The 57671-nt window shown below is 71.8% G+C and carries 49 protein-coding genes and 1 pseudogene (2 of these 50 running past the window's edge); 30 read left to right on the forward strand and 20 right to left on the reverse strand.

Annotation, left to right across the window (positions count from 1 at the left end; all coding sequences use genetic code 11):
• From ACIBK8_RS26960 to rbsK, 6 genes and pseudogenes are all read left to right on the forward strand, one after another.
• Positions 1-666 carry the 3' portion of an NADP-dependent oxidoreductase gene (locus tag ACIBK8_RS26960; RefSeq protein WP_399044448.1) on the forward strand. Its footprint begins 354 nt before the window's first position, so 666 of the gene's 1020 nt are visible here — the last part of the coding sequence; the start codon falls outside the window, past its left edge; it ends in the stop codon at positions 664-666.
• Between the two features lie 80 nt (positions 667-746).
• Complete coding sequence (locus ACIBK8_RS26965) at positions 747-1175, forward strand: organic hydroperoxide resistance protein (RefSeq protein ID WP_399044449.1); 429 nt, start codon at positions 747-749, stop codon at positions 1173-1175.
• 313 nt (positions 1176-1488) lie between these two features.
• Entirely contained in the window at positions 1489-2490 is a 1002-nt protein-coding gene (locus ACIBK8_RS26970; RefSeq protein WP_399044450.1) for a LacI family DNA-binding transcriptional regulator, read from the forward strand.
• A gap of 84 nt (positions 2491-2574) precedes the next feature.
• Entirely contained in the window at positions 2575-4260 is a 1686-nt protein-coding gene (locus ACIBK8_RS26975) for a sugar ABC transporter ATP-binding protein (RefSeq protein ID WP_399044451.1), read from the forward strand.
• Positions 4253-6174, forward strand: a pseudogene (locus ACIBK8_RS26980) (substrate-binding domain-containing protein). The gene ACIBK8_RS26975 and the pseudogene ACIBK8_RS26980 overlap by 8 nt, the downstream one beginning before the upstream one ends.
• A gap of 79 nt (positions 6175-6253) precedes the next feature.
• The gene (gene rbsK / locus ACIBK8_RS26985; RefSeq protein ID WP_399044452.1) at positions 6254-7162 is read left to right on the forward strand and encodes a ribokinase; all 909 of its coding nucleotides are present in this window, start codon (positions 6254-6256) and stop codon (positions 7160-7162) included.
• A 42-nt stretch (positions 7163-7204) separates the two neighbouring features.
• On the opposite strand, the gene ACIBK8_RS26990 is transcribed toward rbsK, so the two are convergent.
• Positions 7205-8617, reverse strand: a complete 1413-nt coding sequence (locus ACIBK8_RS26990) for a nitrilase-related carbon-nitrogen hydrolase (protein WP_399044453.1) — start codon at positions 8615-8617, stop codon at positions 7205-7207.
• Positions 8618-8751: 134 nt separating this feature from the next.
• Positions 8752-10086 (reverse strand): pyroglutamyl peptidase, encoded by a 1335-nt coding sequence (locus tag ACIBK8_RS26995; RefSeq protein ID WP_399044454.1) that lies wholly within the window; start codon positions 10084-10086, stop codon positions 8752-8754.
• 203 nt (positions 10087-10289) lie between these two features.
• Here ACIBK8_RS26995 and ACIBK8_RS27000 point away from each other — a divergent pair, with 203 nt between their 5' ends.
• Positions 10290-12824 carry a beta-glucosidase gene (locus ACIBK8_RS27000; RefSeq protein ID WP_399044455.1) on the forward strand — a complete coding sequence of 845 codons (2535 nt, stop codon included), beginning with the start codon at positions 10290-10292 and terminating at the stop codon, positions 12822-12824.
• 62 nt (positions 12825-12886) lie between these two features.
• Here ACIBK8_RS27000 and ACIBK8_RS27005 read toward each other — a convergent pair whose 3' ends face one another.
• Both ACIBK8_RS27005 and ACIBK8_RS27010 read right to left on the reverse strand, forming a co-directional pair.
• Positions 12887-13591: a DUF4097 family beta strand repeat-containing protein gene (locus tag ACIBK8_RS27005; protein WP_399044456.1), complete on the reverse strand. Its 705-nt coding sequence runs from the start codon at positions 13589-13591 to the stop codon at positions 12887-12889.
• Between the two features lie 142 nt (positions 13592-13733).
• Positions 13734-14447 (reverse strand): BTAD domain-containing putative transcriptional regulator, encoded by a 714-nt coding sequence (locus ACIBK8_RS27010; protein ID WP_399044457.1) that lies wholly within the window; start codon positions 14445-14447, stop codon positions 13734-13736.
• 278 nt (positions 14448-14725) lie between these two features.
• Between ACIBK8_RS27010 and ACIBK8_RS27015 the strand changes: the two genes are divergently transcribed.
• The 7 genes from ACIBK8_RS27015 (at position 14726) to ACIBK8_RS27045 (ending at position 21988) form a co-directional block, all read left to right on the forward strand.
• A complete protein-coding gene (locus tag ACIBK8_RS27015) occupies positions 14726-17170 on the forward strand; it encodes a S8 family serine peptidase (protein WP_399044458.1) in 2445 nt (814 codons plus the stop codon).
• 39 nt (positions 17171-17209) lie between these two features.
• On the forward strand, positions 17210-17416 hold the full coding sequence (locus ACIBK8_RS27020) for a hypothetical protein (RefSeq protein WP_399044459.1): 207 nt from the start codon (positions 17210-17212) through the stop codon (positions 17414-17416).
• 140 nt (positions 17417-17556) lie between these two features.
• Positions 17557-17739, forward strand: a complete 183-nt coding sequence (locus ACIBK8_RS27025) for a hypothetical protein (protein WP_399044460.1) — start codon at positions 17557-17559, stop codon at positions 17737-17739.
• 82 nt (positions 17740-17821) lie between these two features.
• A complete protein-coding gene (locus ACIBK8_RS27030; protein WP_399044461.1) occupies positions 17822-18004 on the forward strand; it encodes a hypothetical protein in 183 nt (60 codons plus the stop codon).
• Between the two features lie 146 nt (positions 18005-18150).
• Positions 18151-18381: a hypothetical protein gene (locus ACIBK8_RS27035; RefSeq protein ID WP_399044462.1), complete on the forward strand. Its 231-nt coding sequence runs from the start codon at positions 18151-18153 to the stop codon at positions 18379-18381.
• Positions 18382-18510: 129 nt separating this feature from the next.
• Entirely contained in the window at positions 18511-19833 is a 1323-nt protein-coding gene (locus ACIBK8_RS27040) for a hemopexin repeat-containing protein (RefSeq protein WP_399044463.1), read from the forward strand.
• Between the two features lie 67 nt (positions 19834-19900).
• Entirely contained in the window at positions 19901-21988 is a 2088-nt protein-coding gene (locus ACIBK8_RS27045; RefSeq protein WP_399044464.1) for a trypsin-like peptidase domain-containing protein, read from the forward strand.
• Here the strand turns inward: ACIBK8_RS27045 and ACIBK8_RS27050 are convergent.
• Complete coding sequence (locus tag ACIBK8_RS27050) at positions 21985-22905, reverse strand: SGNH/GDSL hydrolase family protein (RefSeq protein ID WP_399044465.1); 921 nt, start codon at positions 22903-22905, stop codon at positions 21985-21987. The genes ACIBK8_RS27045 and ACIBK8_RS27050 overlap by 4 nt on opposite strands.
• Before the next feature lie 326 nt (positions 22906-23231).
• On the opposite strand from ACIBK8_RS27050, the gene ACIBK8_RS27055 reads away from it, so the two are divergent.
• Together ACIBK8_RS27055 and ACIBK8_RS27060 are read left to right on the forward strand one after the other, a co-directional pair.
• On the forward strand, positions 23232-23726 hold the full coding sequence (locus ACIBK8_RS27055) for a DUF3145 domain-containing protein (RefSeq protein ID WP_399044466.1): 495 nt from the start codon (positions 23232-23234) through the stop codon (positions 23724-23726).
• Between the two features lie 58 nt (positions 23727-23784).
• A complete protein-coding gene (locus ACIBK8_RS27060; protein WP_399044467.1) occupies positions 23785-24660 on the forward strand; it encodes an NAD(P)-dependent oxidoreductase in 876 nt (291 codons plus the stop codon).
• A gap of 78 nt (positions 24661-24738) precedes the next feature.
• Here the strand turns inward: ACIBK8_RS27060 and ACIBK8_RS27065 are convergent, their stop codons facing one another.
• The 5 genes from ACIBK8_RS27065 to ACIBK8_RS27085 all read right to left on the reverse strand — a co-directional run bounded on the left by ACIBK8_RS27065 (position 24739) and on the right by ACIBK8_RS27085 (position 29718).
• Complete coding sequence (locus ACIBK8_RS27065; RefSeq protein ID WP_399044468.1) at positions 24739-26004, reverse strand: beta-ketoacyl-[acyl-carrier-protein] synthase family protein; 1266 nt, start codon at positions 26002-26004, stop codon at positions 24739-24741.
• A 75-nt stretch (positions 26005-26079) separates the two neighbouring features.
• The gene (locus tag ACIBK8_RS27070; protein WP_399044469.1) at positions 26080-26328 is read right to left on the reverse strand and encodes an acyl carrier protein; all 249 of its coding nucleotides are present in this window, start codon (positions 26326-26328) and stop codon (positions 26080-26082) included.
• Between the two features lie 101 nt (positions 26329-26429).
• Positions 26430-27476 carry a ketoacyl-ACP synthase III gene (locus ACIBK8_RS27075; protein ID WP_399044470.1) on the reverse strand — a complete coding sequence of 349 codons (1047 nt, stop codon included), beginning with the start codon at positions 27474-27476 and terminating at the stop codon, positions 26430-26432.
• A 14-nt stretch (positions 27477-27490) separates the two neighbouring features.
• Positions 27491-28444, reverse strand: coding sequence for an ACP S-malonyltransferase (locus ACIBK8_RS27080; protein WP_399044471.1), 954 nt, complete (start codon positions 28442-28444; stop codon positions 27491-27493).
• An 89-nt stretch (positions 28445-28533) separates the two neighbouring features.
• The gene (locus tag ACIBK8_RS27085; protein WP_393679981.1) at positions 28534-29718 is read right to left on the reverse strand and encodes a PucR family transcriptional regulator; all 1185 of its coding nucleotides are present in this window, start codon (positions 29716-29718) and stop codon (positions 28534-28536) included.
• Between the two features lie 57 nt (positions 29719-29775).
• Here ACIBK8_RS27085 and ACIBK8_RS27090 point away from each other — a divergent pair, with 57 nt between their 5' ends.
• Positions 29776-30447, forward strand: coding sequence for a pirin family protein (locus ACIBK8_RS27090; protein ID WP_399044472.1), 672 nt, complete (start codon positions 29776-29778; stop codon positions 30445-30447).
• Positions 30448-30577: 130 nt separating this feature from the next.
• On the opposite strand, the gene ACIBK8_RS27095 is transcribed toward ACIBK8_RS27090, so the two are convergent.
• Positions 30578-31408 (reverse strand): serine hydrolase domain-containing protein, encoded by an 831-nt coding sequence (locus ACIBK8_RS27095; protein WP_399044473.1) that lies wholly within the window; start codon positions 31406-31408, stop codon positions 30578-30580.
• A 174-nt stretch (positions 31409-31582) separates the two neighbouring features.
• Between ACIBK8_RS27095 and ACIBK8_RS27100 the strand changes: the two genes are divergently transcribed.
• On the forward strand, positions 31583-32071 hold the full coding sequence (locus tag ACIBK8_RS27100) for a MerR family transcriptional regulator (RefSeq protein WP_399044474.1): 489 nt from the start codon (positions 31583-31585) through the stop codon (positions 32069-32071).
• A gap of 4 nt (positions 32072-32075) precedes the next feature.
• Positions 32076-33095, forward strand: a complete 1020-nt coding sequence (locus tag ACIBK8_RS27105; protein ID WP_399044475.1) for an aldo/keto reductase — start codon at positions 32076-32078, stop codon at positions 33093-33095.
• Positions 33096-33183: 88 nt separating this feature from the next.
• Here ACIBK8_RS27105 and ACIBK8_RS27110 read toward each other — a convergent pair whose 3' ends face one another.
• The gene (locus tag ACIBK8_RS27110; RefSeq protein WP_399044476.1) at positions 33184-34410 is read right to left on the reverse strand and encodes an acyltransferase; all 1227 of its coding nucleotides are present in this window, start codon (positions 34408-34410) and stop codon (positions 33184-33186) included.
• A 53-nt stretch (positions 34411-34463) separates the two neighbouring features.
• Complete coding sequence (locus ACIBK8_RS27115) at positions 34464-35627, reverse strand: alpha/beta hydrolase (RefSeq protein WP_399044477.1); 1164 nt, start codon at positions 35625-35627, stop codon at positions 34464-34466.
• A 490-nt stretch (positions 35628-36117) separates the two neighbouring features.
• On the opposite strand from ACIBK8_RS27115, the gene ACIBK8_RS27120 reads away from it, so the two are divergent.
• Together ACIBK8_RS27120 and ACIBK8_RS27125 are read left to right on the forward strand one after the other, a co-directional pair.
• Positions 36118-38223, forward strand: a complete 2106-nt coding sequence (locus ACIBK8_RS27120) for a bifunctional polysaccharide deacetylase/glycosyltransferase family 2 protein (protein WP_399044478.1) — start codon at positions 36118-36120, stop codon at positions 38221-38223.
• Positions 38220-39632, forward strand: coding sequence for an LCP family protein (locus tag ACIBK8_RS27125; RefSeq protein WP_399044479.1), 1413 nt, complete (start codon positions 38220-38222; stop codon positions 39630-39632). The genes ACIBK8_RS27120 and ACIBK8_RS27125 overlap by 4 nt, the downstream gene beginning before the upstream one ends.
• A 58-nt stretch (positions 39633-39690) precedes the next feature.
• Here the strand turns inward: ACIBK8_RS27125 and ACIBK8_RS27130 are convergent, their stop codons facing one another.
• From ACIBK8_RS27130 to ACIBK8_RS27150, 5 genes are all read right to left on the reverse strand, one after another.
• A complete protein-coding gene (locus ACIBK8_RS27130; protein WP_399044480.1) occupies positions 39691-40371 on the reverse strand; it encodes a response regulator in 681 nt (226 codons plus the stop codon).
• On the reverse strand, positions 40368-41738 hold the full coding sequence (locus tag ACIBK8_RS27135) for a sensor histidine kinase (protein WP_399044481.1): 1371 nt from the start codon (positions 41736-41738) through the stop codon (positions 40368-40370). The genes ACIBK8_RS27130 and ACIBK8_RS27135 overlap by 4 nt, the downstream gene beginning before the upstream one ends.
• A gap of 112 nt (positions 41739-41850) precedes the next feature.
• Positions 41851-42729 (reverse strand): DUF4429 domain-containing protein, encoded by an 879-nt coding sequence (locus ACIBK8_RS27140; protein WP_399044482.1) that lies wholly within the window; start codon positions 42727-42729, stop codon positions 41851-41853.
• Between the two features lie 150 nt (positions 42730-42879).
• Positions 42880-44097 carry an alpha/beta hydrolase gene (locus ACIBK8_RS27145; RefSeq protein ID WP_399044483.1) on the reverse strand — a complete coding sequence of 406 codons (1218 nt, stop codon included), beginning with the start codon at positions 44095-44097 and terminating at the stop codon, positions 42880-42882.
• Positions 44098-44419: 322 nt separating this feature from the next.
• On the reverse strand, positions 44420-45079 hold the full coding sequence (locus ACIBK8_RS27150) for a TetR family transcriptional regulator (RefSeq protein WP_399044484.1): 660 nt from the start codon (positions 45077-45079) through the stop codon (positions 44420-44422).
• Positions 45080-45193: 114 nt separating this feature from the next.
• Between ACIBK8_RS27150 and ACIBK8_RS27155 the strand changes: the two genes are divergently transcribed.
• Entirely contained in the window at positions 45194-46795 is a 1602-nt protein-coding gene (locus tag ACIBK8_RS27155; protein ID WP_399044485.1) for an MFS transporter, read from the forward strand.
• Positions 46796-47358: 563 nt separating this feature from the next.
• On the forward strand, positions 47359-47766 hold the full coding sequence (locus ACIBK8_RS27160; RefSeq protein WP_399044486.1) for a peptidase inhibitor family I36 protein: 408 nt from the start codon (positions 47359-47361) through the stop codon (positions 47764-47766).
• Positions 47767-47857: 91 nt separating this feature from the next.
• On the opposite strand, the gene aceE is transcribed toward ACIBK8_RS27160, so the two are convergent.
• Positions 47858-50590: a pyruvate dehydrogenase (acetyl-transferring), homodimeric type gene (gene aceE / locus ACIBK8_RS27165; protein WP_399044487.1), complete on the reverse strand. Its 2733-nt coding sequence runs from the start codon at positions 50588-50590 to the stop codon at positions 47858-47860.
• Positions 50591-51119: 529 nt separating this feature from the next.
• On the opposite strand from aceE, the gene ACIBK8_RS27170 reads away from it, so the two are divergent.
• The 6 genes from ACIBK8_RS27170 (at position 51120) to ACIBK8_RS27195 (ending at position 55664) form a co-directional block, all read left to right on the forward strand.
• Positions 51120-51560 carry a DUF3052 domain-containing protein gene (locus ACIBK8_RS27170; RefSeq protein WP_393679953.1) on the forward strand — a complete coding sequence of 147 codons (441 nt, stop codon included), beginning with the start codon at positions 51120-51122 and terminating at the stop codon, positions 51558-51560.
• Positions 51561-51698: 138 nt separating this feature from the next.
• Positions 51699-52157, forward strand: a complete 459-nt coding sequence (locus ACIBK8_RS27175) for a peroxiredoxin (RefSeq protein ID WP_399044488.1) — start codon at positions 51699-51701, stop codon at positions 52155-52157.
• A 168-nt stretch (positions 52158-52325) separates the two neighbouring features.
• Positions 52326-52901: a TerD family protein gene (locus tag ACIBK8_RS27180; RefSeq protein WP_393679949.1), complete on the forward strand. Its 576-nt coding sequence runs from the start codon at positions 52326-52328 to the stop codon at positions 52899-52901.
• 158 nt (positions 52902-53059) lie between these two features.
• A complete protein-coding gene (locus tag ACIBK8_RS27185) occupies positions 53060-53635 on the forward strand; it encodes a TerD family protein (protein WP_393679948.1) in 576 nt (191 codons plus the stop codon).
• Positions 53636-53688: 53 nt separating this feature from the next.
• The gene (locus ACIBK8_RS27190) at positions 53689-54828 is read left to right on the forward strand and encodes a DUF475 domain-containing protein (protein WP_399044489.1); all 1140 of its coding nucleotides are present in this window, start codon (positions 53689-53691) and stop codon (positions 54826-54828) included.
• 98 nt (positions 54829-54926) lie between these two features.
• Complete coding sequence (locus ACIBK8_RS27195; protein ID WP_393679945.1) at positions 54927-55664, forward strand: Tellurium resistance; 738 nt, start codon at positions 54927-54929, stop codon at positions 55662-55664.
• Positions 55665-55683: 19 nt separating this feature from the next.
• Here the strand turns inward: ACIBK8_RS27195 and ACIBK8_RS27200 are convergent, their stop codons facing one another.
• Positions 55684-56802, reverse strand: a complete 1119-nt coding sequence (locus ACIBK8_RS27200) for a TerD family protein (RefSeq protein WP_399044490.1) — start codon at positions 56800-56802, stop codon at positions 55684-55686.
• A gap of 218 nt (positions 56803-57020) precedes the next feature.
• Between ACIBK8_RS27200 and ACIBK8_RS27205 the strand changes: the two genes are divergently transcribed.
• Positions 57021-57671, forward strand: the 5' portion of a protein-coding gene (locus tag ACIBK8_RS27205; protein ID WP_399044491.1) for an HpcH/HpaI aldolase/citrate lyase family protein. The gene runs 522 nt beyond the window's last position; only the first 651 of its 1173 coding nucleotides appear in the window; the start codon lies at positions 57021-57023; its stop codon lies beyond the right edge, outside the window.

A 57671-nucleotide genomic window follows, 5' to 3' on the forward strand; every position in this document is an offset into this window, starting at 1 on the left:
TCGCTCGCCCCGCTGACCGCCTACCTCGGCGTCCTGGGCATGCCGGGCCTGACCGCCTACGCGGGCCTCCTGGAGGTGGCGTCCTTCAAGGAGGGCGACGCCGTCTTCGTGTCCGGCGCGGCCGGCGCGGTGGGCAGCGAGGTCGGCCAGATCGCCAAGCTCAAGGGCGCGTCCCGGGTCATCGGCTCGGCCGGCTCGGACGAGAAGGTCAAGCTCCTCGTCGAGGAGTACGGCTTCGACGCCGCGTTCAACTACAAGAACGGCGACGTCACCAAGCAGCTCAAGGCAGCCGCACCCGACGGCATCGACGTCTACTTCGACAACGTCGGCGGCGACCATCTCGAAGCGGCCATCAGCGCGTTCAACGTCCACGGCCGCGCCGCCATCTGCGGCATGATCTCGATGTACAATGCCACCGAGCCGACCCCGGCGCCGCGCAACCTCGCGCTGGTGATCGGCAAGCGGCTGCGCCTCCAGGGCCTGCTGGTCGCCGACCACCGCGCGCTGCAGCCGCAGTTCGTCCAGGAGGTCTCCGGCTGGATCCGCTCCGGCGAGCTGAAGTACGGCGAGACCAAGGTCCCCGGCATCGAGAACGGCGTCGAGGCGTTCCTCGGTCTGCTCCGCGGCGAGAACACCGGCAAGATGATCGTGAGCCTCGCCGACTGACCTGGCGGGGCGGGCAGTTAGGCTCGGCGGCAAGCCGTCGCGATCGTGGGCGCGAGTCGCGGCGAACCACAGGAGGATTCATGTCCATCCAACCGGTTGACGTCGTCTACACCGCCGTCGCCACCGCCGAGAACGGCCGTGACGGCCGCGTCGCCACCGATGACGGCACGCTCGACGTCGTCGTCAACCCGCCCAAGGAGCAGGGCGGTAGTGGTGCGGGCACCAACCCCGAGCAGCTCTTCGCCGCGGGGTACAGCGCCTGCTTCCAGGGTGCGCTCGGTGTCGTCGCCCGCCAGGCGAAGGCGGACGTCTCGGGTTCCCGGGTGACCGCGCACGTCGGCATCGGCAAGACCCCGGTCGGCGGCTTCGGCCTCAAGGTCGAGATCTCCGCCTCGATCCCGAACGTCGACGCGGCCACCGCCGAGGACCTCGTGGAGAAGGCGCACCAGGTGTGCCCGTACTCCCAGGCCACCCGCGGCAACATCGAGGTCACGCTGACCGTCGCCTGACCCGCGACCACGGCGGAGCAGTACGCCGAGGGCCGCATCCCTGCCGGGGGTGCGGCCCTCGGCCGTTGCGCGCGGCGCTCTCCCCGAGGCCCGCGAAGGGCCCGCCCGGCAGCCGCGCCGTGCCCTTCCCCGTCCGGTCGGCGTGACGCAGGCCACAAACTGCATGTCTTGACGGGCACCTCGTGTAATCGATTACGTAGGCCCCACGAAATCGATTACACATCGATCACCCGGATCAGGCACCGGCTGGGACCAGGCATCGGCCTGGACCGGACACCGGCCTCGATCACACGCAGAGGATGGCAACGGCGCCATGGCGAACATCAAGGACGTGGCAGAGCGGGCGGGAGTCTCGGTCGCCACGGTTTCCCGGGTCCTCAACGGGCACCGTCCGGTCGCCGAGACCCGGGACCGGGTGCTCGCCGCCGTACGGGAGCTGGGCTACCGCCCCAACAACGTCGCCCGCGCGCTGCGCACCGCCCGCACCGGCACGCTCGGGCTGATCATCAGTGACCTCACCAACCCGTTCTTCACCGAGCTGGCCGACGCCGTCGAGGACGAGGCCCGCAGCCTCGGCTACAGCCTGATCATCGGCAACGCGGGCGAACGCCCCGAGCAGCAGGACGACTACATCCGCACGCTGCTCGACCGGCGGATCGACGGCCTGCTGGTCAGCTCGGCAGGCACCGGTTCCGCGATGCTCGGCGAGGTCGTCGAATCCGGCACCCCGCTGGTCCTGCTGGACCGTGCCGTACCCGGCGTCGACGCCCCGTGCGTACGCGCCGACGGCCGCGCCGCGCTCACCGAGCTGGCCGCCCACCTCGCCGCACTCGGCCGCCGCCGCCCCGCGATCATCGTCGCGCCGGCCGGTACCCCCACCGGCGACGAACGCCTGCACCTGTTCCGCACGGCGCTCGCCGCGCACGGCATCGACCTGCCCGACACCCGCGTCGGCGCCACCCCCGACCTCCAGCACACCGGTGGCCGCAGCGTGATGCGGGCCTTCCTCGACCTGCCCCAGCCGCCCGACGCGGTGCTGGCGACCGACAACCTGATGGCACTCGGCGCGCTGGACGAACTGCGCGCCCGCGGGCTGCGGATCCCCGACGACATGGCCCTGGTGGTCTACGACGACGTGCCGTGGTTCGCCCACACCGACCCGCCGCTGACGGTGATCGCCCAGCCCACCCGTGAACTGGGCAGGGCCGCCGTGCACACCCTGCTGGCGCGCATCGAGGGCCGGGCCGCCGGTCCGGTGCTGCTGCCGGCCCGGCTGGTGCCCCGCCGTTCCTGCGGCGAGCCGCCGGCCGGCTGACGCGCCACGCACCGGCACCCCATCCGAGCACCATCACCGAGCACCACACCCGAGCACCACATCCGAAGGAGAGAGGGGCAGCGCATGACCGGCGTCAACGACGACGTACCGGCCGGCCGCGAACTGCTGCGCGTGGAGGGGGTGACGAAGTCGTTCCCCGGCGTGCGCGCGCTGGACGGCGTGGACCTGAGCCTGCGCTCCGGCGAGGTGCACGTACTGCTCGGCGAGAACGGCGCGGGCAAGAGCACGCTCATCAAGATGCTGTCCGGCGCCCACCGCCCCGACGAGGGACGCATCCTCGCCGACTGCGGAGCGGACGGCGGACGCGACGGCGCGACGGACGGGGCCCAGGGGCTCCGTGAGGTGCACATCCGCTCCGCGCAGGACGCGGAACGGCTCGGCATCGCCACCATCTACCAGGAGTTCAACCTCGTCCCCGGCCTGACCGTCGCCGAGAACATCTTCCTCGGCCGTCAGCCGCGCACCGCGCTCGGCCTCGTCGACCGCAAGACGATGCGGGCCCGCGCCGCCGAACTGCTGCGCCGGGTGCGCCTGGACGTCTCCCCGAACACCCCGGTCTCCGAACTGGGCATCGCCCGGCTCCAGATGGTGGAGATCGCCAAGGCCCTCAGCCTCGAAGCCCGCGTCCTGATCATGGACGAGCCGACCGCGGTGCTCACATCCGACGAGGTCGAGACCCTCTTCGGCATCGTCCGCGAACTGCGCGCGGACGGCGTCGGCATCATCTTCATCACCCACCACCTCGACGAGATCGGCGCACTCGGCGACCGGGTCACCGTGCTGCGCGACGGCCGGTCCGTCGACGAGGTGCCCGCCGCCACCGGCGAGGAGGAACTGATCCGGCTGATGGTCGGGCGGGACATCTCCGAGCAGTACCCGCGCAAGCGCCCCGATGCGCCGGGCGCGCCGCTGCTGCGGGTCCGCGGCCTGACCCGGCACGGCGTCCGCAGCAGCAAGGGCTCACCGGCCCGCCCGGCCTTCGACGACATCCACTTCGAGGTGCGGGCCGGCGAGGTCGTCGGCCTCGCGGGGCTGGTCGGCGCGGGCCGCACCGAGGTCGCCCGCGCGGTGTTCGGCGTGGACCGCTACGACGCCGGGACCGTCGAGGTCGACGGCAGGGAACTGGCGCGCGGCGACGTGCGGGCGGCGATGCGGGCCGGGCTCGGCCTCGTACCGGAGGACCGCAAGGGCCAGGGCCTGGTCCTGGACGCCTCGCTCCAGGACAACCTGACGCTGGCCAGACTGGACCGCGACACCCGGCGCGGCCTCGTCGACCGGGGCGGCCAGCGGCGCGAAGCGGCGGCCGTCGCCGGGCAGTTGAAGGTCCGGATGAGCGGCCTCGGGCAGAGCGCCCGCACCCTCTCGGGCGGCAACCAGCAGAAGATCGTCATCGGCAAGTGGCTGCTGGCCGAGACCCGGCTGCTGATCCTCGACGAGCCGACCCGCGGCATCGACGTCGGCGCCAAGGTCGAGATCTACCAGCTGATCAACGAGCTGACGGCGGCCGGCTGCGCGGTACTGATGATCTCCAGCGACCTGCCCGAGGTCCTCGGCATGAGCGACCGGGTGCTGGTGATGGCACAGGGCCGGCTGGCCGGTGAACTCGCCGCCGCCGACGCCACGCAGGACGCGGTGATGGAGCTGGCCGTCCGGTCCCCGAAGGGCGCCGCCCCGCCCCAGGCCGGGCACACTCCGCACCCGGCACACGAAACACCAGGTCAGAGCGCGATGGAGGGCTCCGATGACTGATCTCCTGAAGACCCCGGGGGAGACGCCCCCGACCACGGCACCCGGCCCCGCGTTCGGACCGTGGTTCACCAGGGCGGTCCTCAAGAACGGCCCGCTGGGCGGCCTGATCGCCCTGGTCGTGGTGATGGCGGTGCTGTCCCAGGACTTCCTCAACGGACAGAACCTCCTCAACGTCGGCGTCCAGGCGTCCGTCACCGCGATCCTGGCGTTCGGCGTCACCTTCGTGATCGTCTCGGCCGGTATCGACCTGTCCGTCGGCTCGGTCGCCGCGCTCTCCGCCACCGTCGTCGCCTGGGCGGCCACGAGCGAGGGACTGCCGGTCTGGATCGCGGTGCTGCTCGGCCTGGCGGTCGGCGCGGCGGCGGGACTGGTCTCCGGCGCCCTCGTCGCGTACGGCAAACTGCCCGCCTTCATCGCCACGTTGGCGATGCTCTCGATCGGCCGCGGCCTGGCCCTGGTGATCTCCGGCGGCTCGCCGATCCCCTTCCCCGCCTCGGTCAGCTCGCTCGGCGACACCCTCGGCGGCTGGCTGCCGGTGCCCGTCCTGGTCATGATCGCCATGGGGCTGGTCGCCGCGCTGATCCTGGCCCGTACGTACTCAGGGCGCGCGATGTTCGCGATCGGCGGCAACGAGGAAGCCGCCCGGCTCTCCGGCATCCACGTCAAGCGCCGCAAGCTCGTCATCTACGCGCTGTCCGGCCTGTTCGCCGCGGTGGCCGGCATCGTGCTCGCCGCCCGGCTCACCTCGGCCCAGCCGCAGGCCGCTTCCGGCTACGAACTCGACGCCATCGCCGCCGTCGTCATCGGCGGCGCCAGCCTCTCCGGCGGCTCGGGCAAGGCGTCCGGCACCCTCATCGGCGCGCTGATCCTCGCCGTGCTGCGCAACGGCCTCAACCTGCTGAGCGTCTCGGCGTTCTGGCAGCAGGTCGCCACCGGCCTCGTCATCGCGCTCGCGGTGCTCCTCGACACCCTGCGGCGCCGGAGCGCCCGATGAGGGCCCGGACGGCACGGACCGCCGCGGCAGGACTGGCCGCCGCCCTCACCCTGGGCCTGGCCGGCTGCGACCGCGGCGGCCACACCGACCTGGGCCTGGCGCTGTCCACGATGAACAACCCGTTCTTCGTCGGCATCAAGGAAGGCGCACAGGCCGAGGCGGACGCGCGCGGCCTGCGCATCAACATCACCGACGCCCAGAACGACCCCACCCAGCAGATCAACCAGATGGAGACGTTCACCAGCCAGAACGTCAAGGCCGCCATCATCAACCCGGTCGACTCGGACGCCGCGGTGCCGGCCGTCGGCGTCGCCAACCGGGCGAAGACGCCGGTCATTTCCATCGACCGCGGCGTCAACGGCGGCGATGTCGGCTCGACCATCGCGTCCGACAACGTCGCGGGCGGCCGGCTGGCGGCGAAGACGCTCGCGCAGTCGCTCGGCGGCAAGGGCAAGGTGGCCTTCCTGGAGGGCCAGCCCGGCACATCGGCCGCCCGCGAACGCGGCCAGGGATTCGAGGAAGGGATCAAGAAGTTCCCCGGCATCCAGGTCGTCGTCCGGCAGCCCGCCGACTTCGACCGGACCAAGGGCATGGACGTGATGTCCAATATGCTCCAGGCACACCACGACATCGGCGGAGTGTTCGCGGCCAACGACGAGATGGCGCTCGGCGCGTCCAAGGCGCTGGGCGGGCGCTCCGGCAAGGACATCAAGGTCGTCGCGTTCGACGGCACACCGGACGGCGTGACGGCGGTCCGCAACGGCACGCTGACCGCCACCGTCGCCCAGCAGCCCAAGCTCCTCGGCAAGAAGGCCGTGGACTGGGCGATCGAGGCGTCGCGCGGGGCGAAGCTGCCGGCGTCGGTCAAGGTGCCCGTGGTGCTGGTGACGGCGGAGAACGCCGCGAAGTTCGACGGCTGAGGACGGCGGCCGGCCCGGCTCGGGCCGGCCGGTACGGCCCCGGCAACGACGTGAGACGAAGGCAAGAGGAGAACGGCGCATGTACGACGTCCTGGTGGTCGGTTCGGCCAACGCGGATCTGACGGTACGGGTGGACCGGCGGCCCGGCGCGGGCGAGACGGTGCTCGGCACCGACCTGGTCGAGTCGGCGGGCGGGAAGGGCGCCAACCAGGCGGCGGCTGCGGCCCGGATCGGCAGCCGGGTCGCGCTGCTGGCCCGGGTCGGCGGCGACGCCTACGGCGCGCTGCTGCTCGCCGCGCAACGGGAGGCCGGCACGGACGTCACGCCGGTCATCGTCGACGACGCGGCCCGCACCGGCACCGCGATGATCGTCGTCGGCCCGGACGGCGACAACAGCATCGTCGTCTCGCCCGGCGCCAACGCCGCCCTCACCCCGCAGGACGTGGCGGCGGCGCGGGAGACCATCGCGGGCTCGGCCGTCCTCTCCCTCCAGTTGGAGACCCCCGTCGAGACGGTGCGGGCAGCCGCGGCGACCGCCGAGGACACCGGCACCCGCGTCGTCCTCAACCCGTCCCCCGCCCCCGCCTCCCTGGCACCCGAACTCCTCGCCGTCGCCGACCCGCTGGTCGTCAACGAACACGAGGCCAGGCTGCTGTCCCAGGCCGCCGACGGCTCGCCCCGTGACTGGGCGCACGCCCTGCGCGACCTGGGCGCCCGCTCCGTCGTGGTCACCCTCGGCGGCGACGGCGCGCTGGTCCTGGACGCGTCGGGGACGCACGAGGTGCCCGGCGTGAAGGTCGACGCCGTCGACACCACCGGCGCCGGCGACGCCTTCACCGGCGCCCTCGCCACCCGGCTCGCCCGCGGCGACAGCCTGTCCGACGCCGCCCGCTTCGCCGTCCGCGTCGGCGCCGCGGCCGTCACCAAGCCCGGCGCCCAGCCGTCCTACCCGACCCTGGCCGAACTGGAGGCGCTGCCGGGGGAGTGAGCCCCTCGACGCCAGGCGGCACCTGCCGCGCCCGGGGCGCCCCTACGCCTCCTCTCCCTGCCGCGCCAGCTCCTTCGGCCCGTACACCGCCCCGTCCGCGCCCGTCGCCAGTGCCCAGTAGCGGTCGCCGTAGGACCAGTGCCACCACTCGGTCGGGTAGTTCACCAGGCCCGCGGCGGACAGCGCGGCGCTCAGTATCCGGCGGTTGGCGCGGGCGGTGGGGGACAGGCCGGGCGCTGCCGTGTAGCAGGCGCCGGCGCTCTCCTCCGGTGAGGCGTCGATCGGTGTGCCCATGTCGAGTTCGGTGCCGTCCGCGGTCACCAGGGTGAGGTCGACGGCGCCGCCCGCGCAGTGCGGCGCGATCTCCAGCGGTGAGACGAAGCGGCTGGTGGCCGCCAGGAGGGACGCCCCGTCCTGCTCGGGCCGTGCCGCCCGCAGCTTCTCGCGGTACCGCTCGAAGTACGTCCGCTGGAGGGACAGCGGGCGGTACCCCTCGACGACGCGCAGCCGCAGCCCGTCCGGCAGGGCTTCCTGCGCCGCGAGGAGCCGTCGCAGCACCCCGGACCGCAGGTGGGCGCAGGCGCCGTCGTCCTCCTCCTGGCCGCCGGGCGCCAGCAGTTGGGGCGCATCGGCCCGCAGGTCCACCAGCGGCTCGCCGCACTCCTGGACGGGGACGGCGGCCACGGCCGGGTCGGCCATCAGCGTGATGCGGTCGCGGACATCGGTCAGCACCAGTTCCGCCGCGTCCGCCGCGCCACCGGGGACGGCGTGCCCTTCACCCGCGCTCGCCACCCGCTCGCCGCTCGGCAGCCAGGCGCCACTGAGCCCCACGGAGCGGCCGGGGGATCCGGTGCCCGCGCCGTTCGCGAGCAGGACGTGCAGGTCGTGCGCGCGCGCCAGCGCCGGGTACCTGTCCAGGCTCGCCGGATCGCTGTGGAAGGCACTGGCGAGATACACCCGGCAGTCGTCCGCCGCGGCCCGCGCGGCCACCTCGGGGAAGGCGCTGTCGTAGCAGGTGGCGAGCGCGAACCGGATCCCACCGAGGGTGAAGCGCCCGTCGGCGCCGCCCGGGGCGAACACCTCGCGCTCCGTTCCGGTCGGGTGCCGCTTGTCGTAGCGGGTGAGCAGCGCGCCGTCAGGACCGTAGACGAACGAGCCGATCGTCGGCGCCTGCGCGGGGCCGTCGGCGCGGGCCGCGGCGTTCACGACCGCCGCGGCACCGGCCGCCCGGCAGGCGTCCCGCACGGGCGCCAGCCGGGGGTCGTCCGGTGTGACGGTCAGCCGCTCCGGGTCGGCGGCTATCGCCGTCAAGTCGTACTGGGTGAGCGCCAGTTCGGCGAAGACCACAAGGCCGGCGCCGCGCCCGGCCGCCTCGGTGACGAGCGCGGCCATCCGCGCCGCGTTGGCCTCGATGTCGCCAGGATGGGGGATGAACTGTGCTGCGGCAAGGATCATGCAGTCATCATGCCCGGCACGCCGCGGCCCCGCTCGGGCCTGTGGATAACTACCGCGGCGGCAGCGGATGATGAGCGGATCCGGGCCGCCCGGGGAGCCCGCCGAGCGCTGTACCCGCCTCGCGGTCCGCGCGGCTACCCCCGGCCGCCCCGCCCACTGTGCCCACCGTGCCCGCCGTCCGCCACCGAGGACGCCGCCACCGTCACGATCCGCCGCACCTGCGCGGTGATCGCCACCCGGTTGTGCACGAAGACCGGATCGGTGACCCGGCCGCCCGCCGGATCGGTGTTCCCCGGCCCGAACTCCAGGACCGGCGTGTGCAGATGGCCGCCCGCCAGGCCAGGCCGTACCGCATCGCGCAGCAGCGTCGCCCGGTAGCCGATCTCGTTGGACAGGTAGTCACCGCCGCCACCGGCGCGGGCCGTCGAGCCGGGCGTGGGGCCGTCCGGCCGTTCGACGGGCGCGCCGCCGCCCGCCGGGATCTCGGTGACCGCGGTGTGGTCGACGACCGGATAGGGCCCGGTCGTGGCCGCGACGATCCGCCGGTAGGGCAGGCCGGTGGTGGTCCACTGCGGCTGCGGTCGCACGGTCGGCACCCCGGCCGGTACCGGCACCGTCCCGGTCCGTGACACCCGGGCGTTGTCCGGATAGCCGCCCCGCCAGGCCCCGTTGGTCCGCTCGACGTCGAACCGCCCCGGCTTCCCCTGGCTGATCGTGGTGAACAGGTCGGCCTGCCGCGGCCCCTTGCGCAGGTGCGGCAGCAGCGTGCGCTCCACGGTGCCCGCCGCGAAGTCGTCCCACCGCACCGGGAAGACGGCCGCCTCGATGCGCGCCGGGCGCCCCGACGCGGTGCGCACCGTCGTCCCGTCGAGCGCCAGCGCCGCGGCCCCGGACGGGTTGCTGCGCCGTATGTCGGCGTCCAGTTGGAACGGGTCGAAGCCGGTCACCACGATCCGCAGCACCTTCCCGCCGGGCGGCAGGCCGATCGTGTCCTGCCCTCGCGAGCCGCGTTCCAGCGCCGTGATGAGCGCCTTCCGCCGCGCCGCGCTCAGCCCGAAGTCCGGCCGCCAGTCCCGCACTTCCTTCGTCATGGCCAGCCGTGCCCAGTACAGCGGCCGGTCGTCGTCCCGGCTGAGACCGCCTGCGGGCCCGTGCCCCTGCGCCCGCCGCACGGCGCGGTGCCACAGCTCCCGCCCCTCGCGCGCCACATACTGCCGGCTCTCCCCGTAGCTGCCCAGCCGCGTCAGGCCGTGCGCGAACTCCCGCTGCCACCTGTCGAATCCGCTGCGCCGCAGGATCTCCTGGGGGACGTCCCGGTCCAGCCGCCCCTCCTCGACGGATGTCGCGGTCCTGGAGCCGGAGGGGGCGGTGGCTGCCGCGGTGGCCGCGCCCGGAGCGGCCAGGGACAGGGGGACGGCGGCGGCCAGGGCGACGCCGAGCGCGCCCAGCCTGGTGCGTATGTGTCTCATGCGGCGAGTAAAGCCGGTGGGGGGCCGGGGACGGTAGAGGTCCGCGTGTGGCACCACGGCCCTCAGCGGGGCCGCGCCCGCCGCCCTGCCGTGTGCTCCTCACCCGTACGGGTAACGAATGCGTGACGACACCTACCGGGCGCACGGCGACCGCCATCAGAATGCAGGCCACCATGTGCCCGACCCGTCCCAGGGAGCGATGCATGACCGACCACGACACCGACCGGCGGTCCGACGCACAGTCCGCCCACGGGCGGGACGCCGTCCACCACGCCGCGGTCGAGACGGCCCTCGCCGCGCTCGACCTCGACACGAAGGCCGGGCTGCTGTCCGGGCAGGACGCGTGGACGCTGCCCGCGATCCCGGAGATCGGGCTGCGGTCACTGGTCATGTCGGACGGTCCGGTCGGGGTGCGAGGGCAGGAATGGAGCGCCGCCGACCCCTCGGTCGCGCTGCCGAGCCCGACGGCGCTGGCCGCCACCTGGGATCCCCAACTGGCCCGCACGGCAGGCCATCTGCTCGCCCAGGAGGCCCGCCGCAAGGGCGTGCACGTCCTGCTCGCCCCCACCGTCAACCTGCACCGCTCCCCTCTGGGCGGTCGCCACTTCGAGTGCTACTCGGAGGACCCGCACCTGACCGGCGTGATCGGCGCGGGGTACGTCCGCGGGGTCCAGGAAGGCGGCGTGGGCACGACCGTCAAGCACTTCGTGGGCAACGACGCCGAAACCGACCGGCTCACCGTCGACAACCGCATCGCCCCGCGCCCGCTGCACGAGCTGTACCTCGCGCCCTTCGAGCACATCGTCGAAAACGCCCGCCCCTGGGGCATCATGACCGCCTACAACCAGGTCAACGGCGCGACGATGACCGAACACCACCACCTCGTCAACGAAGTGCTGCGCGGCAGTTGGGGATTCGACGGCGTCAACGTCTCCGACTGGACCGCGGCCCGCGACACGGTCCGCGCGCTGAACGGCGGCCTGGACGTGGCCATGCCGGGCCCGCGCACCGTATTCGGCGACCGCCTCGCCGCCGCCGTGCGCGCCGGCGAGGTGACGGAGTCCGCGGTGGACGCGGCGGTCCGCAGGGTGCTGCTGCTGGCGGCCCGTACGGGATGCCTGGAAGGGGTGCCGGCCGCCGTCGACCCGGCGCGGGTGCCGCAGGGCATCGACGGCCGCGCGGTGGCCCGCGAGATCGCCCGCAGCTCCTTCGTCCTGCTGCGCAACGAGCCGGTGGCGGACGGCCGCCCGGTGCTGCCCGCCGACCCCGCCGCCCTCCGCACGGTCGCCGTGATCGGCGCCGCCGCCCGGGACGCCCGGGTGCTCGGCGGCGGCTCGGCGACCGTCTTCCCCGAGGCCGTCGTCGCGCCCCTGGAGGGACTGCGCGCCGCCCTGCCCGAAGGCGTCACGCTCCGCTACGCCGTCGGCGCCGAGCCCCGCACCCGCGTCCCGCACGCCCGTACGGGCTTCGCCCTGCGCACCCGCTACCTCGCCGCCGACGGCCGGGTGCTCGCCGAGACCCCGCAGTCCGACGGCAAGGTGCAGCTGATCGGCAGCTACCCCGAGGGTGTCGGCCGCGCCGAGCTGGCGGCCGTCGAGCTGACCGGCACATTCACCCCGCAGGCCACGGGCCGGCACGTCCTCGCGGTCTCCGGGACCGGCGCGCTGCGGCTGACCGTGGCCGGACAGGTGCACTTCGACGCGGACTGCGCGCCCGACGGCAGCGACCCGTTCGAGGCGTTCATGCACCCCGCCGAGCAGCGGGTCGAGGTGCCGCTCACGGCCGGGGAACAGGTGGACGTCACGCTGCGGTTCGTACCCCGGAGCCTGGGCCTCGGCGACGACATGGACGCGCTGAACTTCTCCCTGGGGCACGCGGAGCCGCAGCAGGCACCGGACGCCGAGATCGAGGAGGCGGTGCGCACGGCGGCCGGAGCCGACCTCGCGGTGGTGGTCGTGGCCACCACCGAAGAGGTCGAGTCGGAGGGCTTCGACCGCGCCGACCTGCGGCTTCCCGGCCGCCAGGACGAGCTGGTCGCCCGCGTCGCGGCGGCCAACCCGCGCACCGTCGTGGTGGTCAACTCCGGCTCCCCGGTGGAGCTTCCGTGGCGCGAGCAGGTGCCGGCCGTGCTGCTGAGCTGGTTCCCCGGCCAGGAGGCGGGCGCCGCGCTGGCCGACGTCCTGCTGGGCGCCGCCGAGCCGGGCGGCCGGCTCCCCACCACCTGGCCCGCCCGCCTGGAGGACGCACCCGTCACCCGCGTCACCCCCGAGGGCGGCCAACTCGACTACACCGAGGGCCTGTTCATCGGCTACCGGGCCTGGGAGCGGGCCGCTGCCGCCCCCGCGTACCCCTTCGGCCACGGCCTCGGCTACACCGACTGGGAGTACGAGTCGCTGGACACCACCCCGGACTCGGTACGGGTCAGGCTGCGCAACACCGGGCAACGGGCAGGCCGTGAGGTCGTCCAGATCTACCTGGCACCGGCGGACAGCGGCCCGGCAGGCGCCGCGCCGACCGACCGGGACGCGGCCTGGCCGGCCCGCCGGCTGGCCGGATTCGCGGCCGTGCGGGCGGCTCCGGGCGAGAGCGTCGAGGCCGAGATCGCCCTGCCCCGGCGGATGTTCGAGATCTGGGACGAGACGGCAGGCGCCCGCCGCCTCATCGCGGGTGACTACACCGTCGAGGCGGCGCACAGCGTCGCCGACCGCAGGCTGACCGCGGAGATCACCGTCGGATAGCGCCCGATCCGGACGACAGCCCTTCAGGGACGGGCCCCGGGACACCCCCGGGGCCCGCTGTCTCAGGACGCCGGGACCACCGACACATCGCCCCCGCTGGTGTGTGCCGCCACCTTGTGCGCGGCGGAAGCGTCCGTCGTCACCGACACCTTCCGGTTGCCGCCGCTGGTCGATGCGTCCACCGCGTAGCTGCCCTTGGGCAGCCGGATCGTGACGTCGCCGCCGCTGGTGCGGCCCGACACGTCATCGGGGACCTTCGTGAATCCGGCCGTCACGTCGCCGCCGCTGGTGCGTACCTTGGCGGTGCGGGCCGCGGAGTCGTCGAGGGTGATGTCCCCGCCGCTGGTCTCCGCGGCGACCGAGCCCGACATGCCGCTGACGGTGATGTCCCCGCCGCTGGTGTGCAGATCGACATCGGTGCCGCGCGGCACCCGCACCCGGTAGCTCACCGTGCAGCGGTCTCCCATGTCCTTGCACGAGGCGGCCTTCAGGGACAGCCGGCCGTCCTTGAGGGAGTGGTCGGGGTGCGGCTTGCTGCCGGTGTAGCTGTACTTCTCCGTCACCTTGACCGGGCCGCCCGCGTCCACCGGCACGACCTCGATGGACCCGCCTGACGTGCGCGCCGCCACCGATGAGACCGTGCCGTCCACCGTGTACGTACGCTCCGCCTCCTTGGACGGGCCCATGCCGCTCAACGAGCAGCCGGTCGTCAGCACGGCCAACGCCGCGCAGCCGATGGCGAGATGGGACACGCGAGGACGGGACATGGGAAGGGTTCTCCTGAGGCAGGCGGCATACCGGTCACGGGACATCCTTCAGCACCGGGGCCCCCGGGACGTCGCGCCACGGGATGAGCTTTCCGCCCCGCGCCCCTAAGGGACACGCCCTGACCGGCACGGGGGACACGCTCTAGGCGGAGCTGAGTTCCTCGACGAGGCGCGTCATGTGCGGGGACGGCAGGGTTTCCAGCTCCTGCCGCAGCAGCTCACGGTAGCTCTGGTAATGCTTCAGCGCGCAGGCCGTGTTGCCTTCGGCCGAGTGGATTTCGATGACGATGCGATGCGCGGATTCACGGATCGGATCGATGTCTATGGCGGTCATCGCGGCCTGAAGTGCGAGCAGATACGCCCCTGCCTCCTGGAGCTGCTGAGCGATGCTTTCCAGGGCGTGCAGGCGGGCTTGGTCCCAGCGTTGGCGTTCGAGGGAGAGCCATTCGTCGGGCCAGCCCGGCAGTAATTCCTGATCGAGTTCGCCGACCAGCGGGTCGCAGTCGGCCGGCAGGGGACGCTGCCTGGCGCTGTGCTGCTGCGCCGCGGCCCGCAGCGCGTGCAGGTCGACGTCCACCGCGGGCGAGAGCCGTAAGCGGTGCCCCGAGCTGTCGATGACGGTTACGGAACGTGTCCGCCGGCCCCGGCACAGGGCTGACCTGAGGTTCGCAGCCGCGCGGCTGGGTGTGCAGTCGGGCCAGAGCTGTTCGGCGGCGGCCCCACGGTGCACCCCGCGCGGGTTCAGGGCGAGGAGGGCCAACAGGCGCTGGCTGCCCAGGGGGAGGGGAATGCGGCTGCCGTCGTAAGCGAACTCGAAAACCCTGAGGAGTTGCAGGTAGGCGCTGTTCGCGATCACACACACCACTCTGGGACCGGCCGCCGGTCCGCGCATCCGGATATGCCACGCGGAAGGCCGGAACAGGCGCGGACACTGCGGGATTTCCTCGGTCCCCGGAAGGAATTCCGGAGTCTTTCACATGGCGTCCGACCGGCGGGACAGACGCTTCGGCAATGTTTCGGAGACGTTTGCGGAACGCCTTTTGCGCGTTCGTGGCACGGCCGCGGAACGAGGCGGTCCGAACCTCGTGGTGAACGGATGCCGGGGCCCGTGCCCTTGGCGGAAAGGTGGTCCGGATGGAAGCCAGGTCGGTGATCCGGTGCCCGGCACTGAGCGACGAGGAACTGCTGGGCGACGCCAGGGTCTGCGTCGCCGTGCTGGACGGTCCGGTGGACCTGTCCCATCCGTGTTTCGCGGGCGCGGATCTCACGCGCCTGGACACGCTGGTGCAAGAGCCCGCCGGGCAAGGGCCGATGTCGCTGCACGGTACACATGTGGCGAGTCTGCTGTTCGGGCAGCCGGGCAGCACCGTCGTCGGCGTGGCACCGCGGTGCCGGGGCCTGATCATTCCGGTGTTCCGCGACGCGCGGGAAGGGCGTGTGCCCCAACTGGATTTGGCCCGCGCGATCGAACAGGCGGTGCAGGAGGGCGCGCACATCATCAACATCAGTGGTGGTGAGCGGACACCGGACACGCAGGCGGAGAGCCTGCTGAGCAGGGCTCTGCGGCTGTGCGACGACAGCGGCGTGCTGGTGGTCTCGGCCGTCGGCAACGACGGATGCGACTGCCTTCAGGTGCCGGCGGCCGTGTCATCGGTGCTGGCGGTGGGGGCGAGCGGGACCGACGGTACGCCGCTGAAGATCAACAACTGGGCGGCGGTGTACCGCGAGAACGGTGTACTGGCTCCGGGCCAGGACATCGAAGGGGCCGTACCCGGCGGCGGGCGCAGAGCGATGACCGGGAGCAGCTTCGCCACCCCCGCGGTGTCAGGGGCCGCCGCACTGCTGGTGGCCACGCAGCTCAGGGAAGGGCGGAAGGCCGACCCCAAGGCTGTGCGCCGGGCCCTGGTCGACAGCGCGTGGGCCCCTCCGTGCGCGCCGGGCGACTCGCCCGGCTGCCGGCGGTATCTCGCCGGTCACATGGACGTCGCGGGCGCGCACCGGCTGATCACGGAGGCGGACCGCACGCCTGCCGGCCGGGTGGCCGACGCGGCGCCGTCGCCCGCGGCGGCACAGGACACCGGAGAACTTTCCCCCGCAACGGGGGTGAACGCTGCCGGCGGGCCCGCTGTGTCCGGGGCGCCGGACACCGAGTCGAGTGAGGGAGCAGGTGCCATGGATGCCAATGACGTGCCCGTCACCACGGGCCAGGACGCCGATGCGCCCCCTGAGCCGCCGCCCGGCGGCGCGGGCGAGCAGGACCCGGCGGCGCCGGGAGATCCGGCGGCGCAGGAGTGGCAGGCGAGTGCCGCGGAGCAGGAGGGCAGCGCGACCGGTGAGCCCTCGTCGCAGACGCCGGATTCCGGTGCGAGGCAAGGAGCAGATGCCATGGAACCGCACGAGATGCCGCAGACGGCGGCCGGCGGGACGGCGCAGGCAGGCCGGGCAGTTGAGAGCGCACCGGCGCAGACCGGACCGCCGGAGCGGGCCGGCGCCGCGCACGCGGGAGTGCAGGCGGCGTGCGGTGGCGGGACCGGAGCGTCCTGCGGCTGCGGGGGCGGGGGCGCGCGCCCCTTGATCTACGCGATCGGGACGATCGGCTTCGACTTCCGGACCGAGGCCCGCCGTGACACGTTCCGGCAGTTGATGCCCTGGACCGAGGGCCGGCCCGGCCCGAAAGGTGAACCGTCGTTCGTCCAGCCCAACATCTACAACCCGACGCAGCTGAGCGCGTACCTGTCGGCGAACCCGTGGGAGAGCGACAAGCTCACCTGGACGCTGGAGCTGGACCGCACGCCGATCTACGCGCTGGAGGCGGAGGCGCCGGTCGGCATGAACTGGGGCGGCACGGTCCCGCCTGACCCGGCCGAGGCGAAGGCGAAGGCGAAGGCGGCGACCACCGACCCGGACGCGCTCGCGCAGCTCCTCATGGAGCGCTCCTATCCGCCGGTGTCCACGGTCTACAAGGTCTTCAGGGAAGCGATCGCCGGACAGGCCAGGCTGCCGGGTGACGAGGACGTGGTCTCCCGGGTGTCCATACCGGGGAGGCTCACCGACCGGACCACGCGGCTGTTCTCCGGGCAGGTCGTACCCGTCGTCGAGGTCATGAGCCGCGGACTCGCCACCTGGAACGAGACGGCGCTGGTCAAGGCCGTGGTGGACGGGGTCACCAGCGACCACAGGAACGAGGCGACCACCAACCAGCAGGACCTGGAGAAGACGATCAGGGCGCTGCTGGACAAGATCTACTACCAGTTCCGCAACCTCGGGCAGAGCTCCGCCGACCGCGCGCTGAACTACGCGGGCACCAACGCCTTCCAGTTCGGCAACCAGGTCAAGGAGGGCCTGCTGTCCGCCAGTTACGTGCCGGGGTCGAGCATGAACCTCTACTCGCTGGACACGGTCCGGGTCTCGAAGAGCCCGTACTGCCGTATCGGCTCGGACTGCCAGGACGTGGTCGTCACCTTCCTGGACCCCGAGGACGACCGCCGGGCGAAGGTGAACTACCTGTTCACCATCGACGTCAGCGACATCCCTCCGGTGAGCCTGGCGCCGGTCCACACCTTCCTCGGCGACATGTGAGCCATCCGGCAACACGACAGCGAGGCAAAGGAGTTGACCATGAACAGCAGCGGCCACGAGCAGCGGAACGCACCCGACCACGGGCCGGCGCTCGCGCTCCCCGCGCAGGTGCCGCCGGTACCCCGCGGCGACGCGGCACCCGGCACGGCGTACGACGCCGCGGACGGTGGCGTCGAAGCGGCCATGCGGTGCGCGGACATGACCGGGATCGCCCGGCAGATGTGCTTCGCCCGCGGCGGAGCCTAGGTGCAGCGAGGGGTCGGTGACCCGTCGTCGGTGCACAGAGGCCGCCGGGCTGCCGCCGCAGGCGGCGCCCACCGGGCGGAAGGTGCCGGCGGAACCGCCGTCGGCGCGAGGAACGGGACAACAGCGAAAGGAAGAATCTGATGTTCGAACGTACTGAGCGGGACACGGACCGGCCGCGGGTGCCCGGCGCGCTGGAGATGCCGCGGCAGTCGCCGCCCATCGACCGCAGCACGGGCGCAGCCGCCGGCGCGGCAGGCGACACCGCGGGTGTCGAGGCGGACGGATTCCTCACCGGGCTCCTCTCGAAGATCCTGCCGATCTGAACACACCGGGCGCCGGTGACGACGGCTGCCACCGGCGCCCGACCCCTCTGCCGAGGGAACTCGGCACGGCGGAAGGAAGGCCATGAAGAGCGAACGCACCGACCGCAAGGCGGACCGGCCGCGGATGCCGGGCACCTTGGAGATGCCGCGGCAGGCGCCGCCCGTCGACCGCACCGCAGCCGCGTCCGTGGCTGCCTGGGACGACACCGGAGGTGTCGAGGCGAACGACTTCTTCGACACGCTCAAGGACATCCTCGATCTCTGAATCCGGCACGCGCCGGCGGCAGCGGCCCGCCGCACCGCCGGCGCCGCCCCGGCAGGTCCGGTCACCCCGGCTGAACGCCGGACACACGGACCGGGCCGCGCCGGGGCTCCGGCGCACACCGTGCGCTTTCGACGGGAGGCACCATCATGCAGCTCCATCTGCCGGTTCAGGGGGTGGTCAACCGTGCCGAGCCGCTCGAACCGTTCCTTGTCGCGTATCCCTTCGACGACGAGGGGGTGGCCAGTCTGGTCCGCAGGGAGGTGGGCCAGCCGTTCGGCGGCGGCGACGTGAACGATCCGGGCCCCCTCATCTGCCACGACACCGAGGGCGAGGAGTGCCCGTGGGTGCAGGACCCGGGGCCGGGAGATCTCTTCTGAACCACGGGAGATCTCTTCCGAACCCGTGGGAGCCGGGGCCGCGTCCCACGGCCGTGACCCCGGCACCGGTTCCACGGCCGGTCCCCGCGAGGACGGCGGAGACCGGCCGCACTCGGAAAGGAAGGCGTCATGGCGGCACTCGCAACGGCCATCGCCTGGCCGAACGACAAGGTGTACCTCTTCTTCGACGACGACACCTACCACCGGTACAACACGGTCACCGGAAGCTTCGAGCAGGGCGGCCTGGTGGTGGCGGACGAATGGCCGGGCCTGACGGGCTCGCCCGACGCGTTCGTGTGGTGGGGCGCGGGCAAGGCGTACGCCTTCAACGGCGGCCACTACCAGCGCTACGACCAGGTATCCGACCGTGTCGACGCCGCGTACCTGCCGCCCAACCCGCCCTTCACCGTCGCAGGCGGCTGGCCGGGACTGCCGGACGGTTCGGGCGGCGGCCCGAACTGGCAGCAGGGCATCGACGCGGCGCTCAACTGGGGCAACGGCAAACTGTTCCTCTTCAAGGGCGACTCCTACCTCCGGTACGACATCACCGCAGACCGGGCCGACTCCGGCTACCCGCGGAAGATCGCCGGAGCCTGGCCGGGCCTCTTCACCCAGGGACTGGACGCCGCGGTATATCCCGGCGGGCGCTTCGCCTACTTCTTCCGCGGCGACCGCTACCAGCGCTACGACGTCGACGCCGACACCGTCGACACGAGCGGCGACCTGGTCGACTTCCACCTGGACGGCACCCCCGCGGGAGGCGTGACCCCGGCCCGGATGCTGAGTCCGGGCAAGGCCAACGGGCTGATGGCCGACCTGATCAGGCGCGGCAAACTCACCCTCAAGAGCCCGGTCTTCGTCGACGGGCCCGGCGGCATCGTCTCTCCCACCCCCGCCCAGCGGGTGACCGTGGGCCCCGCCACCGTCGACGGCATCCGCTACACCAACGCCCTCAACACCGCGGCGAACTTCTTCGACAACGTCGACCAGCGCATGCTCATCGCGCTGTACCGGCTGACCCGATGGATCAACGCGTCGAGCCCCGAGGTCACCGAGCTGTTCCACCTCGGCATCGGCCACGGCCAGGGGCCGCCGAACGACTGCCACAACCAGGGCCGCGCGCTGGACCTTTCGGCCATCGGCGGCACCTTCGACGGGGCGGCCTTCCGCAAGTCCGTCAAAGCCGACTGGGGAAACCTCCCGCCGCGCCCCGGCAGCCAGGTGCGGATCGCCCCGGATGTCGATGCCCTGGCGTTCGGTCTTTTCACCACGGCGTTCCGGTACGCGACGTACGAATGCGAGGCCCGCGGCATCGGCGCCGCCAACCTCTGGCCGATGCCGGACCTGGGCGGCGCCGGCTTCGTCCTCTACCCGGACTACGGCGGTGACCCGGTCCTGCGGCAGGCCCACCAGGACCACATCCATATGCAGATCGGCCCCACCCGGGTATGAGGCGGCCCGGCGAGCCGGGCCCGTGACCTGAGCGGCGGCCACCTCCACGGCCAGAACGGTGAGAGCCATGCCGGCGATCGACAACACCCACACGCAGTGGGAGAACCAGGCCGCAGCCGCCGCGCGCCGCTACCGGGACACCGGTGACGAACGCCGCCTCGTCGAGGAGCAGTTGGCGGCGGGGGAGCGGTTTCCCGACTCCCCGGAAGCCATCGCGGCCCGCGCGCGGCGGCTGCTCGACAGGGCAGGGGTACCCGCAGCCGCCGCCGTCGCGAAGATCCACGCCGACGCCCTTGACCTGCCGGTCACCAACGAACGCATCATCGGGATCTCCAACGAACTGCAACCCTGGAGCTTCCTGCCGCGCGGCGCCCGCGCCGCCGCCACCGTCGCCCGGATATCCCTGCGCCGCGCGGGCCGCGAACTCCCGCAGGGCACCGGCTTCCTGGTCTCCCCGCGGCTGCTGATGACCAATCACCACGTGCTGCCCGACCCCGCGACGGCGCACTCCTGCTGCGTCGAGTTCAACGCCCAGGTGACCATCGACAACACCCCCGACGCCGGGGTCCGCAGGGGACTCGACCCCGACACGCTCTTCCTCGCCGACGAGTACCTCGACTTCGCGCTGGTCCACGTCCGTCCCGCGGGCAGCCGCGCCCCCGGAGAGATCTTCGGCTGGAACGAACTCAGCGCCCAGCTCGGCACCGTCGTCGTCGGCGAGCCGGTCAACGTCATCGGGCACCCGGGCGGCCGTCTCAAGGAGATCGCCCTCCGGAGCAACGCCCTCCTGGTGCGTCTTGACGACTTCCTCCAATACGCCGCCGACACCGAGCCGGGCAACTCCGGATCCCCGGTCTTCAACGACCAGTGGGAGGTGGTGGCGCTGCACCACCTCGGCGTCCCCAGGACCGACGACCGCGGACGGGTCCTGCGCCGCGACGGCCGGCCGTGGCTGCGCAGCGACGGTGACGACGCCGTCGACTACGTCGCCAACGAAGGCATCCGCATCAGCGCGGTCCTCGCCCACCTCGCCGCGCTCCCCCTGGACAGCAGGCGGCGGAGCCTCCTCGCGGAGATGGGAACCGAGTCCGGCCTCGCCTACGGCCCAGGCCACCCGGTGACGCCGCTCCCCGCAGGCCCGGTGGCAGGCGGCACACCACGACCGGGACCGGACGCATCCGATACATCCGGTGAATCTGACGAATCCGGTGAATCCGGTGAATCCCTCCACCGCACCGGGCTGCGGGCCCGCCCCGGAGCCTTCGGCGGCACCCGCAACCTGGCGTTCCTGCACGGCAGAAGCCAGCAGGGCAAGGACCCGGAGGCACTGCGCCGCGACTGGACCGGCGGACTCAACCAGGGGCTCACCCGCGCCGGTGCCGCCCCGCTCGCCCCGGCCGACATCTGGTTCCCGTACTACGGCGACCTGCTGGCCGCGGCCATCGGGCACCCCGCCGACGAGGCGCTCGGCGCCGCGCCCGCCCCGCCCCTGGCACCGTCCGCCTCCTCGCCCGCCGAACTGCTCGCGCCACCAGGCCCCGCCGGGGAGATCTACCGGCAGCTCATCGCCGAGACGGCACGGGCCGCCGGCCTGCCGCCCGACGACCGGCCGGCCACCGAGGGCCTCACCGAAACGCTCGTCGCGAGGCTGCGCAGGCAACTCGGCTGGCTGGCCGCCAGGACCGACCTCGACGAATGGGTCATCGCCGCCACCCTCTCCGACGTCGCCGGCTACCTCGGCGACCGGCAGACCCGCGGACGCGTCCTCGACTGCGTCCTGGAGACCCTGCCGGCCACCGGCGCACTCGTCTGGGTCACCCACAGCCTCGGCACCGTCGTCGCCATGGACCTTCTCTCCCGGCTCCCCGCCGGCCTGCGCCCGCTCACGCTGGTCACCGTCGGCAGCCCGCTGGGCCTGGACGCCGTCCACCGCAGACTCCTGCGACCCGGCACCGAGCGCCCCGCGTCCGTCACCGACTGGATCAACGTCTGGTGCCCGACCGACGCCGTCGCCGTCGGCTGCCCCCTCGCACCCGTATGGGGCGAGGTCACCGACATCGCCGTCATCAACGCCCGCGACCGCGCCCACCGCATCGACGCATACCTCTCCCACCCGGAGGTGGCCACCCGCCTCGCACAGGCCCTCGACGTCTAGCGGCTGTCGTTCCCGGTGATCGTCCGGAACGCCAGCGAGGCCAGTTCCTCCTGGCCGCGGGTGCCGGGGTGGAACCAGTCCCAGCTGCTCAGCTGCTGTTCGGTGAAGCGGTAGTCGAACACCGAACGGTCGAAGCGGCAGAGGGCGTCGTCGGCGCAGACGTCCTCAAGTGCCTTGTTGTACGCCACCACGCGGTCGCGCACCTTCTCGCGCCGGCTGACCGCGCGTTCCGTCAGGTTGTCCGGATCGTGCAACATCGAGCCGCAGATCCCCAACTGCCACACCTGCTTGCCGAGCGGGTTCTTGCGCCCCTCGGACCACAGCCGCAGCAGGTCGGGCACCGCGGCCACATACACCTGGGTACGGGGCAGCGCGCGCCGCAGCTTCTTCATGGCGCGGGCGAAGTCGGCGCGGTATGCGGCGGCCGGGGTCATCGCCCGTACGTCGCTGCGGCAGGCGTCGTTGGCGCCGATCAGCACCGTCACCAGCTCGGGCCTGCGGGCCTTGGCCGCGTCCACCTGGTCCGGCAGATCGCTCATCAGCGCGCCGGTCCTGGCGTAGTTCCAGCTGTGCCGCGCGGGGTGTTCCAGCAGCCGCCGGGCGAGGCTGTCGACCTTGGGTGAGGTGCCGGTGGACCAGGAGACCTCGGGGCAGTCGGAGAGCACCGTGCAGGCGTCGAACCCGACGGTGATGGAGTCACCGAGCGCGGCGATCGAGCCGGGGTCGGTGCGCCAGACCGGCGCCGGTTTCACGGACGGCGCGGTGACCCCGGGACTGGGGCCTGCGGCGGCGGAGTTGCCGTCGGCGCTGCATCCGGCCAGCGAGAACAGCAGCGCGGCCACCGTGGCCACGGGCGTTGCCGACCGGATCGCGGAGCGTGCGGGCCGACGCCGGAACGGCTGTCCGAACGTCCTCATCCCCTGTCCCCTCCGGCGCCTGAGTGATATCTCTTCAGGTACCGACGGTACGTCACCCTCCGGTCGGCGCGGCGGGATAGCTTTGCCCTGTGCCGTGCCGGCGCTGCCCCGAACGGGGTACGTACAGTCGGCACAAACGCATTCCATTCCGTCATTTCCTGTCCGTTTTACGGCAAATTGGGCCTAATGGTGTTTACTGTAGGTCACCTGGCATGCTGGTGCCGAAGTGATCACTGGGGCAGAATGTCAGTAACTGTCCCGGCCATGACCGGAACGGGCACGAGGCCGCTGGGGAAGGCGAACCTCGAACCGCACTGGAGGTCCCGGTGACGACACGTGGAGTTCTCTACGTCCACTCCGCACCGCGCGCGCTGTGCCCGCACGTCGAATGGGCCGTCGCGGGCGTCCTCGGCGTACGCGTCAACCTCGACTGGATCCGCCAGCCGGCGTCCCCCGGCACCTGGAGAGCCGAATTCTCCTGGCAGGGCGCCGTCGGCACCGCCTCCAAGCTCGCCTCCGCGCTGCGCGGCTGGCACCTGCTGCGCTTCGAGGTGACGGCCGAGCCCTGCGCCAAGGCCGAGGGTGAGCGCTACAGCTCCACCCCCGAACTGGGCATCTTCCACGCCGTCACCGGCATCCACGGCGACATCCTCATCCCCGAGGACCGGCTGCGCGCCGCCCTGGCCAGGTCGGCCGACGGCGAGACGGACCTCGCCGCCGAGGTCTCCAAGCTGCTCGGCAAGCCCTGGGACGACGAACTGGAGCCGTTCAGGTACGCGGGCGAAGGCGCCCCGGTGCGCTGGCTCCACCAGGTCGTCTGACACCCGCCGCGCCACCGCCTGCCGCCTTCGAGCGCACTCCACGCTCTAGCTTGTGGGCATGGCTGACAACATCTCGATCGCGGTGCTCGGCACCGGCATCATGGGCACGGCGATGGCCCGCAATCTCGCCGGCGCAGGGCTCGACGTGCGCGCCTGGAACCGCACCCGCGCGAAGGCCGAACCGCTGGCCGCCGACGGCATCCGCGTCGTCGGCAGCCCGGAACAGGCGGTGGACGGCGCGGACATCGTGCTCACCATGCTGCTCGACGGCCCCGCCGTCCTCGACGCGCTGCGGCAGGCCGCGCCCACGCTGACACCGGGCACCCTGTGGCTCCAGATGAGCACCACGGGCGTCGAAGAGGTCACGCCGCTGGCCGACTTCGCCCGCGAGCACGGCCTGCGGTTCGTCGACGCGCCGGTGCTCGGCACCAAAGTGCCCGCGGAGAAGGGAGAGTTGACGATTCTGGCGGCCGGGCCCCAGGACGTCAGGGAGCGGGCGGCCGTGGTCTTCGACGTCGTCGGGCGGACCACCCAGTGGGTCGGCGAGGACGGCGCGAACGGCGCGGGCAGCCGGCTCAAACTCGTCGCCAACAGCTGGGTGCTGACGCTCGTCAACGGCGCGGGGGAAGCGCTCGCGCTCGCCGAAGGGCTCGGTGTCGAGCCGCGTGACTTCCTGGCCGCGGTCGCCGGCGGCCCGCTCGACGTGCCCTACCTGCGGATGAAGGCGGAGCTGATCCTGTCAGGCACGTACCCGGCGAGCTTCACGGTGTCCACGGCGCGCAAGGATGCCCGGCTGATCGCCGAAGCCGCCGAAGCGGCCGGGGTGCGCATGGACCTGGCGGCAGCGGCGGCCGAGCGGTTCCGCCGGGCCGAGGAGCAGGGGCACGGCGACGAGGACGGCGCCGCCGCCTATCACGCCAGCTTCGGCGGCTGAGCGCCTGCGCGGATGACGCGAGGGCCCGCCCGGTCGGCGATGCGACCGGGCGGGCCCTCGTACGTCGGCGGGCCGGGATCAGATCGTGCGGAACGCCAGCACGACGTTGTGGCCGCCGAAGCCGAACGAGTCGTTCAGCGCGGCGATGCGGCCCTCGGCGGGCAGCTTGCGGGGCTCGCCCTGGATGACGTCCACATCGATCTCCGGGTCGAGGTTCTCGACGTTGATCGTCGGCGGTGCCACGCGGTGGTACACCGACAGGATCGACGCCACCGACTCGACGCCGCCCGCACCGCCCAGGAGGTGGCCGGTCATGGACTTGGTGCTGGCCACGGCGATGTGGTCGGTGTCGTCGCCGAAGACCTTGCGCAGCGCCTTCAGCTCGGCGAGGTCGCCCTGCGGCGTCGACGTGGCGTGCGCGTTGACGTGCACGACCTCCGCCGGGTCCAGGTCGCTGCTGTCCAGCAGGTTCCGCAGCGCCTGCGCGATGCCGTTGCCGGACGGCTCGGGCTGCACGATGTCGTGGCTGTCGGCGGAGATGCCCTGGCCGACGGCCTCGGCGTAGACCTTGGCGCCGCGCTTGGCCGCGTGCTCGGCCGACTCCAGGACGATCACGCCGGCGCCCTCACCGAGGACGAAGCCGTTGCGCGCGGTGTCGAAGGGGCGGGAGGCACCCTGCGGGTCGTCGTTGGACTTCGACATCGCCATCATGTTGCCGAAGGCGGCGATCGGCAGCGGGTGGATGGCCGCTTCCGTACCGCCGGCGACGACGATGTCCGCACGGCCGGTGCGGATCATCTCGATGGCGTAGCCGATGGCCTCGGAGCCGGAGGCGCAGGCGCTGACCGGGGTGTGCACACCCGCGCGGGCGTTCACGTCCAGGCCGACGTTGGCGGACGGGCCGTTGGGCATCAGCATGGGCACGGTGTGCGGGGAGACGCGGCGTACGCCCTTCTCCTTGAGCACGTCGTACTGGCCGAGCAGGGTCGTCACGCCGCCGATGCCGGAAGCGATGACGGTGCCGAGCCGGTCGGGGTCGACGGAGGTGTCCTCGCCCGCCTTGGCGGTGAAGCCGGCGTCCGCCCATGCCTCACGGGCGGCGATCAGCGCGAACTGCGCGGAACGGTCCAGCTTGCGGGCCTGGGGCTTGGCAATGACCTCGGTCGGTTCGACGGCTGCCCGAGCGGCGATGCGGACCGGAAGGTCGGCCGCCCAGTCCTCGTCGAGGCTGCTCACACCGGACCGGCCGGCGAGCAGGGCTTCCCAGGTCGAAGCGCTGTCGCCACCCAGTGGTGTGGTTGCGCCGATACCGGTGACGACCACGGTGCGATTGGTCGCGTTCACAGGAATTCTTACTCCACGGGTAGAGGGGTCTGAATACGGCGCCACCGCTGGGTGGCGACATGCGCAGGAGCTGGATCAGCTCTGGTGCTTGAGGATGTAGTCGGTCGCGTCGCCGACGGTCTTGAGGCCCTTGACGTCGTCGTCGGGGATCTTCACGTCGAAGCGCTCTTCGGCGGCGACGACGACCTCGACCATGGACAGCGAGTCGACGTCGAGGTCGTCGGTGAAGGACTTGTCCACCTGGACGTCCTCGACCGGGATCCCGGCGATCTCGTTCACGATCTCGGCGAGACCCTTGACGATCTCTTCCTGAGTGGCGGCCATGATGGCGCTCCTTGGTGCTCTAGGGGAAAACTGCGTGATGTGGTGAAGCTCTTTACAGCATCCGGCACATCCGACGAAGGACGGCGCTGTGTAGATCTTGCCTAGGGGAGGGTAACGACCGTCGCGGCGTACACGAGACCCGCCCCGAAGCCGATGACCAGCGCGGTGTCGCCGCTCTTGGCCTGTCCGGTCGCCAACAGCCGCTCCATGGCGAGCGGAATGGAGGCGGCCGAGGTGTTGCCGGTGGTCTCCACGTCACGGGCGACCGTGACGCTTTCCGGCAGCTTCAGAGTCTTCACCATCGAATCGATGATGCGCATATTGGCCTGGTGCGGAATGAAGACGTCCAGGTCGTCCGGGCTGACTCCGGCCGCGTCCAGCGCCTGCTGGGCGACCTTCGCCATCTCGAACACCGCCCACCGGAAGACCGCCTGGCCCTCCTGCGTGATGGCGGGGTAGCGGATCTCCTCCGGGGCGGTGCGCTCCTCCGGGCCGTTGCCACCGGGCAACGGCGTCGTACGATACGCGTCCCAGGCGATGGTCTGCTTGATCGTTTCGGACTTGTCGCCCTCCGAGCCCCACACGGTCGGGCCGATCGCGGGCTCCTTGCCGGGGCCGACGATCACCGCGCCCGCGCCGTCACCGAACAGGAAGGCCGTCGCACGGTCCTCCAGGTCGGTCAGGTCCGAGAGCCGCTCGACGCCGATGACCAGGACGTATTCGGCCGATCCGTCGGTGACCATGCCCTTGGCCAGGGTCAGGCCGTAGCCGAAGCCCGCGCAGCCGGCGGAGATGTCGAAGGCGGCGGGGCGGCCCGCGCCGATGCGGTGCGCGATCTCGGTCGCGATGGCCGGGGTCTGCTTGAAGTGCGAGACGGTGGAGACGACCACGGCGCCGATCTGCTCGGGCGTGATCCCGGCGTCGGCGATGGCCTTGCCCGACGCCTCGACCGACATGACGGCGACCGTCTCGTCGGGTCCTGCCCAGTGCCGGGTGGCGATGCCCGAGCGTGAGCGGATCCACTCGTCGGACGAGTCGATGTGCTTGAGGATCTCCTCGTTCGGCACCACACGGGTCGGACGGTAGCCGCCGACACCCATGATCCGCGCGTACGGGGCGCCCTTCGCAGGCTTGATCTTCGAGGTCATGCGCTTCGGGCTCCTTATTCGGCCGACGGGGCGGCGGGAGAGCGGTGCTCGGCGATCAGCGCGCGGGCCGTGTCGAGGTCGTCGGGGGTCTTGAGGGCGAGGGTCTGCACGCCGGGCAGGGCCCGCTTGGCCAGGCCCACGAGGGTGCCGCCAGGCGCCGCCTCGATGATCGCGGTGACGCCGATTTCCTTGAACGTCTCCATGCACAGGTCCCAGCGCACCGGGTTGGCCACCTGGCCCACCAGTCGCTGCACCAGCTCCTGGCCCGAGGCGACGACCTGGCCGTCCCGGTTGGAAACGTAGAGGGTGTGCGGGTCCGCGACCGTCAGCTCGGCGACCGCGGTCTCCAGCGCCGTCACGGCGGGCGCCATGTGGCGGGTGTGGAACGCGCCTGCCACCTTCAGCGGGACGACCCGGCGGGTGCCTTCCGGCTTGTCCTCGACCAGGGCGGCGATCTGCTCGGCGGTGCCGGCCGCGACGATCTGGCCCGCGCCGTTCACGTTCGCCGCGGTCAGGCCCAGCTTCTCCAGGTGCGGCAGCACGACGGCTTCGTCGCCGCCCAGCAGCGCGGCCATGCCGGTCTCGGTGACGGCGGCGGCCTCGGCCATCGCCTGCCCGCGCCTGCGGACCAGCGTCATGGCGGCGGTGTCGGTGAGCGTGCCGGTCCAGGCGGCGGCGGCCAGTTCGCCGACGCTGTGCCCGGCGGCTGCGCCGACGCCGGCGCGGAACTCATCGGGTGTGGCGAACAGCTGCCGGGACGAGACCAGGGCGGATGCCACCAGCAGCGGCTGTGCCACCGCGGTGTCGCGGATCTCGTCCGCGTCCGCCTTCGTGCCGTAGTGGACCAGGTCCAGGTCGATGGCGGCCGACCACTCACGGAGCCGGTCTTCGACACCGGGGAGGTCGAGCCAGGGGGTCAGGAAGCCGGGCGTCTGAGCGCCTTGGCCGGGAGCGACGAGTACGAGCACCCTCACACTCTCTCTTGTGGGAGGTCCCGCCCGCCCGTGGGGACAGGGACGAAGAACCATCGGGGGAATTGTTGGTGTTCGACAAAAGTCTAGGGCTGGGCCTCACCGTCAGCCAGACGCCCCAGGATCAGTGCGATACGCAGGGTGAATGCCGAGCGCACGTCGGACGGGGACCAGCCGGTGACGTCGGTCACACGTCGTAGCCGATAGCGCACGGTGTTGGGGTGCACGAACAGCATCCGCGCCGCGCCCTCCAGACTGCTGGCCTGCTCCAGGTAGACGCTCAGTGTTTCCAGGAGCGCCGAGCCGGCCTCCTCCAGAGGTCTGTAGATCTCCTCCACCAGCTGGTCGCGCGCCACCGGGTCCGACGCCATCGCGCGCTCGGGCAGCAGATCGTCGGCGAGCACCGGGCGCGGCGCGTCGGGCCAGGCGGCGCAGGCCCGCAGCCCGGCCGCCGCCGCCTGCGCCGACCTGGTCGCGGCCAGCAGGTCGGAGACCACGGGCCCGGCCACCACGGGGCCCGCGGCGTACGGGCCGATCAGCGCCTTCGCGGCCTTGAGCGGATTGTCCGAGCCGCCGGCGATCACCACCAGGCGGGTGCCGAGGACGCCGGTCAGCACCTGGAGCTTGGCGTGCCGCGCGGCCCGCCGGATCGCCTCGACGGTCAGTTCGCTGTCGCCGTCGGGGGCGGTGCCCAGGACCACGCAGACGTGTTCGGGGGAGTTCCAGCCCAGGGCCGCGGCCCGGGAGACCGCGCCCTCGTCGGCCTCGCCGGAGAGCACCGCGTTGACCACCAGGGATTCCAGCCGGGCGTCCCAGGCGCCGCGGGCCTCGGCGGCCTGGGCGTAGACCTGGGCGGTGGCGAAGGCGATCTCGCGGGCGTAGACCAGCAGCGCCTCGCGGAGCACCGACTCGTCGCCCGGCGCCGCGACTTCGTCGATCGCGGACTCCATGACCTCGATCGTCGTCCGCACCATCTCCACGGTCTGCCGCAGCGTGATCGCCCGGGTCAGCTCGCGCGGCGCGGTGCCGAAGACGTCGGTGCTGATGGCCTGCGGTGTCTCGGGGTGCCGGAACCACTCGGTGAAGGCGGCGATGCCCGCCTGTGCCACCAGGCCGATCCAGGAACGGTTTTCCGGTGGCATCGCGCGGTACCACGGCAGCTGCGCGTCCATGCGGGCGATGGCGGCAGCCGCCAGCTTGCCGGACGACTTCTCCAGCCGGCGAAGGGTCGCTTGGTGCGGATGAGGGGCGCGCGATGCGGGTTCAGACACGGGACAAGACTGCCTTATCGGGGCGGGGAGGTGGCGCGGCGGGGCTACGGTGGCTCCATGATTGCGGTGCGCAGAGGCAAGGAACGCTACCGTGGCGGCGATCCGGATGCCGGGATCGAGACGCTGCACGCCTTCTCCTTCGGCCCCCACTTCGACCCCGGCAACCTGCGCTTCGGCGCACTGATCGCGTGCAACGAGGAGCGGCTGGCCCCGGGCGCAGGCTTCGCCGAACATCCGCACCGCGAGACGGAGATCGTCACCTGGGTCGTCGATGGCGAACTGACCCACCGGGACTCCACCGGGCACGCGACGACCGTGCGGCCCGGCGACCTCCAGCGGCTCAGCGCGGCCGGCGGCGTACGGCACGTGGAGCGCAACGACGCCGATCGGCCCCTGCGGTTCGTGCAGATGTGGCTGGCGCCCGTCGAGTTCGGCGGGGAGCCGGAGTACGAAGTGGTGCGCGAGATCGCCGACGGCACGCCGTACCCGCTGCCGCGGGCCGGCGCGACGCTGCACGTGCGGCGGCTCGCGGCCGGTGCGCACACCGCGGTGCCGGACGGGCCGCGGGCGCAGGTGCAGGTGGTGCGCGGCGCGTTGCTGCTCGGCGACGAGCGGCTGGCTGCCGGGGACGAGGCGCGGATCACCGACGCCGACGGCCTCCGCCTGACGGCCCTGGAGGACGCCGAGTGCCTCATCTGGGAGATGGGGCTTGAGGTTTCGTACGGCTGAGGTTTCGTACGGCTGTGGCTGCGTACGGCTGCGGCTTCGTATGGCTGTGGCAGGGCGGGGCCCCGTCCGCCCGGCCCCGCCCTGCTTCTTCTGCCCGTCCGCGCCCGGCCGTTGCCCGGCTGTGGCCGTCCTACGCCCCGCGCAGTTCGGCGATGACCGCGTCGGTCAGCGGCGGCCAGGCGTCGACCGCCCAGGGGCCGAACGCCCGGTCGGTCAGCGCGATGCACGCGGCGCCCGCGCCGTTCGCGGCCTCCGGGTCCACCCACAGGAACGTGCCGGACTGCCCGAAGTGCCCGAAGGTGCGCGGGGACGACGAACTGCCCGTCCAGTGCGGCGACTTGCCGTCACGGATCTCGAAGCCCAGGCCCCAGTCGTTGGGCTTCTGGTGGCCGTAGCCCGGCAGGACGCCCGTGACGCCGGGGAAGACCACCGACGTCGCCCCGGCCAAGGTCTGCGGGGCCAGCAGCCGCGGCGCCAGGAGTTCGGCGGCGAACCTGGTCAGGTCGGCGACGGTGGAGACGCCGTCCTTGGCGGGCGAGCCCGCCAGTTCCGTCGCCGTCATGCCCAGCGGTTCGAGCACCGCCTCGTGCAGATACTGCGGGAAGGGGATGTCGGTGGCCGCGGCGATGTGGTCGCCCAGCGCCTCGAAACCGGCGTTGGAGTAGATCCGGCGGGTGCCGGGCGCGGCCATCGCCCGCGGCTCGTCGAAGGCGAGGCCCGAGGTGTGCGCGAGGAGATGACGGACCGTGGCGCCTTCGGGACCGGCCGGTTCGTCCAGCTCGACCGCGCCCTCCTCGACCGCCAGCAGCGCGGCGTACGCGGCCAGCGGCTTGGTGACGGAGGCGAGCGGGAAGCGGCGGTCCAGGGTGCCGTACGATCCGGCCACGCCACCGTCGGCTCGTACGACGGCCGCCGCGGCGTGGGGCACCGGCCAGGTCTCGATCATCCGCAGGCTCTGCATGGGTCGAGCCTAACGCCGGGCCTCCGGGGCATGCCCGGGGCGTCCTGCCCGGCGTACGGACCGGACGTCAGGACCCAAATCCCGGTCAAGTCCGGCCTTGCTTGGAGTGCACTCAAAGCCTCTAGCGTTGACCACGTCGAGAGGGATCGACCACCGACGTAGGGGAGACGCGGCATGACGGTGACGCAGAGCGGGCCGGTGACGGACCAGGGGGATGCGGCCGGTGGCCTGCGGGGGAACGGACGCGGTTGTGTGGAGGCCGAGTGGCGCCCCCGGCCGGCCGGGCGGGACCACTACACGATCAGCGAGGTGTCCGGGATCACCGGGCTCAGCGCGCACACCCTGCGCTGGTACGAGCGGATCGGGCTGATGCCGCACGTCGACCGCACGCACACCGGACAGCGCCGGTTCACCCCCCGCGACCTGGACTGGCTGAACCTGGTCGGCAAGCTGCGGCTGACCGGTATGCCGGTCGCCGACATGGTCCGCTACGCCGAGCTGGTCAGGGCGGGTGAGAGCACCTTCACCGAACGCGAGCGGCTGCTGACCGCGCACCGCGAGGACGTACGGCGACGCATCGCGGAGCTGCAGGGCACGCTCACCGTCCTCGACTGCAAGATCGATATCTATGCCGATGCCCGTCGGGCGTCCGAAAGGTTCTGAGGTCATGACTGACGAGAAGATCGAGACGGTTGAACTGGGCACCGGCGGCCCGCGGGTCGGCGTGCAGGGCCTGGGCTGCATGGGCATGAGCTTCGCCTACGGGCCCACCGACGACCCCGACGAGGCGCGGGCGACGCTGGAGCGGTCCCTGGAACTGGGGGTGACCCTCTACGACACCGCCGACGCGTACGGCGACGGCGCCAACGAGGAGTTCATCGCGCCGTTCGTCCGGGCGCACCGCGACGAGATCGTGCTGGCCACCAAGTTCGCGCTGTCCTTCGACCCGGCCGACCCGAAGAAGCGCATCATCAACAACGACGCCCCCTACATACGCCGGGCCGTCGAAGGCAGCCTGCGGCGGCTGGACGTGGACGTCATCGACCTCTACTACATGCACCGGCGCGATGTGCGCGTCCCCATCGAGGAGACGGTCGGGGTGATGGCCGAACTCGTCGCCGAGGGAAAGGTCAAGCACCTCGGGCTCAGCGAGGTGACCGCCGGCGAGCTGCGCGCGGCGCAGGCGGTGCATCCGATCGCGGCGCTCCAGTCGGAGTGGTCGCTGTTCAGCCGCGACGTCGAGGACGGTGTGGTGGCCGCAGCCGCCGAGCTGGGCGTCGGCTTCGTGCCGTACTCTCCGCTCGGACGCGGCTTCCTGACCGGCTCGTTCGTCAGCGCCGACAAGGAACTGGACAGCGGCGACTTCCGCCGCCAGCAGCCGCGGTTCACCGGCGACAACGCCGCGGCCAACGCCGCGCTGCTGGAGCCGGTGCGTGCCGTCGCCGCCGCACACGGGGCGACCGTCGGCCAGATCGCCCTGGCCTGGGTGCAGCAGCAGGCGGCCGTCCACGGACTCGCCGTGGTGCCGATCCCGGGCACCCGCAAGCGCACCAGGGTCGAGGAGAACGCCGCCGCCACCCGCATCCGGCTGACCGACGAGGAGTTGGCGCGGCTCGCGCCGATCGCGGCGCAGGTCGCGGGGGAGCGGTACGCGGACATGACGTTCACCTCCGCCGGGCGGGAGTAGCTGCAACGGGCACCCGGCACCCGGCGGCGCGGGGGCGGGCCTCCTCCCGGCCCCGCGCCTCGGCGGGCCCGCGCCTCCCGGCCCCGCCCTATGCCAGCCGCAGCGCGAAGACGGCGAACGCGGCGGCGAGCACCGCGGCCAGGGTGCGCCGGCTGCCGGGGACGCCGCTCCACGGTGCCTCGAAGCGGCGGGTGGCGCGGCTGATGGCGACCAGGACGACGGCGAAGACCGGCAGCCAGGCCAGCCGGGCGAGCACCCACCCCGACGAGTCGGGGGCCAGCGTCAGACCGGGTATGCCGCCCAGGTACGAGGCCGGTACGGCCAGGCCGAGCAGCGCCGTCTGGTGCCAGCACAGGATCGTCATGGCCGACAGGTTGATCACCACGACCGGCGCCCACAGCGCGGGCCGCCGCAGCAGCCGTGCGAGCCGGTCGCGCAGCAGCACCGCGGCACCGGACTGGGCCGCCGCCAGCGCCACCACCAGCAGCGACGGCGGATGGGAGTTGGTACGCGCCTGGCCGGGCACCCCCACCATGCTCGCCGGGTAGTGGAACTCCAGCAGCAGCACGGCGAACAGAGCGGTCCCACCGGCCAGCAGCGTCCACGCGGCACCGCGCCCCAGTCTCTTCTCGCCCCAGCAGACGCCCAGTTGGTAGGCGAACAGCCAGCCGGGCAGCAGGTTGAGCAGGCTCAGCCAGGACGGCATCGCCGCCTCGAAGGGCCCGTAGCGCAGGTAGTCGACGACGGCGACGGCGAGCAGCAGCGGGGCCGCGGTCCAGGCGCCCCAACGGCGGGCCGCGCGCAGGCAGTACGGGGTGAGCGCGGTGACCACCGCGTAGACGCCGACGAACCACAGCGGCTGGATGACCAGCGTCGCCCCGGTGTGCAGGGTCGCCTCCGGCACGCCCAGCAGGGACAGCACCGTGATCAGCGCGGCGCAGACGGCGGCGACGCCGAGCACCGGGCGGCCCAGCCGCGCCAGCCGGGTGCCGAGCCAGGCGCCGGGTGAGGTGCCGCGTCCGGTGGCGCGGCGGAAGGAGAGCACGGACGCGTGGCCGCCGACGAGGAAGAAGATGCCGAGCATCTGGAGCACCCAACTCGCCGGTGCCAGGCCGCCGACGGCGGTCAGCGGGCTGGCGTTGTGCAGCGCCCCGTCCGCGTCCAGGGTGAAGCCGCCGAGCAGCCAGTGCCCGGTGGGCACGGCGAGCAGGGCCAGGGCGCGCAGCCCGTCGATGGCGCGGTCACGGTGTGCGGGGGTGCGTGCGTCGATGGTGCGGACGGTGTCTCTGAGAGGTGAGAGCAGGGCGAGGGACATGAGACGTCCTTGCGGTCGGAGGACTGCGGCGGGCCACCGCCGCGCGGGCGGGCTCAGGAGACGGCGGCGTAGCGGCCCAGGGCGATGGCGGCGAAGTTGCGCAGCGAGTCGGTACCGGGGGCGAGATAGCCGGTGTGCCCGTCGGCCCGAACGGCGGAGACCCGGCGGGCGCCGAACGCGGGGTCGGTGGGGTCCTCGCCGTGCCCCAGGCCGAACAGCTCGACGTTCGGGACGTTGCCTATCCAGTCGGTGGCATTACGGGCCGCCCACACCCGGGCGCCGGTGTGCAGCGCGGCGGCGGAGTCCACGCGCATCCCGGGGGAGCCGAAGACGACCAGGTCACGCAGGGTGCGGCCCAGGTGCGGCGCGGCAAGGCCGCAGACCACCGAGCCGTAGCTGTGGCACAGCAGCGCGGGCGCGGGTATGCGGTCGGCGGCGAGCCCGGACAGGAAGCGGGTCAGCCGGGGCGCGCCGGCTTCCGCGAGCCGCCCGGTGGCGGCGTCGGGCCCCAGACCGACCGGCGTGGTGTAGCCGGCCCAGGCGATCACCGCGGTACGGGTGCCGGGGGCGTCGGCCGCCATCCGGCCGCGCAGCGCCCGCGCCATCCCGGTCGGCGTGCCGTACGGGTCCTTCGCGCGGTCGAAGGTGGCCAGGTCGATGTCCGAACCGGGGACGACGACGGCGGTGCGCCGGGCGGCCGTCAGGTCGCCGTGCACCTCGGCTATCTGGCCACGGCCCCGGGGGTCGAAGGCGAGGATCTGCCGGCCGGGCGCGAGCAGACCGGCGCAGCGGGCGGCGGCCTTCCGCGCCGCCTGATGGTCCTGGAGGGTGCCGGCCGGGTCGCTCGCGCGGGCCAGCTGCCGGTCCCGTTCCGCCGCCAGCGCACGGGAGTTGGCCTCGTACCTGAGGGCTATGGGCGCACCGCCGAGATTGCCGACGGTCAGCGGGTGCCGGGCGGCGAGCAGATGGCGCTGGGCGCCGGTCAGCGCGGCGAAGAAGCGGGCGACGCGGGCGGGCTGCGCGGTCGCCGGGTCCGGCAGCGGGACGCCGAGGGAGTGGTCGGCGCGCCAGGCGGCGGCGCCCGGCGGGGGCCCGGTGACCGCAGTCTGCGCGGAGCCTGCCGCCCAGCCGCCGGTGCCCGCGGCGATCGTCACCGCGCACACGGCGGCGATGAGTGTGCGCTTGCCGCGCCGGGTGGCGGCTCGCAGCAGTGACATGGGCGTCTCCCTCTTCCGTTGGTGGCGGAGGGAAACGTAGAAAGACGACGGGTGACACGGCGTCACACCTCGGGGCCAACTCCCAGGTGATACCGGGGTAGGGGGTGCGCGCCCACATGGTCCTCAAGGGGGAGGGGCTAGCTGGGGGGTGCTGATGGCACCGAGCCGGATGAGGGCGCCGGCCCGGGGTGGCGGTGGCGGTCGGGGGGTGTGCCGCAGCGGATGGCGGCGTCTCGTCATCGGCCGAGACGGTGTCCGGGAGAAGGGTGATTGCCCGCTTCCATGCCGTAATGGAGACGGCTGCCCGTTCCGGACCGCCCGGGGCGTCATGGCGGGAACCGGATCTCCAACTCACCGGTAGGTCCCGGATACACTCCCCTGCCATGTGTGAATGGAAAGTGGAGAACGGGTGGCGAATACGGTCGCCGCGACCAGACTGGAACAGACCGGACGGTGACCACAGACCGGACACCAGTGCAGTCCGCTCCTGATGGCGGCTCGGCACAAACAGGCACGGGCCCCGAGGGCGCACTGGCTGTTCCTCGCGCTGACCCTGCCCGTTCTCTTCGGCGCCCTGCTCTTCCAGGGCTGGACCGAGAACGAGGTCGACGGCTCCAAGACCAAACGGTCCTGCGACCAGCCGGTGCCCCGGGCCGCCGCCGACGCCGGCCCCGTTCTGTCGGTGGACGGCGACCGGGTGCGCTCGGCCGCGATGCCCGCCGGCACCGTCGCCCTCACCTATGACGGCGGCCCCGACCCGTACTGGACCCCACGGCTGCTCACCCTGCTCAAGAAGCACCGCGCGCATGCCACGTTCTTCCTCAGCGGCGCCGACGCCGCCCAGTACCCGGATCTCGTCCGGCAGATCCGGGACGAGGGGCACGAGATCGGCTCCCACTCCTACACCGGAGCCGACCTCGGCAACGCCTCCGGCGTGCGCCGCGCCCTCGAACTCCGGCTCACCCAGGGCGCGTTCGCGGGCGCCGACGGCTTCCGGACCAAGCTGCTGCGGATGCCGATGACCACCACCGTCGCCACCCTGTGCGGCGCGGAGTGGCCCGCCGTGCAACGCGCGTCGGCGCACGGCTACCTCGTGGTCGCCGCGGACCGCTCCGGACGGGATCCGTCCGACGGCCTCGTCAGGCAGTTCAGCCAGACCTCACTCGCCTACCGCGAGACGGCGGGGCTGCTCGCCGACCGGGGCGCCCGCCGGTTCACCACGATCTCGGACGGCATCGGCGCCGACGCGTCCGCCATGAGCGACGTCGCCGCGCCCGACCGCTGGGCCGGCACCGCGCTGATCTGGTTCCAGTGGCTCGGCCGCGGCTTCGTCTCCGCCCTCACCTGGGTGCTGACCATTGCCGCCGCGCTCGGCCTGATCCGCCTGCTCGTCCTGGTCCTGTTCGCCCGCGCGCACGTCAGACGCCTGGAACGGCAACGGCCCGGTGCGCCCTGGCTGCGCGAGATCCGCGACCCGGTGACCGTCCTCGTGCCCGCGTACAACGAGGAGGCCGGCATCGGGACCACGCTGCGCTCGCTGCTCGCCTCCACGCACGAGCGGCTCCAGATCATCGTGATCGACGACGGCTCGTCGGACCGCACGGTGGAGATCGCCAACGGGTACGCGGAGCAGGACACGCGGGTGCAGGTGGTGTGCCAGCCCAACGCGGGCAAGGCCGCCGCCCTCAACCACGGTCTGGCGTACGCCCGCTGCCCGTACGTCGTGATGGTCGACGCGGACACCGTCTTCGAACCGGACGCGATCGCGCGCCTCATCCAGCCGCTCGCCCACCCGGCGGTCGGCGCGGTCAGCGGTAACACGAAGGTCGGCAACCGTACACGGCTCCTCGGGCGCTGGCAGCACCTGGAGTACGTCTTCGGATTCAACCTGGACCGCCGGATGTTCGAGGTTCTGGAGTGCATGCCGACCGTGCCAGGCGCGATCGGTGCCTTCCGGCTCGACGCGCTGATGGGCGTGGGCGGCCTGAGTGAGGACACCCTCGCCGAGGACACCGACCTGACCATGGCGCTGTGGCGGGCCGGCTGGCGGGTGGTCTACGAGGAGAACGCCATCGCGTGGACCGAAGTTCCCACTTCCCTGCGGCAATTGTGGCGCCAGCGCTACCGCTGGTGCTACGGCACCCTCCAGGCGATGTGGAAGCACCGCGGGGCCGTCCGTGAGGTCGGGCACGCCGGGCGCTTCGGGCGGCGCGGTCTGACGTACCTGCTCCTCTTCCAGGTGCTGCTGCCGCTGCTCGCCCCGATCATCGACGTCTTCATGCTCTACAGCGCGCTGTTCACCGACAACCCGGTGAAGTCCGTGGCGACGTGGCTCGGTTTCCTGACCGTGCAGCTCGTCGTGGCGGCGTACGCGCTGCGGCTCGACGGGGAGCGCCGGCGACCGCTGTGGTCGCTCCCCTTCCAGCTCCTGGTCTACCGGCAGTTGATGTACCTCGTCGTCCTTCAGTCGGTGGTCGCCTTCGTGACCGGCAGCCGCCTGAAGTGGCAGCGCATGCACCGCTCCGGTACGGCCGCCGCGGCGGCCCAGCACATCGGCGGACCCCACGACCGCCGCAGCCTGACCGTTACGAGGTGACGACCCTGTATCCCCCCACACCCCCCACACCCCCCACACCCCCCACACCCCCCACATCCCCTCTGCCCCCCACATCCCCGGAGCCCCCCACCTCCGGATTCCCTGGCCACGACCCCATCGGCGACCACCTCCCGCCGTACGCGGCACCCGGCCCGCCGGGGCAGGGACACGACCCGTACAACTCATACGACCCCCACAACCCCCACAACCCCCACAGCCCCCATAACTCCTACGCCCCGTACGACGCGTACGCCCCGGAGCCCCCCACGCCCGGCCTGCTGCGGAGCGAGACCGCGTACGCGCCACGGCCCGAGGCGGTCCGCACCCCGGACGACGAAGGCGGGTACGGCCCGCTGCCCGGTGCGTCACCCGGCGGCGGCGCACCCCGGCGCGTCCGGCGCAGGTCACGGCGGCGGCGCTCGCGCGGCGGGCGTGTCCTGCGGGCCACCGGCTTCCTGCTCTCCCTGGTCGTGCTCGGCGGGGCCGGCGCCTACGCCTGGGCGGACTCCCGACTCGACGACGCGGTCGACCTGTCCGCGCTGCCGGGCAGGGCCGCCCCGGGTCAGGGCACCAACTACCTGATCGTGGGCTCCGACAGCCGCGCGGGCCTCAGCGAGGAGCAGGCGCAGAAGCTGCACACCGGCTCCGGGATCGGCGCGGAAGGCCGCCGCACCGACTCGATGATGGTGCTGCACACCGGCGCCCACGGCACCACCATGACCAGCCTCCCGCGCGACTCCTGGATCACCGTCCCCGCCTACGTCGACCCGAAGACCGGCATCCACCACAAGGCCGCCAGGAACAAGCTCAACGCGGCGTTCTCCCTCGGCGGCCCCGGACTCCTGGTCCGTACCGTCGAGTCGAACACGGGCCTGCACATCGACCACTACACCGAGATCGGCTTCGCCGGATTCGTCGGCATCGTGGACGCGGTCGGCGGGGTGCGCATGTGCGTGGACCGGCACATCGCCGACGAGAAGTCCGGCCTCGACCTCACCCGGGGCTGTCATGTCCTCGACGGGCGGGAGGCGCTGGCCTTTGTGCGCCAGCGCCACCAGGAGAAGGAGGGCGACCTCGGCCGCTCCCGCAACCAGCAGAAGTTCCTGTCCGCCCTGGCGGCCAAGGCGGCATCCCCGGACGTCTGGCTCAGCCCGTCCGCCGTGTTCGGCACGGCAGGCGCGGGCCTCGACACCCTGATCGTCGACGCGTCCACCGGGCTGCCCGAGCTGACCCGCCTCTTCAAGGCGCTGCGCCAGGTGTCGTCCGGCGGCGGCAAACAGCTCAACGTGCCGGTCTCCACCGTCGGCCTGGGCACATCGAAGGGCAGCGCCGTCGTCTGGGACCGTGAGCTGTCGCGGCGTCTCTTCGCCGAACTGCGGGCGGACCGCCCGGTCACCGTCCACGGCTGAGGCGGCACCCGGCACCGGGCGGGCGGTCCGTACGGGCCGCCCGCCCGGATCCCGTCGTTCAGCGATCGCCGGGCGACACCAGCCCCGACTCGTACGCGAAGATGACGGCCTGGGCCCGGTCCCGCAGCGCCAACTTGGCCAGGACGCGCCCGATATGGGTCTTCACGGTCTGCTCGGCGAGCACCAGCGCCTCGGCGATCTCCTGGTTCGACAGGCCGCGGGCGATCAGCTCCAGCACCTCCGTCTCGCGCGGGGTGAGGCCGTTGAGCCGCAGCGCGGTGCTCTCCTTGCGGGGAGCGGGCCGCTGCCTGGCGAAGTCGGCGATCAGGCGGCGGGTCACCGACGGCGCGAGCAGCGCCTCGCCGCCCGCGACGACCCGGACCGCCGAGATCAGGTCGGCCGGCGGCGCGTCCTTGAGCAGAAAGCCGGAAGCCCCAGCCCGCAGCGCCTCGTAGACGTAGTCGTCGACGTCGAACGTGGTCAGCATCAGCACCTTCGGGCGGTGGCTGACACCCGGCGGCGGATCCAGCAGCTGTCTGGCCGCCTCCAGGCCGTCCATCTCCGGCATCCGGACGTCCATCAGCACCACGTCCGGATGCGTCCGGCGGCTCAGCTCGACACCCTGCACGCCGTCCGGGGCGTCCCCCACCACGTCGATGTCGCTCTGCGCGGAGAGCAGCGCGGCGAAACCGGCCCGCACCATGGCCTGATCGTCGACGATGATCACTCGTGTGGTCATGTGGAGTCGGTGTCCTTCACGGTCAACTGAGGGGGAGTGAGCGGGAGTTGGGCCGCCACATGGAATCCGCCGCCGGGCAGCGGCCCGGTTCTCAGCGAACCGCCCAGCAGGCGCACCCGCTCCCGCATACCGACCAGGCCGTGCCCGGTGCCGGAGGTCTCCAGCGGCTCGGACGGCGAGGGCGGCCGGCTGTTGGCGACGTACACGGTCAGCGAAGCGTCGCCGAACTCGGGCATCACCATCACCCGGGTCCGCGCGCCCGGAGCGTGCCGCACGACGTTCGCCAGCGCCTCCTGCACGATCCGGTACGCCGACAGGTCCACCGCGGGCTCCAGCCCGAGGGGCTCGTCCGGCAGCGTCAACTCGACCGGTACACCGGCCCGTACGGTGCCGTCGACCAGCTTGGGCAGCTCGTCGAGGCCCGGCTGCGGTGACTTCTCGGGACCACCGTCCCGCTCCGTCTCCGCGCTGCGCAGCACACCCAGCAGCCGGCGCATCTCGGTCAGCGACTCACGCGCGGTCGCCGCGATGGTGGCGAACTCCTCCTGCGCGGCCTCGGGGATCCCCGCGATGCGGTACGGGGCGCTGTCGGCCTGGACCGTGATCACCGACATGTGGTGGGCGACGACGTCGTGCAGCTCCCGGGCGATGCGGGCGCGCTCCTCCAGCAGCGTGCGGCGGGCGCGCTCCGCCTCGCTGATGGTCTCCTGCTCGATCAACTTCCGCCGGGTGTCGCCGCGTTCCCGCAGCGTGGCGCCGAACAGCAGCACCATGCCGCTCAGCACGAACATCAGCACCCAGCTGCCGTCGCTGTGCACGGGGGCGACCAGCTCGAAGGCGATGCTGAGTGCGCCGGTCGTCAGCCAGACGGCGAGCAGCGTGCGGCGCCGCTCACGCAGCGACAGCGCCAGCATCAGCGCGAGATAGCCGATGATCACGGTGGCGGGCCATGGCCAGGAGCCGTCTCCGGCCGTGGGCAGCGCGGCCAGCACCGCCGCGCACACGGCGTCGGCGGCGAAGATCACCCACCACGCCTGGAGCGGCCGGGTCACCGACAGCAGCAGCGGGACGGTCTGCGCGGTCGCCAGCCCGCCGGCCAGGCCGCCGTCCATGCCGTAGCCGTCGCTGAGCAGGCGCTGGGTCGTCGGCAGCAGCGAGACCGCGAAGGCGAAGGCGACGACGTACGGCAGCCGGCGCAGCCAGGCGCTGCGGACGTCGGCGAACAGCGGCGTGCCGGGGCCCGCCGGGGTGCCGAGGTTGTCGGCGAGCACGCGCAGCGCCTGGTGTGCGGCGCGCTCCGCCCGCTTCCGCGCGGTCCCGCGGGGCGTGCCGCGGCCGGGCTCCGGTGTCTGAGGATCGTTCGTCATCGCCCGACAAATCTAAGCGGACCGAGACCACCGGGGCGTCATACCGGGGTCTGGAGCAGCACCTCGTACCACGGTATGACCCCGGGCCTGCCGGGCGGGACGTACGCCCCGCCTACAGCTCGGCCAGCAGCTCGGCCTTCTTCGCGCTGAACTCGCCGTCGGTCACCAGACCCGCGGTGTGCAGCTCGCCGAGCTGCCGTATCCGGTCGGCGATGTCGGCCGGATCCCGCCGGGTCTCGCCGACCCTGCCCGCCGGTTCGCGGACGGGGGTGTCAGCACCGAGATCCGCGGCGCGCACCGCCTGGAGGACCGCGGCGGCGAACGGCAGCGACTCGTGGACCGGGCCGTAGCCGAGCCCGAAGACCACGGCCGCCGGATCCTGGTCCGCCTCGCCGGGAAGCGCCTCGTGCGCCCCGCGCTCCAGCAGCCGCAGATGCCCGGTGACCACTTCGGGCGAGCGCCATTCCACCCCGGCCAGCTCGCCGACGGCGAAGGTCTGGTCGCCGCGTTTCCACTTCGCGGACGAGGCACCCGTCCAGAACCAGCGGAACGCGACCGTTTCGCCGTCGAAGGACGCCTTGCCGTCGTACGCCTTGAAGGCCAGCGGCGGGTCGGGCGCCGCCACCAGATGGCGGTCGGCAGGCTCCGCCGCCTCCGGGACCAGCGCGGCGCGCAGCGCGTCGGCGAACTGCCCGGCCGACGCCTCGCGTTCGGCGGGCAGCACCAGGCGGTACGGATCGGAGTCCTCCTTGAGCTGCCCGTCCGCCGCCTCCATCAGCGGATCGGCGCCGGGCCGCGGCACGGCATGCAGGACCACGGTGCCGCGTCTGCCCTCGGACAGCTCGACAGATCTCAGCGCCTCGTACGGAATGCGTCGCTCGCCGAGCGCCTGAAAGAGCTTCGGCCTGCGGATCCCCCGTTCGAAGCGGATGAGCACGGAGTCCGTTTCGAACTCCCAGACGGCGTGAAAACCGGCCAGCACATCACCCATGCGGCTCATCGTAAGCGGCGGTTGCCCGCCCGTCCCCCTTCCGTGCACCGTGTGCCGTGTGCGTTCGGCGCCTTCCCGGCCACCGCGTCGCGCCCCGTGGCGCGGGGTGCGCGGGACACCGGGCCGCGCACCGCCGGCCCGGCACCCGGCTCAGGCGAGGCCGGCGCTGCAGTCGCTGTCGTCGGACGCGCAGGCCACGTCGCCGAGCGCGCCGACGCCGACCAGCGCGAAGTTGTGCAGGCTCTCCGTCCCGGGGGTGAAGTAGCCCGCGTGCCCGACGGCGCCGTCGGCCGACAGGACCCGGCTGCCGAACGACGGGTCGACCGGATCGGCGCCGTGGCCGAGCCCGCCGACCTCCATGTACGGCACGTCCTGGATCCAGTCGTCGGCGTCCCGCATCGCCCAGACCCGGGCGCGGGTCTTCAGGCCCGCCCTGCTCTCGGTCCGCATCCCGGGGCTGCCGGCCACCGCGATGTCCCCGACGTTGGACGGCAGGTCGTGCGCGGCGAGGCCGCACACCACGGAGCCGTAGCTGTGGCAGAACAACGAGACGGAGTCGGCGTCGGGCAGCGACCGGGTCAGCGACTGGAGCCGGACGGCGCCGGCCGCCGCGAGCTGGCCGGTGGCGGCCTCCACACCGAGACCGGCGGGCGCGGTGTAGTCGGCCCAGGCGATCACGGCGGTACGGGCGCCGGGCCTGGCGTCCCGCTCGGCCGCGTAGAGCGACTTGGCCATGCCCACCGGGGCGATGGTCGGCCGCGCGGTGCGTTCGAAGTTCGTCAGGTTGGTGTCCACGCCGGGGACGACGACCGAGACCCGGCGGGCCGTGGTGAGGTCACCGAAGACCTCGGCGGCCCGCCCGCCGCCCGCCGGGTCGAAGGCCAGGATCTGGCGGCCCTTGGCCATCATCGACTCGAAGCGGCCCTTGAGGCGGTTGGCCGTCTGCCGGCCGACGGGCGTGAGGCGGTGGTCGGACGCGCGTTCCTGTTCCACGGCGCGGGCCTGGTCCAGGGCCGTCCTGTTGGCGCGGTAGCGCAGCTGCACGGGTGCGCCGTCCATGTTGCCGACGACCAGCGGGTACCGGTCGGCGAGCTGTTGGCGCTCGATGCCGTTGAGCGACGCGAAGAATGCCCGCAACGTGGCCGGGGTGCCGTCGGGGTCAGGCAGCGGGTGCCCGCGGAAGGCGGCGTGCTGCCAGCGTGCCTTGGCGGTGCCGAGGGGGTTGGGGTCCTCCTGGTGGTTGCTTCTGATGGCGGTCCACCCGGTGATGGCCAGCATCACGAACACCACCACCAGGGCGAGTGCCGCACGCCAGGCGGTGGACTGCAGAAAACCGAAGGAGGGGCCGAGCCCAGAGAAAGAATTCACCGCGGGCCACCCTAGGAGACGCGGCACCATGCACGCCCCGGGCGTGAGTCATGTCACGTTTCGCGCCAGGAATTTCGACCAAATCGGACACGGGGTGGGGAATTCCCGCGCTCAGCTGCGCGGAGCCACCCTCATCGGGCGGCGGGGTCGTGACGCGCCGACGGGGATCAGTGACGGCGCGTCGGTGCGGGTCCGCCCGTTCGGCGGGGAGCCCGGCCGCGTGTCGGGTGTGCGTCGGGCCCGGCGCGTCGGATGCCGTGCGCGGCGGCGGAAGCGGCCGGACCGTCGGCCCGGTGGCCGCTTCCCGGACCGCCGGGCCGCTTCACCGCCCGGCGCGCCAGTCGTCGTCTATGGCCGGCCCGATGTGATCGAGGTGGGACTCGGTCAGCGTCCGGAGGGAATCGACGCTGCAGTCCTGGCCCTCGCCCCACACCTTGCCCGCCGCCCGCAGCACGCCGCTGAACACCGCGACCAGCACCCGCGGGCGCGGATCCAGTTCGGCGTCGAGCCCTTCGCGCCGGGCGATCAGCTGCGCGATCTCCTCCTCCAGGTCGGAGGAGCGCCGCAGGTGGGCGGCGACCAGCGCGGGTGTCGACTCGATCATCTGGTAGGAGCGCATGTGCAGTTCCACCGGAACCACCGACTCGATCGCGGCGCCGATCTCGTCCCAGGCCACCATCACCGCGCTGCGCAGCGCGGCCAGCGGCGCCTCGGCCGCCGGGCGCCGCCGCAGTTCGTCGACGAAGCGGGCCTCCACCATCTCCTGGACGGCGAAGACGACCTCTTCCTTGTTGGTGAAGTAGCGGAAGAAGGTGCGCTGGGAGACGTCCACGGCCGCGGCGATCTCGTCGACGGTCGTCGCGTCGTATCCCTGTGCCGTGCACAGTTCGAGCGCCGCGCGGATGAGCGCGTCGCGGGTGCGCTGTTTCTTCCGTGCGCGCAGACCGCAGCTGACTGGCTTCCGCGCCGTCGACGGGGCCATCCTGCGCCGCCTTTCCTGGTGTTCTCGCTGCTCAGGATACCTGTGAGGGAAATGACAGTTACCGACGGATGGATCGCTTTGTCAACTGTCAGTGGCTGACATTATTCTCCTTGCATGAGCTCCCAGACCCCGGTTGCCGACGTCGCACCGGAACATCCCGTACCGGAGCCCCGTAAGGGGCTGCGCGGCCATCCGTGGCTGACTCTCTTCTCCGTCGCCATCGGCGTCATGATGGTCGCCCTCGACGGCACCATCGTCGCCATCGCCAACCCGGCCATCAAGCAGGACCTGGGCGCCTCGCTCGCCGACGTCCAGTGGATAACCAACGGCTACATGCTCGCGCTGGCCGTCTCGCTGATCACCGCGGGCAAGCTCGGTGACCGCTTCGGCCACCGCCAGACCTTCCTGATAGGCATCCTCGGCTTCGCCGCCGCGTCGGGGGCCATCGGGTTCTCCAGCGAGGTCACCTTCGTCATCGTCTTCCGCGTGCTCCAGGGCCTGTTCGGCGCGCTGTTGATGCCCGCGGCGCTGGGTCTGCTGCGCGCGACCTTCCCCGCCGAGAAGCTCAACATGGCGATCGGTATCTGGGGCATGGTCATCGGCGCCTCCACCGCGGGCGGCCCGATCGTCGGCGGCCTGCTCGTCGAGCACGTCAGCTGGCAGTCGGTCTTCTTCATCAACGTCCCCGTGGGCATCCTGGCGCTCGCCCTCGGCCTGGTGATCCTCAAGGACCACCGCGCGGAGAACGCCCCCCGCTCCTTCGACATACCCGGCATCGTGCTGCTCTCCGGCGCGATGTTCTGCCTCATCTGGCCGCTGATCAAGGCGTCCGAGTGGGGCTGGGGCGACATGAAGACCTGGGGCTTCCTGATCGGCTCCGTGGTTCTCTTCGCGCTCTTCGCGTTCCTGGAGACCAAGGTCCGCGAGCCGCTCATCCCGCTGCGGATGTTCCGCTCCGTGCCGCTGACCGCCGGCACCATCCTCATGATCCTGATGGCCTTCGCCTTCATGGGCGGCCTGTTCTTCGTGACGTTCTACCTCCAGAACGTGCACGGCATGAGCCCCGTCGACAGCGGTCTGCACCTCCTCCCGCTGACCGGCATGATGATCGTCGGCTCGCCGCTGGCCGGCGCCCTGATCACCAAGTTCGGCCCGCGGATCCCGCTGGTCGGCGGCATGGTCCTGACCGCCGTCGCGATGTACGGCATGTCAGGACTGGACACCAACAGCAGCACCGGCCCGATGTCCCTGTGGTTCGCCCTGCTCGGCCTGGGTCTCGCCCCGGTCATGGTCGGCGCCACCGAGGTCATCGTCGGCAACGCCCCGCTGGAGCTGTCCGGTGTCGCGGGCGGCCTCCAGCAGGCCGGCATGCAGGTCGGCGGCAGCCTCGGTACGGCCGTGCTGGGCGCCGTGATGGCCTCCCGCGTGGAGAACGATCTGCCCGGGAACTGGAAGGCGGCGGGGCTGCCGCCGGCCCGCCCCGAGCAGCTGACCCAGGCGTCCGACGCGGTCTCCGCCGGTATCGCCCCGGTGCCGAAGGGCACCCCGCCGGAGCTGGCGCAGAAGATCGTCACTGTCTCGCACGACACCTTCGTCTCCGGCATGGGCCTGGCCTTCACGGTCGCCTGCGGAGTCGCGATCGTCGCGGCCGTCGTCGCGATGTTCACCAAGCGCGGCAAGAACGCGGAGGCGGGCGCGGGCGTCGGTCACATCTGACCGGCCCGCGGGCGCCGTCGGCCACCGCCGGCGCCCGGACCACCGCGGTATCCGCGGCGACAGCACCCTGCCGCACCGCTCCCCCCGGCGCGCGGCCGGCCGAGAATCCCTCTCGGCGGGCCGCGCGCCGTCGCGTTCCGGGGGCCGCAGGAAGGCCGCCGAGGCGTCAACCACGCGTCGGCGAAGCCGAGTTGCCCGGATCCGCCGATGCCCTGGCACGGCCGGGCACAGCACGGCGGGCCGAATCCCTCATCCGGGTGAGCCCTCCACGGGAACCTCCACCGCCGCACGGCCACGACCGGTCGGCCACCCCGCAGCGGCCCGCCGCCCCGCCAAGGGAGGAACGGTTTCCGCAGGGCGCGCCGCCGCCCACCGCCGCGTCAACACCGCGCCCCCCCAACCCCTGCCCCGAGCCATACGCTCCGTCCCCATCGCCGATCCGGGTGGTCCGTGCGCCGAGGGCTTGGCAGCCGCTTAGCACGGTCGGGAAGCTCGGCTCGAACCCGCGGCAGGCAACCGGCCCGCCGCGGAGAGCCACCGCATTCCACGGGGGAGAGATTCCTATGCGTACGTTCCGCAGCACCGCGCTCGTCACCGGCCTCGCCGCACTGGCCACGGCGCTCACCGCACCGGCCGTCCTCGCGGCCCCGCCTGCCCACACGGCACCCGGCAGTCGCACCGCACCCACGTCGGGCGACTGCTCCAGTGGCCAGCTGTGCGTCTGGCCCACGGCGGACTTCGGCGGCAAGCGGCAGACCTACGAACTGTCCGACACCGACATCGAAAGCTGCGTCACGCTCCCCAAGGGCACCGCGGCGGCCTCGCTCGCCAACCGCACCGGCCGACCGGTCACCACCTATCAGAGCGCCGAATGCGCCGAGACCGGCGAGTTCAACACCTACCCGGGCGGCGGCAGTTGGGTGCCCCGATCGCCGTACCAGGTAAGGGCGTTCAAGATCTGGGAGCGCTGACCCGGCACCCGGCCCAACGGCCGCGCCCCCGACCGGCGGTATCGCTGGTCGGGGGCGCGGCGGACACCGTACGGCGGTGTGCCGGTGCGGATCAGGCGTCGCCGCCGGCCTCCCCGGCCTCGGCAGCCGTGACGTCCAGCAGCTGGTAGCGGTCGATGGCCTGCTTCAGCAGCGAGCGGTCGACCTTGCCCTCCCGGGCCAGCTCGGTGAGGACTCCCAGCACGATCGACTGGGCGTCGATGTGGAAGAAGCGGCGGGCCGCGCCACGGGTGTCGGCGAAGCCGAAGCCGTCGGCACCCAGCGACTGGTACGTACCGGGCACCCAGCGGGCGATCTGGTCCGGGACGGAGCGCATCCAGTCCGAGACCGCGACCTTCGGACCCTGGGCGTTCTGGAGCTTCTGCGTCACGTACGGGACGCGCTGCTCCTCCTCCGGGTGCAGCAGGTTGTGCCGCTCGATCTCCACCGCGTCGCGGCGCAGTTCGTTCCAGGAGGTGGCCGACCAGACGTCCGCCTTGACGTTCCATTCGTCCGCGAGGATCTGCTGGGCCTCAACGGCCCACGGCACCGCGACACCGGAGGCGAGGATCTGGGCCGCGTGCTCGCCCTTCTCGCCGGCCTTGATGCGGTGCAGGCCCTTGAGGATGCCCTCGACGTCGGCGTCGGACGGCTCGGCCGGGTGCTGGATCGGCTCGTTGTAGACGGTCAGGTAGTAGAAGATGTCCTCGGAGTTCTCTCCGTACATCCTCCGCAGACCGTCCTTGACGATGTGCGCGATCTCGTAACCGTAGGCCGGGTCGTAGGCGACACAGGCCGGGTTGGTCGAGGCCAGCAACTGCGAGTGCCCGTCGGCGTGCTGGAGGCCCTCGCCGGTCAGCGTCGTACGGCCGGCGGTCGCGCCCAGTACGAAACCGCGCGCCAACTGGTCGGCCATCTGCCAGAACTGGTCGCCGGTGCGCTGGAAACCGAACATCGAGTAGAAGACGTAGACCGGGATCAGCGGCTCGCCGTGCGTCGCGTAGGCGGAGCCCGCGGCGATCAGCGAGGCGGTGCAGCCGGCCTCCGTGATGCCGTCGTGCAGCATCTGCCCGGTCGGCGACTCCTTGTAGGCCAGCAGCAGTTCGCGGTCGACCGACTCGTAGATCTGGCCCAGCGGGTTGTAGATCTTCGCCGACGGGAAGAACGCGTCCATACCGAAGGTGCGGTACTCGTCAGGCGCGATCGGCACGAAGCGCTTGCCGATCTCCTTGTCCCGCATCAGGTCCTTCAGGACGCGGACGAACGCCATGGTCGTGGCGATCTTCTGGTGCCCCGAACCCTTCTTGGCGCCGGCGTACGCCTTGTCGTCCGGCAGCTGGAGCGGCTTGGCGCGCACGACACGGGTGGGAACGTAACCACCGTGCGCCTTGCGCTGGTCGTGCATGTACTGGATCTCTTCCGAGTCGCGGCCCGGGTGGTAGTACGGCGGCAGGCCGTCCTCCAGGTCCTTGTCCGCGATCGGGAGGTGCAGACGGTCACGGAAGCCCTTGAGGTCCTCGACCGTCAGCTTCTTCATCTGGTGGGTCGCGTTGCGGCCCTCGAAGTTCGGGCCGAGCGTCCAGCCCTTGACGGTCTGCGCGAGGATCACCGTCGGCTGGCCCTTGTGGGCCTTGGCCGCCGCGTACGCCGCGTAGATCTTCTTGTGGTCGTGACCGCCGCGGCCCAGGTGCAGGATCTGGTCGTCGGTCATGTTCTCGACCATCGCGCGCAGCCGCTGGTCGTCACCGAAGAAGTGGTCGCGGATGTACGCGCCGGTCTCGGTGGCGTACGTCTGGAACTGGCCGTCCGGCGTGGTGTTGAGCTTGTTCACCAGGATGCCGTCGCGGTCCTGGGCGAGCAGCGGATCCCAGCTGCGGTCCCAGACCAGCTTGATGACGTTCCAGCCGGCGCCGCGGAACTGCGACTCCAGCTCCTGCATGATCTTGCCGTTGCCGCGGACCGGGCCGTCCAGGCGCTGGAGGTTGCAGTTGACGACGAAGGTGAGGTTGTCCAGGCCCTCGCGCGCGGCGATGGACAGCTGGCCGAGCGACTCCGGCTCGTCCATCTCGCCGTCGCCCAGGAACGCCCAGACGTGCGAGTCGGAGGTGTCGGCGATGTCGCGCGCCTGCATGTAGCGGTTCATCCGCGCCTGGTAGATCGCGCCCAGCGGGCCGAGACCCATGGAGACGGTCGGGAACTCCCAGAAGTCCGGCATCAGCCGCGGGTGCGGGTAGCTCGACAGACCGTTGGGCGCCTTGGACTTCTCCTGGCGGAACGCGTCCAGCTGCGACTCGGACAGCCGGTCCAGCAGGAACGCGCGGGCGTACACGCCGGGGGAGGCGTGGCCCTGGAAGAAGATCTGGTCGCCGCCCTTGCCGTCGTCCTTGCCCCGGAAGAAGTGGTTGAAGCCCACGTCGTACAGGGAGGCGGAGGAGGCGAAGGTCGCGATGTGGCCGCCGACGCCGATGCCGGGGCGCTGGGCCCGGGAGACCATGACGGCCGCGTTCCACCGCGTCGCGTTCAGGACCTTGCGCTCGATCTCCTCGTTACCGGGGAAGAACGGCTCGTCCTTGGTGGCGATGGTGTTGACGTAGTCCGTGCTGCGCATCTCGGGCACGGCCACGCGCTTCTCGCGGGCACGCTCGATCAGTCGAAGCATGAGGTAGCGAGCTCGTTCCCGGCCTCGCTCATCGACGGCTGCGTCGAGCGAGTCGAGCCATTCCTGGGTCTCTTCGGGATCGAAGTCCGGGACCTGGCTGGGAAGGCCGCCAATGATGATCGGGTTTCGATCGGATCCGGAAGCCACGCTGTTCCTTCGTGTTCGGGTCATGTCGTGCTCTGCACGCGATAGCTGCTGCGCACGCGGTCGGATGCTGTCTCTCTGTGGTTTCTTCTGGGGTCGCGCCGTGTTCCATCGTGTACCGAGGCGTCGCGATACGTCATCTCTACCGATGGGTAACCGCCGCCGCGGAGACAGGCGCTACAAAGGCCGACTTCTCAGGTCGGCCAAACCGCAACCATACGCCCATGTCGACAGAGGGTGACGGGCGCCGGTGCGTATTCCGCATACGCATCTCAGGGCCGGGCAGAAGCCATGAAGGAATCCGCTTGTCCCTGTCCACCCCGCAAACCCGACAGAAGGGAGTGATGCGTATCACTTGGTCCTGTCCTGGCGGGGTCGTAGTTGCGGCGAGAAGCCTCGAATCGTCACCGTTTAGGCGGTCTCGACGGCCGGGTACTTGCGCGATCCGCCCCGCCCGTGTGGACTACGCCCAATGCTCCGCGCACGCGCGGAGCCTTCCGAGCATTTTCCGAAACATGACAGGAGGCAATCCGTGAGCGCGACCGCGGACCACGCGGAGGAGCGGACCAACCCTGCCGCCAAGCTGGGGTTCGAGCCCGGACAGGTGGTCCAGGAGATCGGATTCGACGACGACGTCGATCAGGATCTCCGCGAAGGCATTGAGACCGTGATCGGCCAAGACCTCGTCGACGAGGACTACGACGATGTCGCTGACGTCGTTCTGCTGTGGTTCCGGGACGAGGACGGTGACCTCACGGACGCGCTGGTGGACGCCATCGGGCTGATCGATGAGGGCGGACAGGTCTGGTTGCTGACCCCCAAGACCGGCCGTGACGGTTACGTCGAGCCGAGCGACATCAATGATGCCGCGCAGACCGCGGGTCTGTCCCAGACCAGGAGCATCAACGCGGGCAAGGACTGGTCCGGTAGCCGGCTGGTCACGCCGAGGGCGGCGAAGCCCGGCAAGCGCTGAAGCGCTCTTCCTCGATTCCCGTAGCCGAGCCCCTCTCCGGTCCGTCCGGAGGGGGGCTCGGCCCTGTCCGGGGGCGGCCGGCGGGCGGCGCGTAGGGTTGTTCCGGTACCTGTTGAGCGTGACCGGAAGGGATGCACCATGGCGATCGAGGTCGGTACGAAGGCTCCGGATTTTGAGCTGAAGAACCAGCACGGCGAGCTGGTCACGCTCTCGCAGTTCCGTGGTGAGAAGGCCGTCGTCCTCCTCTTCTACCCCTTCGCCTTCACCGGTGTGTGCACCGGCGAGCTGTGTGCGCTCCGTGACGAGCTGCCGAAGTTCGTCAACGACGATGTGCAGTTGCTGGCGGTCTCCAACGACTCCCCCTTCTCGCAGCGTGTCTTCGCCGAGCAGGAGGGCCTGGAGTACCCGCTGCTTTCGGACTTCTGGCCGCACGGCGAAGCCTCGCGTGCGTACGGCGTCTTCGACGAGGAGAAGGGCTGCGCGGTGCGCGGCACCTTCATCATCGACAAGGAGGGTGTCGTGCGCTGGACGGTGGTCAACGGTCTGCCCGACGCCCGTGACCTGAACGACTACCTCAAGGCGCTCGACTCCATCTGAGCCGCCCCTCTTCCGCTGCGCCCCGGGCCGCAGTCACCGCCGCAACGACATTCGTCGGCGATATCTGCGTCCGGTGGGAACCGGTCACTAGGATCGATTCGTTGATCCGATGCCATGCACGATGGGGGCGCAAAATTTTTCGTACCCCTCGAATCTATGGGAGGACTCGTGGGAGTCAGCCTCAGCAAGGGCGGCAACGTCTCGCTGACGAAGGAAGCCCCCAATCTGACCGCCGTTCTCGTCGGTCTGGGCTGGGACGCCCGTACCACCACCGGTACGGACTTCGACCTGGACGCCAGCGCCCTGCTGGCGAACGACCAGGGCAAGGTCGCCAACGACCAGAACTTCGTGTTCTTCAACAACCTGAAGAGCCCCGACGGTTCGGTCGAGCACACCGGTGACAACACCACCGGTGAGGGCGAGGGCGACGACGAGGCGATCAAGGTGAACCTCGCCGGGGTGCCCGCCGACGTCAGCAAGGTCGTCTTCCCGGTGTCGATCTACGACGCCGAGAACCGCCAGCAGAGCTTCGGCCAGGTGCGCAACGCGTACATCCGCGTGGTCAACCAGGCCGACGGCAACGAGCTGGCGCGCTACGACCTCAGCGAGGACGCCTCGACCGAGACCGCCATGGTCTTCGGCGAGCTGTACCGCAACGGCGCGGAGTGGAAGTTCCGGGCCATCGGCCAGGGTTACGCATCGGGACTGCGCGGCATCGCGCAGGACTTCGGCGTCAACGTCTGACCGCGCAGCGCAGGCCGGCGGTGCCGGCCGTGTGCAGCGGACAGGTTTTCCGCGTCCGGCGCCGTACGCCCCCTCGGGGGACGTGCGGCGCCGGACGCGCTTGAAGGGGCCGCGGGCCGCGCACGGTCCGCGCCGATACCGGGGAGGAAGCGAACATCATGGGCGTCACGCTCGCCAAGGGAGGCAACGTCTCCCTGTCCAAGGCCGCTCCGAATCTCGCCCAGATCATGGTCGGGCTCGGCTGGGACGCGCGCTCCACGACAGGAGCCGATTTCGACCTGGACGCCAGTGCGCTGCTGTGCGCATCGGGCCGGGTGCTGGGCGACGAGTACTTCGTCTTCTACAACAACCTCAAGAGTCCCGAGGGTTCCGTCGAGCACACCGGCGACAACCTCACCGGCGAGGGCGAAGGGGACGACGAATCGATCCTGGTGGACCTCACGGGCGTGCCCGCGCAGGTCGACAAGATCGTGTTCCCGGTGTCGATCCATGACGCGGAGGCGCGCGGCCAGAGCTTCGGGCAGGTCAGCAACGCCTTCATCCGCATCGTGAATCAGGCGGACGGCAGCGAACTCGCCCGTTACGACCTCAGTGAAGACGCGTCCAGCGAAACGGCGATGATCTTCGGCGAGGTCTACCGCTACAACGGCGAATGGAAGTTCAGGGCGGTGGGTCAGGGGTACGCGTCGGGCCTGCGGGGCATCGCTCTAGACTTCGGGGTCAACGTTTCGTAAAGCCGCCGCCCTGCGCGCGCGGGGGGCCCATACAGCGAGGGATTGGGTAGGCAGTGCTCCTGAAAACCTTTGGCTGGTCGTTCGCCGTCACGGTGCTCGGCTTGGCCTTGGCCGGCGTCCTCTGGGGGTGGCAGGGGCTCGCGATTGTCGGGATCCTGTCCATCCTGGAGATTTCGCTCTCGTTCGACAACGCGGTCATCAACGCAGGCATCCTGCGCAAGATGAACGCCTTCTGGCAGAAGATCTTCCTGACCATCGGCATCCTTGTCGCGGTGTTCGGCATGCGGCTGGTCTTCCCGGTCGTCATCGTCGCGATCACCGCGAAACTGGGGCCGATCGAGGCGGTCAACCTCGCGATCCACGACAAGGCGCACTACGAGGAACTCGTCACCGCGGCGCATCCCGCCATCGCGGCGTTCGGCGGGATCTTCCTGTTGATGATCTTCCTCGACTTCATCTTCGAGGACCGTGACTACAAGTGGCTGGCCTGGATCGAGAAGCCGCTGGCCAAACTCGGCAAGCTCGACACGCTGTCCGTGATCATCGCGCTGGTCGCCCTCCTGGTGGCCTCGATGACGGTCGCCACGAACGTCGCGCACGGCGGCGGTGACAAGAGCGCCACAGTCCTGCTCTCCGGCGTCGCCGGCCTCATCACGTACCTCGTCGTCGGCGGCATCTCCGGCTACTTCGAGGACAAGCTGGAGGACGAGGAGGAAGACGGCGACGAGGCCGAGGGCGCCAAGCCACCGGCCAAGAAGGGCGCCGGCGCGAGCGCGACCGTGGGTCTGGCCGGCAAGGCCGCGTTCTTCATGTTCCTCTACCTGGAGGTCATCGACGCGTCCTTCTCCTTCGACGGCGTCATCGGCGCGTTCGCCATCACCAACGACATCTTCGAGATGGCGCTGGGTCTCGGCATCGGCGCGATGTACATCAGGTCTCTGACCGTCTTCCTGGTCCGCAAGGGCACCCTGGACGACTACGTCTACCTGGAGCACGGCGCGCACTACGCGATCGGCGCGCTCGCCGTCATCCTGCTCATCACGATCAGGTACGAGATCCACGAACTCATCACCGGATTCGTCGGCATCGCGCTGATCGCCCTCTCCTTCGGCTCGTCCGTGCTGAAGAACCGGCGCGACGGCAAACCGGGCGGCGGCGCGGAACCGAAGGTGGAAGTATCCTCCGGCGTGTGACGCGGGCCTGATTGAGGAACGCTCTCAGCGGGGCGGCCATGGGGTGCAGACCTCGGGCCGCCCCGTTGTCATATGGGCCGAGCAGTGGGGTGGGCAAGGTGTCGTTCCTGGGGAACCTGTGGCGCGGTGGCGCGCCGAAGTACGACAGCGGCGGTGCGTCGTACGTCGTGGAGCTGACGAAACGGAATCCGGTCGTCTCGCTGACCAAGCAGGGCGCCGACAGCGGGCACATGCGGGTCAACCTGCACTGGCAGATGCGCACTTCGGATCTGGGGGACCGCGGCAAGCGGAGCCTGGGCAGCCTGCTGCGGCACCCGGGCAAGATGTTCAAACCCGAGGTGGTGCAGGCGCAGGGACCGGCCGTGGTCAAGATCGACCTCGACCTGGCCTGCATGTACGAGCTGACGGACGGCACCAAGGGCGTGGTGCAGCCGCTGGGCGACTTCCTGGGCGACCTCAACGCCCCGCCCTACGTGCAGTTGAGCGGTGACGACCGGTTCGGCTCACCATCCGGCGAGACGCTGTACATCAACATGGATCACCGTGACGAGATCAAGCGGCTGCTGATCTTCGTCTACATCTACGACGGCACCCCCGCCTTCGACCGTACGCACGCGGTGGTGACGCTCTACCCGACCACCGGGCCACGGGTCCAGATACGGCTCGACGAGCGGGCGCCGCAGGCCCGTTCCTGCGCCATCTTCACGCTGGAGAAGACCAAGGACGACCTGACCGTGCGCCGCGAGGTCAAGTACGTCTACGGCTTCCAGGCGGAGCTGGACCGGCTGTACGGCTGGGGCCTCCACTGGGGCCGCGGCTACAAGTCGAAGGTGTGACCTCCGCCTGCCGCCGGGCTCAGCGGCGCTGGAACTGCGGGCCCTGGGGTGGCAGGACGAAGGACGGGTCCGGCGCGGCGGGCGGCTGCTGCGGGTACCCGTACGCCGCCTGCGGCTGCTGCGGGTAGCCGTAAGCGGGCTGCTGCGGCGGGTACGGCGGCGGGCCCGGCTGCTGGGGTACCGGTGGGCCGGGGTAGCCGTACGCGGGCGGGGACGGCGGCTGGGCGGGCGGCGGCGGGACGTTCTGCGGGTAGCCGTAGCCGCCGCCGGTGGGCTGGGGGTAGCCGTAGCCACCGCCCGTGGGCTGCGGGTAGCCGTAGCCGCCGGTGGGCGGCGGGGTGCCCGGGGGGAGCGGGGCGGCGGAGAAGGGCTCGGGCAGCGGGTCGGGCACGTGCTGGGTGGCCGCGTCCGGGTCGGCCTGGGGCTGTCCGGCCGCTGCGGCGGGCGGGACCGCGGCCTGCTCGGGCCAGGCGGTGGCGGGCGGCGGTGCGCCGTCGGCGGCTGCCGGGGCGCCGGTTGCGGGCGGCGGCGGGGGAGTGCCGTCCGCGGGAGGCGCGGCGGGCGGCTGCGGCGCGGGTCCGGGATGCGGGGCGTCCCCGTCGTCCACCGAAATCCCGAACTCGGTGGCCAGGCCCACCAGTCCGCTGTCGTACCCCTGGCCCAGCGCGCGGAACTTCCAGCCGTCGCCGCGGCGGTACAGCTCGCCGCAGATCAGGGCCGTTTCCTCGCCGGTGTCCGGCACCACGTCGAAGGTCAGCAGCGGATCGCCGCCGGCCGCCGTCGCGTCGTACAGCAGGACGCGCAGATCCGGTACGCCGGCGAAGGGCCCGCCGTCCGACGATGCGGCCAGCACCACGCGGTCCACCGACGGGTCGAGCGTGGACAGGTCCACCTCGACGGTGTCGGCGAGCTGATCGGCCAGCGGGCTCTTGGGCAGGTGCCTGACGTGTCCGCCGGGATGCTGCGGCTGGTTGTAGAAGACGAAATCCTCGTCGGAGCGCACGCGGCCATCGGGGCCCACGAGCAGGGCCGAGGCGTCGACATCGGGGACGCCGGCGCCGGGGGTCCAGCGCAGCACGGCCCGTACCGCCGTGGTGTCGAGGGGTACGTTCGACCCTTTCAGCATCGCGTGCGTCATGTCGCAATCCTGCCTTCCCGGAGGTCGGAGGGACAACGCGGGGCCCTGGCAGCGGGGCACGTGTGCACCGTCAGGACACCTCGACGCTTCGTGCACATCATGAAATTTTCGCGCACGAGGGAACTATTGACACCCACGCGCACGTACGATTACCGGCTGGATCCAGAGGGTGGGACGCGGCAGGTATGCCTGGTTCGCGCCTGTATGCGGGGAGTTGTATGCGGCATTTTGGGCATCTTGCGCCCGACATTCGGAAGAAGCTTTTCCACCAGGAACCGGTGGAGTTCACCGCCGGATCACCTGCCCGCCTGCTCGCGGTCGCGCTCGGCGCCACGCTCTACAGCCCGGCCACCCGGCCGCGGCTCGCCGACGACGTCGTCAAGCAGGCCGGCTGCGGCGTCGTGTCGATGGTGCTCTGCCTGGAGGACTCCATCGGCGACGCGGACGTCGAGGCGGGCGAGGAGAACCTCGTCCGGCAGTTCGCCCTGCTCGACGCGGCAGCCGCCGAAGGCGCCGCTCTCCCGCTGCTGTTCGTCCGCGTCCGCACACCGGACCAGATACCGGACCTGGCACGCCGGATGGGCCCGGCCGTCCGCAGGCTCTCCGGCTTCGTGATCCCCAAGTTCACCGAGGAGCGCGGGACGGCGTTCCTGACGGCGCTGGCCGCCGCCGAGGCGGAGTGCGGGCAGCGGCTCTACGCGATGCCGGTCCTGGAATCCCCGCAGCTGCTGCATCTGGAGACCCGCGGCGAGACCCTCAGGGGCGTCGCCAGGATCGTCGGCGCGCACCGGGACCGGGTGCTCGCCCTGCGCCTGGGCGTCACGGACTTCTGCTCGGCCTACGGGCTGCGCCGCGCACCCGACATGACG

Source organism: Streptomyces sp. NPDC050161 (genome assembly GCF_044460025.1).
GTDB lineage: Bacteria > Actinomycetota > Actinomycetes > Streptomycetales > Streptomycetaceae > Streptomyces.

Excerpts from the sequence above, each read along its gene's own strand:
- ACIBK8_RS26965 (WP_399044449.1), top strand. The coding sequence starts at position 747 with ATGTCCATCCAACCGGTTGACGTCGTCTACACCGCCGTCGCCACCGCC.
- ACIBK8_RS26970 (WP_399044450.1), top strand. The coding sequence starts at position 1,489 with ATGGCGAACATCAAGGACGTGGCAGAGCGGGCGGGAGTCTCGGTCGCC.
- ACIBK8_RS26975 (WP_399044451.1), top strand. The coding sequence starts at position 2,575 with ATGACCGGCGTCAACGACGACGTACCGGCCGGCCGCGAACTGCTGCGC.
- rbsK (WP_399044452.1), top strand. The coding sequence starts at position 6,254 with ATGTACGACGTCCTGGTGGTCGGTTCGGCCAACGCGGATCTGACGGTA.
- ACIBK8_RS26990 (WP_399044453.1), bottom strand. The coding sequence starts at position 8,617 with ATGATCCTTGCCGCAGCACAGTTCATCCCCCATCCTGGCGACATCGAG.
- ACIBK8_RS26995 (WP_399044454.1), bottom strand. The coding sequence starts at position 10,086 with ATGAGACACATACGCACCAGGCTGGGCGCGCTCGGCGTCGCCCTGGCC.
- ACIBK8_RS27000 (WP_399044455.1), top strand. The coding sequence starts at position 10,290 with ATGACCGACCACGACACCGACCGGCGGTCCGACGCACAGTCCGCCCAC.
- ACIBK8_RS27005 (WP_399044456.1), bottom strand. The coding sequence starts at position 13,591 with ATGTCCCGTCCTCGCGTGTCCCATCTCGCCATCGGCTGCGCGGCGTTG.
- ACIBK8_RS27015 (WP_399044458.1), top strand. The coding sequence starts at position 14,726 with ATGGAAGCCAGGTCGGTGATCCGGTGCCCGGCACTGAGCGACGAGGAA.
- ACIBK8_RS27020 (WP_399044459.1), top strand. The coding sequence starts at position 17,210 with ATGAACAGCAGCGGCCACGAGCAGCGGAACGCACCCGACCACGGGCCG.
- ACIBK8_RS27025 (WP_399044460.1), top strand. The coding sequence starts at position 17,557 with ATGTTCGAACGTACTGAGCGGGACACGGACCGGCCGCGGGTGCCCGGC.
- ACIBK8_RS27030 (WP_399044461.1), top strand. The coding sequence starts at position 17,822 with ATGAAGAGCGAACGCACCGACCGCAAGGCGGACCGGCCGCGGATGCCG.
- ACIBK8_RS27035 (WP_399044462.1), top strand. The coding sequence starts at position 18,151 with ATGCAGCTCCATCTGCCGGTTCAGGGGGTGGTCAACCGTGCCGAGCCG.
- ACIBK8_RS27040 (WP_399044463.1), top strand. The coding sequence starts at position 18,511 with ATGGCGGCACTCGCAACGGCCATCGCCTGGCCGAACGACAAGGTGTAC.
- ACIBK8_RS27045 (WP_399044464.1), top strand. The coding sequence starts at position 19,901 with ATGCCGGCGATCGACAACACCCACACGCAGTGGGAGAACCAGGCCGCA.
- ACIBK8_RS27050 (WP_399044465.1), bottom strand. The coding sequence starts at position 22,905 with ATGAGGACGTTCGGACAGCCGTTCCGGCGTCGGCCCGCACGCTCCGCG.
- ACIBK8_RS27060 (WP_399044467.1), top strand. The coding sequence starts at position 23,785 with ATGGCTGACAACATCTCGATCGCGGTGCTCGGCACCGGCATCATGGGC.
- ACIBK8_RS27070 (WP_399044469.1), bottom strand. The coding sequence starts at position 26,328 with ATGGCCGCCACTCAGGAAGAGATCGTCAAGGGTCTCGCCGAGATCGTG.
- ACIBK8_RS27075 (WP_399044470.1), bottom strand. The coding sequence starts at position 27,476 with ATGACCTCGAAGATCAAGCCTGCGAAGGGCGCCCCGTACGCGCGGATC.
- ACIBK8_RS27090 (WP_399044472.1), top strand. The coding sequence starts at position 29,776 with ATGATTGCGGTGCGCAGAGGCAAGGAACGCTACCGTGGCGGCGATCCG.
- ACIBK8_RS27095 (WP_399044473.1), bottom strand. The coding sequence starts at position 31,408 with ATGCAGAGCCTGCGGATGATCGAGACCTGGCCGGTGCCCCACGCCGCG.
- ACIBK8_RS27100 (WP_399044474.1), top strand. The coding sequence starts at position 31,583 with ATGACGGTGACGCAGAGCGGGCCGGTGACGGACCAGGGGGATGCGGCC.
- ACIBK8_RS27105 (WP_399044475.1), top strand. The coding sequence starts at position 32,076 with ATGACTGACGAGAAGATCGAGACGGTTGAACTGGGCACCGGCGGCCCG.
- ACIBK8_RS27110 (WP_399044476.1), bottom strand. The coding sequence starts at position 34,410 with ATGTCCCTCGCCCTGCTCTCACCTCTCAGAGACACCGTCCGCACCATC.
- ACIBK8_RS27115 (WP_399044477.1), bottom strand. The coding sequence starts at position 35,627 with ATGTCACTGCTGCGAGCCGCCACCCGGCGCGGCAAGCGCACACTCATC.
- ACIBK8_RS27120 (WP_399044478.1), top strand. The coding sequence starts at position 36,118 with ATGGCGGCTCGGCACAAACAGGCACGGGCCCCGAGGGCGCACTGGCTG.
- ACIBK8_RS27130 (WP_399044480.1), bottom strand. The coding sequence starts at position 40,371 with ATGACCACACGAGTGATCATCGTCGACGATCAGGCCATGGTGCGGGCC.
- ACIBK8_RS27135 (WP_399044481.1), bottom strand. The coding sequence starts at position 41,738 with ATGACGAACGATCCTCAGACACCGGAGCCCGGCCGCGGCACGCCCCGC.
- ACIBK8_RS27140 (WP_399044482.1), bottom strand. The coding sequence starts at position 42,729 with ATGGGTGATGTGCTGGCCGGTTTTCACGCCGTCTGGGAGTTCGAAACG.
- ACIBK8_RS27150 (WP_399044484.1), bottom strand. The coding sequence starts at position 45,079 with ATGGCCCCGTCGACGGCGCGGAAGCCAGTCAGCTGCGGTCTGCGCGCA.
- ACIBK8_RS27155 (WP_399044485.1), top strand. The coding sequence starts at position 45,194 with ATGAGCTCCCAGACCCCGGTTGCCGACGTCGCACCGGAACATCCCGTA.
- ACIBK8_RS27160 (WP_399044486.1), top strand. The coding sequence starts at position 47,359 with ATGCGTACGTTCCGCAGCACCGCGCTCGTCACCGGCCTCGCCGCACTG.
- ACIBK8_RS27175 (WP_399044488.1), top strand. The coding sequence starts at position 51,699 with ATGGCGATCGAGGTCGGTACGAAGGCTCCGGATTTTGAGCTGAAGAAC.
- ACIBK8_RS27185 (WP_393679948.1), top strand. The coding sequence starts at position 53,060 with ATGGGCGTCACGCTCGCCAAGGGAGGCAACGTCTCCCTGTCCAAGGCC.
- ACIBK8_RS27200 (WP_399044490.1), bottom strand. The coding sequence starts at position 56,802 with ATGACGCACGCGATGCTGAAAGGGTCGAACGTACCCCTCGACACCACG.